This is a genomic window from Phocaeicola sp. HCN-6420 (assembly GCF_037890145.1).
GTDB lineage: Bacteria > Bacteroidota > Bacteroidia > Bacteroidales > Bacteroidaceae > Phocaeicola.
The window spans coordinates 1-57671 of sequence record NZ_JBBKBJ010000007.1 but is presented as its reverse complement, the minus strand read 5'-3'; the positions used below and the strand labels follow the sequence as shown (position 1 = coordinate 57671).

Sequence of the window (57671 nt, the reverse complement as noted above, 5' to 3'; positions counted from 1 at the left end):
TATGTTTTACAACACAAAATTACGGGTTTTTGTTTGCCCACCCATACATTTTATTGAAAAAATGCGCAATGACTTCTTTTTCTTGATTTAGGTCAATGAATCTGTTTTAGGGGATGAGTAATGAAGAGTCTCCATAGCTCAGAAAACGAAAATCGTGAGATAAAGCATAGTCGTAAATGTTGCGCCAGTCACCCTTAACGAAAGCTGAAACAAGTAATAACAATGTACTTTGTGGCTGATGGAAGTTTGTGACCATACGTTTGACAATTTTATACTCATATCCCGGAGCAATGATAATCTGCGTGCTGGTATGAAGTGCGTCAAGACCATGACGGTTCATGTAGTCTAAGATACATTGCAAAGCCTCTGTCGTGCTAAGAGTGGGATTTGATTCATAAGGTTGCCACTGCTTTACGTGCAGGTCTTCCTGACTTGCATCCGGATTCTGGCTGATAGTTACACCTATATAATATAGACTTTCCAGCGTACGTACAGAAGTGGTTCCTACTGCTACAGCTTCTCCATGGTGTGCAATCAGTTTCTCGATGGTTGTCTTGTTGACTGAGATATACTCGGTGTGCATTTCGTGTCCTTCTATCTCTTCACTCTTGACCGGTTTAAATGTTCCGGCTCCAACGTGAAGGGTAACTTCCTCCAAGTCGACACCTTTGGCTTTCAGTGCAGACAGCACCCGTTCCGTAAAATGTAATCCGGCAGTAGGAGCGGCCACCGATCCTTTTATTTTTGAATAAACTGTCTGATATGTTTCCTTATCACTTTCCTGAGTTTCGCGGTTAAGGTAAGGAGGTATAGGCAATTCTCCGAATACTTCAAGGATGTCGGCGAAAGTAACTTCCGGATTATCCCATGTAAAGTCTACCCAGTGGCTTGTACCATGACATGCGCCACGCTGGGCGGTCAGCGTGATGGTTTTTCCTTTTACCGTCATTTCCTTATGCAAAGCCCCCTCTTTCCATTTCTTCAGGTTACCGATCATGCACAGCCATGCCGAGTGACTGGTTTGCTGAAAGTTCAGTGCGTAATCATTGGGCTGGATAGGTTCCAGACAGAAAATTTCGATCAATGCACCCGTTTCCTTACGGAAATGCAGTCGTGCCTGAATAACTTTGGTATTATTGAATATCATCAGCATGCCCGGTTCCAGATAATCGGGCAGGGAAGTAAATATTGTTTCACTGATTTTGCCATGCTGATATACTAACAGCTTCGACTGGTCGCGTACGGGAAGTGGGAATTTGGCGATACGCTCATCGGGCAACGGATAGTTATAATCGCTGATTTTTATATGCTTAGTTTCTGTCATAGTGTTGAGTAGTATGATTTACGTGGGTGCAAAATTACAGAATTTCTTCGGGTATCAGAGTAATGCCTGTCGAAAATTTACAGCTCGCTACATTTTGCCTGAAGAGTAGAAAGAAATGATTTTATAAAAAAACGGTTCAACCGACTGAAAAAAACTGCCATGGAAAGCAATCGTATTGTTGCGACCGACAGGAATATTGCGTTTTTTGTTTTCCGAATAAAACCATTATATTTGCACTACATATCTTTTGTAATAAACAAGATAAATATACGTAAGGTATTACCTGATAGATAGGAACGGAAACTCTTTTATAAAGAGTTTTTTATGTAATATAAAATAAGGAGGACAAAACGATGAAAATAGGAGATAAAGTCCGTTTTCTCAGCGAAGTGGGAGGCGGTATCGTGAGAGGATTTCAAGGAAAAGACGTGGCATTGGTAGAGGGTGACGATGGCTTTGAGATTCCGATGCTGATAAAAGAGTGTGTCGTCATTCAGACAGATGATTATAATATTCCTCTTAAATCGACCAAAAAGCCTGAAGTTCCGCAGCCGGAAGAGGAAGTGGAAGAAGAAAAACCGATTACTTACCGTGCTCCAGAAATACGTGGAAACGATGTGCTGAACGTATATCTGGCTTATGTGCCTCAGGATGTAAAGGCAATCTCTTCGACAGCTTTCGACGCTTATCTGATAAACGACAGCAATTATTTCGTCGATTATCTGTACTTGTCGGCCGAAGGAAAAAGCTGGACATTGCGCAGTCGCGGCACTATCAAGCCAAACATGAAAATGCACTTGGAAGAATTCGATAAAGGTGCGTTGAACAGCATGGAACATGTGGCGGTACAATTGCTGGCTTACAAGGACGACCGTACGTTTCTGTTGAAGAATGCCGTCAATACGGAAGTGCGCATTGATACCGTAAAATTCTATAAACTGCATACTTTCCAGCAGACCGATTTCTTTGCAGAACCTGCTTTGGTATATGATATCGTGCGCGATGATGAAGAAGTAAAGCAAGTGTATGTTTCGGCCAACGATATCAAGGAAGCCTTGTTGCAGAAAAGTGTGTCCGATGCTCCTGCCAAATTGCAGAAAAAACAGCATAAAGTAAAAAATGATATTGTAGAAATCGACTTGCACATCCACGAGTTGCTGGACGATACAACAGGCATGGGAAATGCCGAGATGCTGAATTATCAGCTTGACGTATTCCGCAAGACACTGGAAGAATACAAAGACAAGAAGGGACAGAAAATAGTCTTTATTCATGGCAAGGGCGACGGTGTATTGCGTCGTGCCATTCTGGATGAACTCAAGCGCAAGTACAAGAATTATCCCAGTCAGGATGCTTCGTTCCGTGAATATGGTTTCGGAGCTACTATGGTGACCATCCGATGAGGTAATAGATTCAATTCCTCACTTCCTTTTCTGTTACATTTTCCAGCAAGAATGCTGAGGATTGGCAGGAAAAGAAGTGAGGGATTTTTTTTGCTCCACCGGAACTTGTTTATTTTTTGTACAAATCTTTTTTGTTTTTGTACAAAAAATAAAAAAACGTCGAGACATTTTTAGAGAAAGGCCCGCATGATTTTCTGAGCGATTCACAAGGAAAGCATAACTGTTACATAATTCGGTTTTGGAGGTTATATTATCTTTTCCTTATCAAGTTGTGTTTGATGTCTGTTTTGCACAAATAAAACTATACCTTTTTAACGAGATAAGTTAATAATAATGTGTACCTTTGCGGGCTGAAATCAGAACATGCATATGCAACAAGACAATAAACCTATTATTGAAGTAAGAAACGTGTCGAAATTCTTTGGTGAAAAGACGGCACTCGACCATATTAACTTATCTATCCGCAAAGGTGAGTTCGTGACAATTCTTGGTCCTTCGGGATGTGGAAAAACCACTTTGCTGCGACTCATTGCGGGGTTTCAGACTGCCTCGGAAGGGGAGTTGTACATCGACGGAACAGAAATCACGCAGACACCTCCTCATCGTCGCCCGGTGAATACGGTGTTTCAGAAATATGCGCTGTTTCCTCACCTGAATGTATATGATAACATTGCTTTCGGACTGAAGCTGAAAAAAATGCCGAAGGCTGAAATGGAGAAAAAGGTGAAGGCGGCACTGAAGATGGTGGGCATGACCGACTATGAATACCGTGACGTAAACTCGTTGTCGGGCGGACAGCAGCAGCGTGTAGCCATCGCCCGTGCCATTGTGAACGAGCCGGAAGTGTTGTTGCTCGACGAACCTCTTGCTGCACTCGACCTGAAAATGCGTAAGGACATGCAGATGGAGTTGAAGGAAATGCACCGCCGTCTGGGGATTACCTTTGTTTATGTTACTCACGATCAGGAGGAGGCTTTGACGCTGAGTGATACCATTGTGGTCATGAGCGAAGGAAAGATTCAGCAAATCGGTACGCCGACCGATATCTACAATGAGCCCATCAATTCGTTTGTTGCTGATTTTATCGGTGAAAGCAATATCTTGAACGGTACGATGGTGCGCGACTGTCTGGTACGTTTCTGCGGGCGCGAGTTTGAATGTGTGGATAAGGGATTTGGCGAAAATGCTCCTGTCGACGTGGTAATCCGTCCGGAGGACTTGTATATTTTCCCAGTATCCGATGCGGCACAGCTTCGCGGTGTGGTGCAGTCGTGCATCTTCAAGGGCGTACATTACGAGATGGCAGTGGCTGTAGGCGATTATGAATTTCTGGTACAAGACTATCATGCCTTCGAAGCAGGCTCGGAAGTCGGTCTGCTCATCAAGCCGATGGATATACATATCATGCATAAAGAACGTGTATGCAATACGTTTGAGGCATCGATGGTGGACGAAACACATGTGGAATTCCTCGGTTGTGAGTTCGAATGTCCGCGGGTGGATATGAGCAACTCGTCACGCGACTGGAAGCACGTGAAGGTGGAAGTCGATTTCGACAAGGTGATTTTGCAGGACAATGAAGAAGACGGAATGCTTACCGGCGAGGTGAAGTTCATTCTTTACAAGGGAAACCATTACCATCTCACGGTTTTGTCCGACTGGGACGAAAATGTTTTTGTCGATACCAACGATGTTTGGGATGACGGCGACCGCGTGGGTATCACCATCCCTGCTGAGGCTATTCGTGTAATTTGTTAATATAAGGATAATGAAGAAATTGCAACATTTTTTCTCTTCACGTAAGAGTTGGGTTTTGCCTTATCTCATTTTTTCGGTCATATTCGTAATTATTCCGCTGTTGCTGATTGTAGTATATGCGTTTACCGATGATATGGGACATCTTACATTGGCCAATTTCAGTAAGTTTTTTGCTCATTCCGAATCGGTCAATACCTTTGTTTATTCTATTGGCATTGCTATTCTCACCACGTTGGGATGTATCTTGCTGGGATATCCGGTGGCATGGATTCTGAACAACTGCAAGAATCTGAGTTATTCACGCACGCTGATCATGCTGTTCATCCTTCCGATGTGGGTAAACATCCTGGTGCGTACGCTCGCTACGGTCGCCTTGTTCGACTTTTGCCGGCTGCCGCTGGGCGAAGGAGCTCTCATTTTCGGCATGATATACAATTTTATTCCCTTTATGATTTATCCTATTTACAATACGTTGCAGAAAATGGACAGAAGTTACATCGAGGCGGCACAGGATTTGGGAGCCAATTCTTTCCAAGTATTCTGGAAAGTTATTTTTCCATTGTCCATGCCGGGAGTAGTGAGCGGTATCATGATGGTATTCATGCCTACCATTTCGACCTTTGCCATTGCCGAACTGTTGACTATGAACAATATCAAGCTCTTTGGAACAACCATACAAGAGAATATAAACAACAGCTTGTGGAACTACGGAGCGGCGCTTTCACTCATTATGTTGTTCCTGATTGCTGCAACATCCTTGTTCACTCCCGAGAATAAGGACGAGTCGGAGAGAGGAGGAGGCGTATGGTAAGAAGAATCATCGAGCAGATATATCTGTGGGTATTGCTGATATTGCTTTACGCACCTATCCTGATTATTGTCGTTTATTCGTTTACCGAGGCGAAAGTGCTGGGCAACTGGACTGGCTTTTCATTCAAGCTTTATGAGTCGTTGATGAATACCGGTGCACATCATTCGCTGATGAATGCGTGTATCAATACCATTGCCATAGCTTTGATTGCCGCTACTGTTTCCACGTTGTTGGGAAGCATTGCGGCCATTGGTATATTCAATTTGCGAACCCGTAGCCGGAAGGCCATGGGATTCATCAATACGATTCCTATCCTGAACGGTGATATCATAACCGGTATTTCCTTGTTCCTGCTTTTTGTTTCGCTGGGCATTACACAGGGATTTACTACCGTTGTGCTGGCTCATATTACGTTCTGTACGCCATACGTGGTGCTGAGTGTACTTCCTCGCTTGAAACAAATGAACCCAAACCTGTATGAAGCGGCACTCGACTTGGGGGCTACACCGATGCAGGCGCTCTGGAAAGTGATTATTCCCGAGATACGTCCGGGTATGATCAGCGGTTTTCTGCTGGCACTGACTATCTCGTTCGACGATTTTGCCGTAACCGTATTTACTATCGGTAATCAGGGACTGGAAACACTTTCTACTTATATCTATGCCGATGCACGTAAAGGGGGACTTACTCCGGAGCTTCGTCCGCTGTCTGCACTGACGTTTGTCGTTATATTGATATTGTTGATTATTATTAACCGTAGAGCTGGAAAGGCTCAGAAGAAATAAGGCTTTGCAGGAATAAAGCCATGTGTCGAAACGTAGAATGAAAAGATTATATCAAGTTATTGTGTGCCTGTGGACTTGTCTTGCCATGGCAGGCTGCTATAATGCTGACGAGTCGCGTCAGAATATACTGAAAGTGTATAACTGGGCCGACTATATTGGGGAAGGTGTGCTGGAGGATTTCCAGAAATATTACAAGGAGCAGACCGGAGAAGATATACGTATCGTGTATCAGACCTTCGATATCAATGAAATCATGCTTACCAAGATTGAAAAAGGACATGAGGATTTCGATGTGGTGTGTCCTTCGGAATACATCATTGAACGTATGTTGCATAAGGGATTGCTGCTGCCTATCGATACGGTATTCGCACATTCTCCTAACTACATGAAAGGAATTTCTCCCTATATCCGCCGTCAGATAGATAAACTGGGTACAACGGAGAATCCTGCAAGCCGGTATGCAGTATGTTATATGTGGGGAACTGCCGGATTGCTGTACAATACGCAGTATGTTACTGCTCAGGATATGGAAACATGGGGTTGTCTGTGGGATAAACGCTTTGCAGGACGTATTCTGATGAAGGACGCTTATCGTGATGCTTATGGTACAGCTATGCTGTATGCACATCGCAAACAGCTTGCCGAAGGTACGGTTTCTGTTCCAGAACTGATGAACGATTATTCTCCTGCCGCCATGGATACGGTAGAAAAATACCTGAAACTGTTGAAACCGAATGTAGCGGGCTGGGAAGCCGACTTCGGAAAGGAGATGATGACCAAGGGGAAGGCGTGGATAAACATGACATGGAGCGGTGACGCACAGTGGGCTATCGAAGAAGCTGAGCTGGTAGGTGTAAATCTTGCTTATTCTATTCCGGAAGAAGGTAGTAATATCTGGTACGACGGATGGGTGATTCCCAAGTATGCCAAGAATGTAAAGGCTGCAAGTTATTTCATCAATTTCTTGTGCCGTCCCGATATTGCTTTACGAAATATGGAAGAAAATGGGTATGTCAGTGCAGTGGCGGCTCCCGAAATTATGGAGGCTTGCATCGATACAACACTGACCGAAACGGTGGATGCCAGCTATTTTTTCGGACCGGAAGGGCGTAATGTAAAATTGCGTAATACACAATATCCCGATATTTCCATCGTAAACCGCTGCTCCATGATACGCGATTTTGGCGACAAGACGGTAAATGTACTCGAGATATGGTCACGCATCAAAGGTGATAACCTGAACAGTGGCATTGTTATTCTGATTTTCGTAGTGGTAGCCGGGCTGAGTATCTGGCAGATACGCCGGCGGGTGCTGGCATACAAGCGCCGTCGGAAACAGCATCGCAAGCGTCGCCGCAGGTGATTATCCCTAAAAGAAATAGGAAACTCCCTATTGGCAAATAGAAAGTTTCCGTTGCAGGAGGATTTTTATCCTCCTATTTTTGTATCAGGAAATCAGAAAAATATTAGAATATGAAAACCAGAAAGTTTATATTACTGTTTTGCGTGATGCTTTGTACATGTTTGTTGCCGGCACATGCTTCCTCTTTGGGCGATATTCGCGTTAACGCTCGTTTTTTGACTGACCGGATGGCTTTCGAACTGAACTTGAATCAGAGCCAGTATAACGATTTGTTTGAAATTAACTTTGATTTTCTGAGTGGGGTAGATCCTTATCTGACCGGCATGGCCTGTGCTGATGCCGCTGCGCTTGATGCGTACTACCGGTATTTGGATGAAAGAAATGACGACTTGCGCTGGGTACTTTCCAGTTCGGCCTATACACGTTTTCTTGCGATAGAATATTTCTTCCGTCCGATTTATGCCATGAATAATGTGTGTTACCTGCGTGTGTACAAGGTATATCCCAACAGAAGTTTCTTTTATTTCGGGCGTCCCGTACACTATCTTACCTATTGCGGTGCGCATAGTCGCCGGTTCTATCGGAATACAGGCTTTTACCGGACTCACTTTACCGGTCGTTATCACCACCCCGTCTATAGGGGAAATTTCCACAGTCGTCCGGAATTCAGGAAACACGACTTTATAGCTCCTCGACCGGCCAAGAATCCGGGCTACCATTTCACTCCGGTTCGTCCTTCGAAACCGGGAGCTCCGGCACATCGTCCCGAAGCACGTCCGCCTTACCGTCCCGGATCAAGCGTGCGGCCTACTCCCAACCCCGCTCCCAAACCCGAGAAACGCCCGTCGAAAGTTGACCACAAACGGCCTGCTTATACGGGGAATGCTCGTCCGTCGCATCCGGGTGTTTCAAAACCTTCGGGCAAGGTCCCGAATCGGGTAACACGCCCCTCAAACACAGAGTCTAAGGGGAGTCGGAAACCGGTGCGTCCAAGTGGAAAAGAGAATAGAAAGCCGGTTAAACAAACAAAAGAAAAATCTTTCTTGCACAACATGTAAGTAAAGCTTATTTTTGCGGCAAATATCAATAAAGATATTATGAAAAGTCGAGTTCTTAAACTGATTGCCGCAGGAATCGTATTGGTTGTGCTTGTGGCAGGAACAGGACTCTTTTTGTGTAGGGGAGTCCTGTTGCGGCATGTTGCCGGGAAAAAGCTGGAAACGGTGGAGCAAAATTACGGATTACAGATTGCCTATCGTGAACTGACTATGCCTTCTCTTTCTACAATCTGCATGAAGGGGCTGACTATTGTCCCTGAAAATCGGGATACCTTGCTGAGCCTTAATAAGGTGGAAGTTGACCTTAGTCTGCTTTCTTTATTGGGAGGAAAAATTTCAGTGCGTCAGGTTGATGTGGAAGGCATGGCACTTTCTTTTGTCAAGCAGGGAGTTGTTTCGAATTATGATTTTCTATTTCGCCGAAAGGCAGGACAGGAAGATCAGCCGGAAGTGGAAACAACCACACTGGGAGGATACGATGCAAGGGTAAAGCAGACACTTCATCTGATATTTCGGATGCTGCCCGAAAACGGTGAATTACAGGACTTGAATGTGACGGCACGCCGTGATTCTTTGCAGACCTGCTTTCATATTCCTGAACTTATTCTTACGAATAGTCAGTTTGCCTCCGCCATTCAGGTAGAAGAAGGTGTGATGCAAGGAGAATGGAAGGTCAGAGGTACACTGGCACGCAGCATGCGTCTGATAGAAGGCAGCATAGCTTCTGCCAATGAAGATGAAAAAGTGATGCTTCCATATATACGCCCTCATTACAATGCAACGGTAGCATTCGATTCCATTGCTTTTAAGTTGTCGGAACTTTCTTCGGGCTCTGCTCCGCTGACGCTGGAGGGAATGGCCTCTGTCGATGGACTGGAGGTCTATCATGCGGCACTTTCTCCCGATACCATCGATCTGGACAAGGGAAAACTGGAGTATACCTGCCATGTAGGCAATGACTATTTCGAACTGGACAGTGCGTCTACCGTGATATTCAACCGCCTGAATTTTCATCCTTACCTGCGGGCTGAGAAAGACCGCAAGTGGCATTATACGGCACGCATCCATCGTCCGGCCTTTCCGGCAGAGGACTTGTTTGCTTCGTTGCCGAAAGGTTTGTTCCGCCATGTGCAGGGCATTCGCACATCGGGTAAGCTGAGTTATGATTTGTTGCTCGACGTGAATTTCAATCATCTGGATAGTCTGAAATTTTCTTCCGACCTGCGCGGACATGGATTCCGTATCGAAAGTCTGGGAGGAAGCGAGCTTACCAAGATGAACGGTGAGTTTGAATATACCGCATACGAGAACGACCGGCCCGTAAGAACGTTTTTCATCGGTCCGTCGAATCCCAATTTCCGTCCACTCGACCGCATTTCTCCTCTGCTTCAGATGGCAATTATGCAATCGGAAGACGGCGGATTCTATTATCATCAGGGCTTTCTTCCAGGCGCCATTCAGGAAGCGTTGTCTTACGATCTGAAGGTAGGCCGCTTTGCTCGCGGGGGAAGTACCATTACCATGCAACTGGTAAAGAATGTCTTTCTGAACCGTCATAAGAACATTGCCCGCAAGCTGGAGGAGGCACTCATCGTCTGGCTGATAGAAAATCAGCATCTTACTTCGAAAGAGCGCATGTATGAAGTCTACCTGAACCTCGTAGAGTGGGGACCTTTGGTTTACGGAGCCTGCGAAGCTTCTCATTTTTATTTCGAGAAAGAGCCTTCCGACCTGACGGTGGAAGAAGCTATTTTTCTGGCTTCCATAGTACCCAAGCCTAAACATTTCCGTTCGGTGTTCAATGCCGATGCTACCCTGCGTGAGAATCAGGAAGGATATTTTCATTTGATTGCCAGACGATTATGTGCAAAAGGATTGCTTACCGAAGAGGAGGCTGCTGCCGTACGTCCGGAAATAACCGTAAAGGGGAAGGCAAAGGATATGATTTTGTACCCCGACAGTATCTGGTAATGTATCTCGTCTTACAGAATCAGTTCGTAATCGGCTACATCGAGCCATCGTCCGAACTTCATGCCTACTTCCTTGAAGGAAGAAACTTGTCTGAATCCTAAAGACGCATGGAAGTTGCAACTGGCAGTATTTTCGCTGGTAATACAGGCTATCAGGGCATGGACACCACGGCGTCTGCACTCGTCGGTGAGCCGTTGCATGAGTTGTCTGCCGATACCTTTTCCGGTAAATGCTGGTGAAAGGTATACGGTGGTTTCCAGTGTGCGGCTGTAGGCCTCCTTTTCTTTCCACGCATGTGCATAGCAATATCCTTCTACTTTCCCGTTTTCTTCGTATACAAAGTAGGGGTATCGCATTGAAATATCGGATATACGCTGTCGCATATCTTCTTTGGTAAGGAGATTTACATCGAAAGTACTTGTACTGTGTGCGATGTATTCATTGTAGATAGCTGCAACATCGGAAGCATCGTGTAGAGTGACCGGTCTTATCATAGTGAGTGTATTTTGATTGTCTGAACACAAATATACACAATTCATGTGAGAACTTGCGGAGTTTTGAGGGCTTTCTTGAAGAAACAAGCAGAAAGTTGCCTGATTTTTTGTACGAAAAAAATTTTTTTTTGTACAAAAAATCAGAAAATGTCAGGACGTTTTTGGAAAGACTTCGGGATAAAATAAAATACATATCCGGATAAAGTTATCAGCCGTTCATCTCTTACTTGTCAAGATGATAACTCTGTCCGGATATGTCTTTCTGTGTCGTACTTAAATTGTCGATATGGTATCTTTATTCGGAAATGCTGATACTTATTTTTTGTAAAGCATTTACGTCCGAAGTTCCACCGTAGAGCAGTTCATAATTGCCTTTGACCAAACGCATGGTGTTGGTATTGGTATCAAACCATTGGAAGGTTTCGTCGTTAAGCGTGAAGTTAACATTGGCGGTTTCTCCCTTGGGAATGTATACGCGCTTGAAGGCACGAAGTGTATGTGAAGGCGCTTCTTTGTCGTCCGGGCGACTCAGATATACTTGTACAACCTCTTCTCCATTTGTTTCTCCGGTATTACGGACGGGAACGGTAAGGGTTATTTCTTTCCCCTTGCTCATGGTATTATTGCTTAAAGAAGCTGTTCCATATTCAAACTTCGTATAGCTTAATCCATGTCCGAAGCAATATAGCGGCGTTTCGGTCATATAGCGGTAGGTACGTCCTTTCATCGAGTAATCCTGAAAGTCGGGAAGTTGGTCGGTATGCTTGTAGAAAGTGACAGGCAGCTTGCCCGAAGGGTTGTATTCACCCAGCAGTACATCGGCTATCGCCGTGCCGCCTGCCTGACCGGGATACCATGCCTGAAGAATGGCATCACAGATTTTGCTTTCGGGTTCCAGACCGACAGCCGAACCGGAATAGTTGACGAAGATAATGGGCTTACCCAGTTTTTTCAGTTCGCTGACCAGACGGCGCTGTATGGCCGGCAGTTCGATGGTGGTACGGTCGCCACCTTTGAAGCCTTCCGCACTGACAGGCATTTCTTCTCCTTCCAGTGAAGGCGAGATACCTCCTGCAAACACGATTACATCGGCAGGCTTTACCTTGTCGATGGAAGCTTGCAGATTAACAGGAGCAGGGCGTCCCATGTCAAAATTCAATTGAGCTGCTCGGTCATTACTGAAAAAAGTAAAGTCTATCTGAATGTTGTATGTCTTTCCTTTCTCAGCTTTCAAGGTATATAGTTTCATGTTGTTTTTCAGAAAGACTCCTTTGGCTACTTCCTTTCCGTCTATACAGAGGCGGATAGCTCCTTCTGTTTCGAAATGAAAATCAATATCTTCTGTCTGCTGTGCAGTAAAAGCTGACTCATAGCGTGCCGAAAAATCCTGAATATTTACACCGGCTGCAAAGACGGTTGCTCCTAGTGTAGTGAAATGGAACGGGGTATTTGTATATGTAATGGCTGCGGGTTTACCCTCCATTTTGATGTTATTCCAGTAAGTCGATTTGAATCCGGGCTTACCATCGATGCTGCATTGTCCGAAAACACTTTCCAGACTGCTGTCGTTGGTGCGGTCACATCCCAAGTCGTAAATCAGTTGATCAGCCGGAATACGTTGTTTTAATGCTTCGTACAAGGTTGTAGTATGCGAAGGGAATCCGTTATAGTTACCCCATTGCATGATGGAATCGTTTGCATTTGGTCCGATTAAGGCTATTTTTATACCTTTTTTTAATGGCAGGATATGGTTGTGGTTTTGTAGCAGAACGATACTCTTGCGTGCAATTTCCAGTGCCAGGTCTTTGTGCTCCTTGCTGTCTACTACCGAGTAGGGGATAGAGTCCCAGCATACATGTTCGTCCATTTCACCTAATTCGAAGCGGGCTGTTAACAGACGTTTGACAGAAACATTGATTTGTTCTTCATTTATCAGTCCGTCTTTGACTGCTTGGGGAAGTGATTCATAGTTGTTTCCACATTCCAGATCGGTGCCACTTAGTACGGCTCCTGCGCTGGCTGTCTGCTTGTCGGGGTGAGTTTCATGGGCACCCTTGTGCCAGAAGTCACTGATTGCACCACAGTCGGATACTACGATTCCTTTATATTTCCATTCATCGCGCAATATCTGCATCAACAACCGGTTGCTTCCGCAGCAAGGTTCACCTTCAAAGCGGTTGTAGGCACACATTACTTCCTTGACATTTGCTTCTTCTACCAATGCTTTGAATGCAGGCAGATAAGTTTCCCATAAGTCACGCGGAGCAATGTTTTCAGCATTAAAACTGTGTCGGTTCCATTCGGGTCCAGAATGAACAGCGTAATGTTTGGCACATGCGTGTAGCTTGTCGTATTTCATGTTTGCTGGTCCCTGCAGTCCACGGACTACAGCAACTCCCATCCGGCTGGTGAGGTAGGGATCTTCTCCGTAGGTTTCCTGACCTCGTCCCCAGCGGGGATCGCGGAATATATTGATATTGGGAGTCCAGAATGTCAGTCCCTGATAGCGTTGCAGATTGCCCGATTGGCTGAATTTTGTGTATTTAGCTCTGGCTTCGTCAGATACAGCCGTAAAGACTTTATATATCAGATTGTCATCGAACGAAGCTGCCATTCCGATTGTCTGCGGAAATACGGTAGCGATGCCTGCCCGTCCTACTCCGTGGAGTGCCTCATTCCACCAGTCGTATGCCTTGATGCCCAGTCGTGGTATGGCAGGTGAGGCGTTTTGCATGAGTGCGGCTTTTTCTTCCAAAGTCAGTCGTCCAAGTAAGTCGGATGCTCTTTCTTCAGGAGTAAGATTGGTGTTTTGATAAGGGAACTGCTGTCCCATGAGTGGAGTTGCGAATAAGAACATACCCAACCCCATGAGTGTGTTAAGTTTTTTGTTCATGTTTTTATAGTATTAATGTGTTACTAACCCTCTTGGGGCAAAGATAAAAAGAATTTTTTTATAAGGAAGGTGAGGTATCCTCGAAAAAAGGTATCAATTGGGGGAAGAATTGTTGGAATCAGGTTTGAGAACTGATTGAAACTGTTTTTGAGAATTTGTCGGCATTGGTAAGCCGTTGTGGCATGTGAGATGGATGTACCTTCATATAAAATAAAGGAATATGTGTACTGGATATGATGAAATCGAGTGATAGTTATTTCTGTGTTTTCTATAAAAAAGGAAAACCGCTTCGACAATTCCTTGCATTTCCCGGTACTGGGCGTCAGGTTTTTGTCAAAGCGGTTTAAATACTAATTTTACGCTATGAACTATGTTAGGTCTATAGGGTAGGGATACTTGTTCTATTTTTTCAAGTAAAAGACTTTATTTCGGCAGATATTTGTTCCAGTCTGGCGTTTGTGTGATACCAAATCCGGCATTGATTTCATCGCTTGGTACAGGATAGCAGAACTGTGCAATATCGAAGTTGGTATATTTGTACGAAACCTGATCTTCGACGTTTGCATATACATCAGCCTTTTCACCCCAGCGGCGTAAGTCGTAGAAGCGAAAACCTTCCTGGAACAATTCGCGGGCACGTTCGTCTTTCAGGAATGCAAATACCTTGTCTTTCGTATCACCTAAATCGTTGATGTTGGTTATTTTCGAGTTTCTCTTGGCAACGGTCAGCAGCGCTTCCTTGGCACCGTTCAGGTCGGGCTGTGCGGCACGCAATTTCGATTCAGCAATAATCAGTTCCATTTCGGGAGCATTGACGATATAGTTGGTTGCATATGCCGTGTTTCCTCCTCCGAACCAGAATTTACCACCGTATTGTAGTTGGGTATACGAGCCTTTCTTGATGGTAGGAAGATAAAGTGAACCTCTACAGTCAGTGTCTGCTATCAGGTTACGCATGCGCTGGCTTGGCAGACCTCCGTAGGTAGTCCATACATTTCCACTGGCGTTGGCAGACCAGCTGTTGTTTACATCGATGGCCAGACGGAAGATACATTCCGAATTGCTGTCGCCGCCTGTATATAGTTTTTTATAATCGTCTATGGTGTAGGCTTCTACCTTTTTACCTGAATGCTGGAGTGCATTCGATGCATATTTTTCGGCATTGCTGAAGTCTTCCATATATAAATAGGTACGTGCCAGCAGGCCTTCGATGGCTGCTACAGACAGATACTGGTTGGTACCTCTTCCTTCTGTTTTACTTTCTGTGTAACAAGTCAGTGCATTGTTAAAGTCGTCCAGTATAGCCTGGTAGCATTGTCCTACGGTAGAACGGCTGACCTGTTCGAAAGCTTTTACCGGTTCGTCGACAATCACCACACCGATGGCCTCACTATTGTCTGTTGTTCCATTTACCTTTATCTGCTTGCCGAAGACATTGGTCATAGACAGCATGGCATATCCTCTCAGTCCGTAGGCTTCCGCCATATATTGTTTCAATGCGGCTTTATCGGCATCGGCAACGGTTGCTTCCAGTTCTTTCCCCGCTTTAATGATACGTGAAGCATTGTCTACCACCTTATAACCATATTCCCATATACCACTCAGATAAGAGTCGTCGGGAGTTATACTATAGTGGTTAATGGTAGTCCAATGATTGGCAGAGCCGTTCAGGTAAGCCATGTCACCGGCCATATCGCCGATGGTAAGCGAATAGTTCCCGGCAAAATAGAACGCGAACAATTGATAATAAGTTCCGTTCAGTGCATATTTCAGGTTGTCCACACTTGTCAGTCCGTTGTCGACATCTATTCCTTCGTTGTACTCTGTATCGAAGAAATTGTTGCAGGAAGCAAAGCTCCCGGCCAGGGCTGAACAGATAAGCAGGCGAGTGATAAACTTCTTCATATTTCGTTCTTGTTTGATTCGTTAAACATATTTATTTAAAATCCGAGAGTAATTCCGGCAAGGAATGTTCTTGTAGATGGATACTGGAATGAAATCAATCCGCTTGTATATGTTTCAGGATCGTAACCTACGAAATCCTTTGCCTTGAATGTATAGATGTTGTCAACAGATACATAGATACGCATGTTGTCTATCAGCGCTTTTTTCAAAAGTCCTTTAGGCAGTGTATATCCCAGTTGCAGATTCTTTACGCGCAAGAAGTTTCCGCTATACAAGAACCGTGAAGAATGATTATTTTCTCCTGTGGTATTTCCGTATACATACTTGGGAACATCGGTGTAACGGTTGTTTTCGGTCCATGCATTCTCATACAGATAAGTTGTAGGAGTGACATTCCCCTGACTTCCTGCGGCGTTGAAGAAGCGGTTCGAAACAGCATAAACTTTACCTCCCAGTCGGTAATTGAAGTCGGCCGAGAAGTCGAAGTTCTTCCATTGTACGCGTGTGCCGAAACCTCCATAGGCTTTAGGGTCGGCCGAACCGAGGTATCTTTTCTCACATTCGTTCCAGTTGGTTGTGGTTTCGTCGCCTGAAGCATTTTTATACCATAACGGATTTCCCGTATTCGGGTCTACACCTGCATATTCTACCATATAGAATTGTCTTAAAGGATAGCCTTCCTGTTGGATTGTATAGGTACCTTCAATCGGTTTTCCTCCAGAAAGTTTCGTAACACGGTTTTGGTTGAGTGTAACGTTGGCGTATGCTGTCCATGTCCATCCCTTGGTTTGCAGGATGGTACCGTTCAGACCTATTTCCACACCTCGGTTTCTCATCGATCCGATGTTCTGATATACTTTGCTCAAGCCGGTAACCTGAGAGATAGGCAGCTCAAACAGCATGTTGGAAGTAGCCTCGTTGTAGAAATCTACAGTCAGGTTCCATCTTCTGGCAAGTGTAAGGTCGATTCCGATATTCAGCTTCTTGCTGGTTTCCCATCCCAGATCGGGAAGATTCAACGATACGGGAACGATACCCGGCGTGCTGTCATAGTTGTATCCGGCGCTGTAGAAACCACGTGCCGCATACCAGTCAATATCCTGATTACCTACCGTTCCGTAGCTTGCACGCAGTGCCAGGTTGGTCAAGAGGTCATTGTCTTTCAGAAATTCTTCTTCAGAGATACGCCATTTGCCGCCTACCGACCAGAAGTTACCCCAGCGGTTATTACTGCCGAATACCGACGAACCGTCACGACGGAAGCTTACCTGTCCGTAATATTTGCCCAGATAATCGTAGCTGGCATTCAGAAAGAAAGAAGCCAGACGTGCCTGACGGGTAACATACGACGGATTGCCATAAGAAGAACCGGCCATATTCAGTTCCCGATATCCTCTCAGCGGAAAGTTGATACCTGCATACGATTCATTCCAGTAATTCTTCCACTGTGCTTCCTGTCCGAGCATAATGTTCAGATTATGCTTTTCATTGAAAGTATGCATCCAGTTCAATGTATTGGTCCATGTGATGGTGGTGGTATTCGAATTATATTGCATGCCACGTCCGTTGTCGTTTGCTCCCTGATTATTGTACCAGCTCCAGAAATCGTACTGGCGTGTGCCATATGAGTTGATACCTAATGATGTTTTCAGAATGAATCCCTTTCCGAAATCGATGGCGAAATAAGGATTCAGATTGATCGTTGTAGTTTTTGTATTATAGATATCTCCTTCATCCTTGTCGTATACGGCAAGCGGGTTATACGAGATACTGGTGTTATAACTGCCGTCTTCGTTGTAGAACGGATCGAGAGGTGTCGCCTTCATGGTCGCACTAACAAACGGATTCGAGAAGGAACCTCCGGTTGATTGTGAGAAGGCATCCATGTCGGCCAGCGCGAATGAGGTATTGAATCCGAAGCTGAACCATTTGTATGACGTTTCCAGATTGAGGCGGGCAGAGTATCGTTTCATACCGCTGTTGATGGCTACGCCTTCCTGATTCAGGTAACCTACACTGGCGTAGTAGCGTGTCTTGCCGTTTCCACCGCTGAAACTGAGGTTGTAGTCCTGATAATATCCGGTACGTGTGATGGCATCGATCCAGTCGTAACTCTGAATTCCGTCCCAGTTGTAGTCTGATTTGATTTTTGCCATTGCTGATTCGTAGGTATATTTCTCCGGGTTGCTGTTTACCAGTCCTTGAGCGAACAAATCGGCGGTCTGCTGTGCGTTGCAGAAAGAGAAGTTGTTTGGAGCAATGGTTGTGAATCCCTGTTTGATATCCAGGTCAATATGCATGGCACCTTCCTGTCCCTTTTTGGTCGTGATGACGATGACTCCGTTGGCTGCACGTGAACCGTAAATAGCCGTAGCGTTGGCATCTTTCAAGACTGTAATTGTTTCTATATCGGCTGTATTGATATTAGCCAGCGGGTTGAATGCACGGTTGTTGCTAACCGATGCGGCATCCGTATCCGAATTCATCGGCATGCCGTCGATGATATAAAGAGGCTGTGTACCCGAGTTCACGGAACTTTCACCTCGGATGTAGACATTAGCCTGAGCACCCGGCATGCTTGTTGAGTTGTTCATCTGTACACCCGGCATACTTCCTTCCAGCGCTTTCATGAAGTTGGCGTCCGTATGCGATTCGAGGGTAGTAGGACTTGCCACGTTGGCGGCTCCTGTGAATGTGCTTTTCTTGGTCACTCCGTAACCTGTCACCACAACTTCATCCAGCACCTTGGTATCCGGTTGAAGCGTAACGTTTAGTTCTGGCTTGATGTCAAGTTCGCGGCTTTGCATACCGATAAATGATATAATTACCTTCTTGGCATTTTCCGGAATGTTGCTAAGCGTAAATTTACCATCGATGTCGGTAACTGTTCCTGTGTTGGTTCCTTTGATAAGAACGGAAGCTCCCACGATAGGGAGATTGTCTTCTTCAGAGATGACCACTCCTGTCATCTTTGATACTTGTGCCATCGCTATGCTGATGCAGGCAAAGAAACAAGTGCAGATTAAAAGCAATTTTTTTTTCATAAGATCTCTCGTTTTAGGTTAAGTCTAAAAACTAAGAACAGCAAACAGGTAAGAATTGTTTGCTGTTTTTATGAAAAAATATAAAAAAAGTTCTTTATATGCTTCCTTTTGTCTGCAATGAGGCTTTTATTGCATCTTTTCGGCTAAATATTGTCCTGTATATGACGCTCCGCAACGAGCTACTTCTTCCGGAGTACCGCAAACCACGAGGTTGCCTCCCATATCTCCTCCTTCCGGACCGAGATCGATTACATAGTCAGCACATTTTATGACATCCATGTTGTGTTCGATGATGACAACAGTATGTCCGCGTGCAATCAATGAATCGAAAGCTTTCAGTAATTTCTTGATATCGTGGAAATGGAGGCCGGTAGTTGGTTCGTCAAATACAAAAATAGTGGGTTGCGATTTTTCTATACTCAGAAAATAAGCCAGTTTTACGCGCTGGTTTTCTCCTCCCGAAAGTGTAGAGGAAGATTGTCCCAGTTTGATGTATCCTAATCCGACTTCCTGCAAAGGCAAAAGCTTTTTCACAATTTTTTTCTGTCCGTGTTCATCGAAAAATTCAATGGCCTGGTTGACTGTCATTTCAAGTATGTCGTAGATATTCTGCCCTTCATAGCGTACTTCCAATGTATCGCTCTTGAAACGTTTGCCGTGACACGACTCACATTCCAGCACCAGATCGGCCATGAACTGCATTTCTACCGTGACGGTTCCTTCTCCCTTACATTCTTCACATCGCCCTCCTTCGGTATTGAAAGAAAAGTATCCTGCCGAATAGCCCATTTGTTTAGATAAGGGTTGGTCTGCAAACAGTTTTCTTATTTCATCGTATGCTTTGATGTAAGTGACAGGATTGCTGCGCGACGATTTACCTATCGGATTCTGATCGACGAACTCTATGTCTTTTACCATCTGGATATCACCTTCCAGGGATACAAATTCACCCGGACGGTCACTACTTTCGCTGTATTCCCGTTTTAAGGCCTTGTAGAAAATATCACGTACCAAAGTACTTTTTCCCGAGCCGCTCACTCCGGTTACAACTGTCATTACGTTGAGAGGAAAACGTACATCAATACCTTTCAGGTTGTTTTCTCTTGCACCCTTTATTTCTATGTAGTTATTCCACGACCGGTGGGTCTGCGGACGCTCGATGGTTTCTTCTCCAAGCAGATATTTTACCGTATAACTGTTACTTCCGGGTTTCAGGTCTTTCATATCTCCCTGATAGACGATTTCTCCTCCCAGTCGACCGGCCTTAGGACCTATGTCAATAATATAATCGGCAGCACGGATGATTTCTTCATCATGTTCTACTACAACAACCGTATTGCCCAACTGTTGCAATTGGCGAAGTACCTTGATAAGCTTGTCCGTATCACGGCTGTGCAGACCGATGCTTGGTTCATCCAATATGTAAAGAGAGCCTACCAGACTGCTTCCTAACGATGTGGCAAGATTGATACGCTGACTTTCACCACCCGAAAGCGAGTTGCTGAGTCGGTTTAAAGTCAGATATCCCAGTCCTACGTCGAGCAGGAAAGTAAGTCGGTTGTTTATTTCGTTCAGCAGACGCTGAGCTATCAGTTGGTCATGTTCGTCCAATTGAAGCGTACGGAAGAATTCCTTCAACTGGTAGACTGGCATTTCCACCAGTTCTGCTATGGTACGTCCTCCTACCTTCACGTAGAGAGCTTCTTTCTTCAAGCGGCTTCCGTGACATTCGGGGCAAGTAGTCTTACCCCGGTAACGTGCCAGCATTACACGATATTGTATTTTGTATTGATTCTCTTCCAGCATTTTGAAGAATGAATCAATACATACCTTATCGCGTGGTCCGTGCCAGAGATAATCTTTCTGTTCCTGGGTCAGATTATAATAAGGTTCAAAAATAGGGAAATCATGAGCCGGAGCTTCGCGCAAGAATTCGGTGAGCCATTCACTCATCTTTTCGCCTCGCCAGCACATGACGGCACCGTCGTATACACTCAGGGCACGGTTGGGAACTACAAGATGTTCATCGATACCGATAATCTTTCCGAATCCTTCGCAGGTAGGACATGCACCGATAGGAGAGTTGAATGAAAACATTTGGTCGCTGGGCTCTTCGAACTTCATTCCGTCAGCTTCAAATTTGGTACTGAATGAATGCAGTTTGGTTGTGCCGTCGGGCAGATAAAACCGTAACATACAAGCTCCGTCTCCTTCGTACATAGCCGTTTCGGCAGAGTCGGTCAGGCGGCTGACAGCATCTTTGGTGTCATCACAACTCATGCGGTCGACCAGCAGATATACAGTATCGTCAGGGTTGTACTGATATTCTTCCATACGTGTCATTTCACCGTTTACTTCCAGACGGGTAAAACCTTGTTTCATGTCCATGTCTATCTGTTCGGCTTCATTGCGTCCCTCGCGAGGGATAATAGGTGTCAGTACCGTGTAGCGTGTACCTTTGGGGTATGAAAGCATACAGTTTACAATATCTTCCGGACTGTCTTTCTTTACAAGTTGTCCGCTTACGGGAGAATAAGTCTTGCCGATACGTGCAAAAAGCAGGCGGAGATATTCATATATTTCCGTCGATGTCCCTACAGTGGAACGCGGATTCCGGCTGATTACTTTCTGTTCGATAGCAATTGCAGGCGGAATACCTTTGATAAAGTCACATTCAGGTTTGCTCATTCGTCCCAAGAACTGGCGTGCATACGATGAAAGACTCTCCACATAGCGGCGTTGTCCTTCGGCATACAAGGTATCGAAAGCCAGTGAGGATTTTCCCGATCCCGATAATCCAGTGATAACAACTAACTTATTACGAGGTATATCGACATCGATATTCTTCAGGTTATTCACCTTTGCGCCTTTTATAGATATGTATTTGCTGTCAGACATGCTTAGAATCGTTTAGTTTCAATAGGCAAAGATAGTGATATATTTTAAAGAAGTTTTCATTCTTTACCGGCAAAATTAGCTGGATATATATCTCTTTAACAGTATTATCGCAGCAAAACGCAGTCTTTTCTGCATGCTTTTCTATATCGATATTCTTTTGTAACGATTAAGCAAAAAGAAAGTTCGTGATTATTTTTTTCGTTATCTTTGCCCTCTCGATAATAATGAATAAAAAATATGAAATCAAAAGTTTTATTGGTTTGCCTGGCAATGCTTTTACTGATTGCCGGAAGCGTTGAGGCGCAAACTTATCCGAAGCGTGAATTTCGCGGTGCATGGATACAATGTGTGAATGGGCAGTTTCAAGGTATGCCGACAGAGCAGATGAAAGCTACCCTGATCAGACAGTTAGACAATCTGAAAGGTGCTGGCATCAATGCCATAATATTTCAGGTTCGTGCCGAGTGTGATGCTCTTTATGCATCGACTTATGAACCGTGGAGCCGGTTTCTCACAGGATTACAAGGTAAAGCACCTCAGCCGGGATGGGATCCTCTCCAGTTTATGGTAGAAGAATGTCATAAACGCGGAATGGAACTTCATGCGTGGATCAATCCTTATCGGGCTCAGACAAAGGGAACTACAGCCTTGTCGCCCATGCACCCTTATAATAAATATCCAAGACTTTTTGTACGCTACGGCGGACAGTTGTATTTCGATCCGGGCTATCCTGAATCGAGAGCCTATATCTGTAAAATAGTACGCGATATAGTTTCTCGTTATGACATAGATGCCATTCACATGGATGACTATTTCTATCCTTATCCGATTCCAGGAGAGGAGTTCCCCGATAACGTCAGTTTTGCTGCTTACGGACGTGGATTTACCAGCAAGGCCGACTGGAGAAGAGATAATGTAAACGTATTGATAAAGGAGATACACGAAACCGTACGCAGTTGTAAGCCTTGGGTTAAATTTGGAGTTTCACCTTTTGGTATATACCGCAATAAGCGGTCTAATCCGAATGGTAGTGATACGAACGGACTTCAGAACTATGATGATTTGTATGCCGATGTCTTGCTTTGGGTAAACAATGGTTGGGTGGACTATAACATTCCTCAAATTTATTGGGAAATCGGACATCCGGCTGCTGATTATGAAAAGCTGGTTCGCTGGTGGGCACGTAATTCTGCTGCACGTCCTTTGTTCATCGGACAGGATGTGATACGAACGGTGTCGAAAGCCGACCCAAAGAATCCTGCACAAAACCAGATGCCGGCTAAGTATAAATTGCAGCGTATGTTTCCTACGATACAAGGTAGTTGTCAGTGGTACGCTGCAGCTGTTGTAGAAAACAGAGGGAACTATCGTAACATGCTGGTGAATGTCTATCACAAATATCCCGCATTACTTCCTACATCTCCCTTTATCGATGATAAAGCTCCCGGCAAGGTGAAGAAACTGAAGCCTGTGTGGACAGCCGATGGTTATATTCTTTTCTGGACGGCTCCAAAAGCGAAGGACGAAATGGATAAGGCTGTACAATATGTGGTATATCGGTTTGCAAATAAGGAGAAGGTAAATTTGAATGATCCTTCTCATATAGTGGCAGTCACTAATGATACTTTTTATAAACTTCCATATGAAGATGGAAAAACGAAATACAGTTATGTGGTAACAGCGCTCGACCGTTTGCATAACGAATCGAAATCCGTCAAGAAAAAAGTTAAATTATAAAATATCTTTGTTTCTGAATCCCGTTCATCTTTTGGACGGGATTTTTTTGTTATAGGTAGAGCCATTTTTTTATTAATTCTTTCTGCTTGAGTTTGTTATTCTGTAAGATTTGTTTAACTTTGCTAAAGAACACAAAACAAACAGGAGTGTGCTTTGGTAAAGAAGGCAGTCCCTACACTTCGAAAAACAAATCCCAAGATTCTTTGGGGGACAAGAACCTTAAAAAACAATAAGCGCTATGAAGAAGTTGTTATTAACCGTTGTATTGGGATTATGTACACTGGCAGGCTTTTCTCAGGCAAGATTTGACGTGCATGCCGGTATGTCTATGGCAAACATCACCAATAGTGATGCAGACATGAAGATTGGCTATTCAGTAGGAGTAGGAATGGATTATGCTATTACAGATATGTGGGCTTTCCAGACCGGATTGAATTTTACGAGCAAGGGCTGTAAGGAATCGGAAGACGGAGCTACTGCGAAGTTTAATCCCGTTTATCTGGATATACCTTTGCTTGCAGCTGTGAAACTTCCTATCAGTGAAGGAAATACTTTCGTTATCAATGCCGGTCCGTATGTAGGCTTTGGCTTGGGGGGAAAAATAACGGTTGAACAAGGGGGAGCTGAAGTAGGAGCTAAGTTGTTTAAGAAAGTGGATGGAGCCGATGAGGCTGTGATGAACCGTTGTGCAGTAGGCTTGCAGTACGGAGTAGGCTTTGAGTTGGGATATAGATATTTATTGAATCTGACAGGCCAGTATGGATTTACCAATATGATAAAGGAAAGCTGGGCTCATGAAAGCAATAAGAATCTGGCTTTCTTGATTACTGTAGGTTATCGTTTCTGATAAAACCGGATATTGGTCTTACTTAAAATAAAGAATAAAGCCGTTTCAGTCGTATTTATCTTGAAGACTGAAACGGCTTTTTTGTACAATTGTGTAATATTTATAGCATTTGTTCGTTGAAAATGCTATAAATAATGATTTGACATATGCTGAATTTAAATCTGATTACTGCTGAAAGATTTTTATTTTTTGTACAAAAAATAAAAATCTTTGTACAAATTATAGAAAAACATCGAGAACTTTTATAAAAACTTCTCTATCGGTGTATATACATACCAGCAGAATACATTGTCATTTTCTTATTTGATGTGCTCACGAATCTTTGCCAGATAGGCACGCATTCTGGTCGCATCCTTCTTGTTGATGATGTCCAGCAGCTCGTTCAGCTCGGTACGGATACCTTCTACATGTGCCGGAGTACGCGGGTTGAACAGAATTTCCTGCAACAGAAAATCGTCTTCACTCATCACTCCCTTGGCGATAGCCATGTGGCGCTTGAAGGTAGTACCCGGAGCATCCTGATGTTTCATGACCGCTGCAAAGGCAAATGTGGAAACAAAGGGGATAGACAGAGAGTAAGCCACTGTTTCATCGTGCTCCTCGAACGTATATTCGAAAATATTCAGTCCCAGTCGTTGATACAGGTCCTTGAAGAAAATCTTGCCCAGATGGTCGCCTTCCTTGATAATGATAGCATTCTCCGTGCTCAGTTTGTCGAGGTTGGCAAATGTAGGACCAAACATGGGGTGAGTAGATACGTAACGGAAGCCACAGTTTTCGTAAAACTCTTTCAGTCCGGTCTTGACAGAAGCTATATCGCTGATGATACAGTCTTTGGGAATAAGGGGAAGAACCTGATTGAAGGCATTCAGTGTATATTTGACGGTTGCCGCATTGATGACCAGTTCGGGTTTGAATGTTTCTATTTCGCTGGTATCGGTGAACCGAAGGCAGTTGTACATGAAGCGCAGACGCTTGGGGTCGACATCGTATACCGCAACTTCGTGGTCGAAGCTCAATACATCGGTAAAGAACGAGCCCATTTTTCCTGCTCCCAGAATTAATATTCTCATAGTTCGTTGAATTGTGATAAAGAAGAATCAGAAACTCGCTGCTGCCGTGGTAGGGGAGTACGTGGTTTCTGATTCTTTTCTTGTAGTAATTACTTGTTGATGATTTCCAGTTGCTGGCGTACACTTTCTTCGTGGATAGCCTCGAATACCTGTTTGATGAAGTCGGCATCCATTCCGCAGAGTGAGCCTTGTGCACCACGCTTGTCGAGAATTTCGTTGTAACGTCCGGTCTGGAGAACCGTCATGTTATGTTCTTTCTTGAAAGTACCGATCTCACGGCAGATACGCATACGTTTGGCAAGGATTTCCATGAGTTCGTTGTCGCAACTGTCTATCTGCTGGCGAAGCTCGTGCAGGCTTTCAGTCGACTGGTGTTCCTTACGGATAACCAGCAGGTTGAGGATGTAATCGAGTACATCGGGAGTGACCTGCTGTGCGGCATCACTCCATGCACAGTCCGGGTTGCAGTGAGATTCGACAATCAGTCCGTCCAGTCCCAAGTCCATAGCCTGCTGGCAAAGCGGTGCAATCAGTTCACGCTTACCGCCGATATGGCTCGGGTCGCACAAGATAGGCAGGTTGGGAATACGGCGGCGCAGTTCGATAGGAATATGCCACTGCGGCAGGTTACGGTAAATCTTCTTGTCGTACGAAGAGAATCCGCGGTGGATAGCTCCCAGACGTTTCAGTCCTGCATTGTTGATACGTTCCAGCGCACCGATCCACAATTCCAGGTCGGGGTTGACCGGGTTCTTTACGTATACCGGAACATCCACACCTTTCAGTGCGTCGGCTATTTCCTGAACCGCAAACGGGTTGGCTGTGGTACGGGCACCTATCCACAGAATATCGATACCTGCTTTCAGACATTCGTATACATGCTTGGCAGTAGCCACTTCGGTAGCTACATACATACCCGTTTCCTGTTTCACACGTTTCAGCCATGCCAGTCCGTCTACGCCGATACCTTCGAAACCTCCCGGTTTGGTACGTGGTTTCCATATTCCGGCACGGAAGATTTTAATACCCTTGTTGGCCAGTTGGGTAGCTGTGGTCATAACCTGCTCTTCTGTTTCAGCACTGCAAGGACCTGCTATGATAAGAGGGCGTTCCTTTGAAACACCTTCCAGTTCGATGGGTTGTAAATTCAGTTCCATATACTATCTTTTTTTAGTTTATTATCTTTAGAATATCGCTTTGATACGTTTCAGGGCTTCTGCCAGCTTCTCTTCCTTGGCACAGAGCGAGATGCGGATGTACCGTTTTCCGTTGCTGCCGAAGATGAATCCCGGTGTGATGAATACCCGTGCTTCGTGCAGTACCTTTTCGGTAAGGTCTTCCACATCAGCATACGAGTCGGGAATTCTTCCCCACAGGAACATACCTACCTGATCGGGATCGAACGTACATCCCAGCGTCGTCATGATTTCTTCTGCCAGTTTCCGGCGGCGGCTGTATACGTTGATATTGGCTTCTTCGTGCCACTCTGCGCTGTTGCGGTAAGCCTGAGCGGCAGCCAGCTGCATAGGACGGAAAGTTCCCGAGTCGATGTTACTCTTTATCTTCAGAATCCACTGTACGAATGTAGCATTGGTGGCAAGCATACCTACACGCCAGCCCGGCATGTTGTGGCTCTTGCTCATGGAGTTGAACTCGATACAGCATTCTTTGGCTCCCGGTACGTTGAGGATACTGATGGGTTTGCGGTTCAGAATGAAGCTGTACGGATTATCGTTTACGATGACAATGTTATGGCGGCGTGCAAAGTCGACCAGTTTTTCGTACAGTTCCATGGTAGCATTCGCACCTGTCGGCATGTTGGGATAATTGGTCCACATGATTTTCACACGGCTCAGATCCATCTTTTCCAGTTCGTCGAAATCGGGTTGCCAGTGATTGTCCTCACGCAGGTTGTAGTTGACAATCTCACTTCCCAGAATCTTGTTCAGCGATGTATACGTAGGATAGCCCGGATTCGGTACCAGTACCTGATCGCCCGGGTTGACCAGTGCCAGTGTGACGTGCAGGATACCTTCCTTCGAACCGATGAGCGGCTGAATTTCCGTAGCCGGATCGAGGTCGACGTTATACCAGCGTTTGTACCAGTCGGCCATAGCCTTGCGCAGTTCAGGAATACCTACCGTAGGCTGATAACCATGTGCGTCCGGCTTTTTGGCATTTTCGCACAACACCTTGATGGTTTCTTCCGAAGGCGGCATGTCGGGGCTTCCGATACCCAGACTGATGACGTCTTTTCCTTCGGCGTTCATTTTTGCCACTTCCTTCAGTTTCCGGCTGAAGTAATATTCGCTTACGCTTGCCAGTCTGTCGGCAGGCTGTATGTTATAATGTTGATTCTCCTTCTGCATATTCTCCTAATATTTTAAGTGCTTTGGTGAGCGGGGTTACCGCATCGATGGATTGTTTATATCTCAGGTAATCATTGAACATTACATCTACGTAAAACATATATTCCCATTCGCGTCCGATGATAGGCAATGATTGAATCTTGGTCAGGTTGATGTTGTAAAATGAAAAGATGGAAAGAACTTTCGACAGACTTCCTTCGCTGTGCGGAAGGGAGAAGACGATATTCGCCTTGTTTACCTTGGAGCGGTCTTTCAGCTCGTCGGCGATCCACGGGTCGCATATTACCAGAAAACGGGTAAAGTTATGCTTGTTGGTTTCGATGCCTTCCTGAAGAATCTTCATGTCGTACATCTCGGCTGCATACTTGGAACAGATAGCCGCATGTCCTTTCAGTTGTTTGTCGTGAATGTCCTTGGCACTTCCGGCAGTATCATCCGTTTCTACCACTTTCAGTTCCGGATGATGCTGGAGAAATTCGCGGCACTGTGCCAGTGCTACCGGATGAGAATTGACTTCTTTCAGGTCTTTCCAGTCTTCGTCGGGCAGGCACATGATGCTGTGGCTGATGCGCAGCTTGTGTTCTCCGATAATGGTTGCCCCGCTTTCGCGCAGCAGTTCGTAGTTATGAAGCAGGCTTCCGGCTATCGTATTTTCTATGGCAACGAGCCCGATGACATTGCTGTCCTTGCGCAGGTTCTCGAATACCTCTTCGAATGTATTGCAACAGATCAGTTCGATTTCCTCATTCTTGAAGTATTTATGGGCTGCAATGTCGTGATATGACCCCGGTACACCTTGTATAGCTATTCTTTTCATTTGCTTTTGTTTTAAAATAAAAAATCCCGCTTCTGTTGAAAGCGGGATTTCGTTATATCATTTTTATTTATTCATTGGTTTATTATACATATGCGAACTCCCGCTTCACTTCATTGCTAAAGTAAAAGTAAAAAAAGTAAAAGAAGAAGTATGTCGCAAAAGTTTTCATTCTTGTTCTGTTATTTTGTTATCATTACGGTTGCAAATGTAATACTTTTCTTGAAAAAACAATACTTTTATGAACTTTTTCTTTAAATATTTTCTTTCCACGACATATTCGATTACATTTGTGTTATGACAAATGTATCAATTTAATGCACTATTACCATGAATTATAATTTTGACGAACCGATAGACCGGCGAGGTACGAATGCGGAAAAAATAGAAGGAATGAAGGATATCTGGGGACGGACAGACCTTATCCCCATGTGGGTGGCAGATATGGATTTTGCTACACCTCCGTTTGTGCTCGATGCGGTGAAAAAACGTTGTGAACATCCTGTACTGGGCTATACATGCAAGCCTGACAGTTATTATCGGGCGATAATCGACTGGGTGGATGCTCGTTATGGCATGAAGGTAGAAAAGGAACAGATTACTTACGTACCGGGCATTGTACCGGGACTGGGAATGGCGATCAATGCTTTCACTCATCCGGGTGACAAGATTATGATCATGCCTCCGGTGTATCCTCCATTCTCGTGGCTGGTAACCCGTAATGACCGCCGTCTGGTGGAGTGTCCGCTGGTATTGGAAAACGGAAAGTACCGGATGGACCTGGATTTGTTCCGCAGGGAGATTAAGGGCGTGCGCGTATTTATTCTATGCAATCCTCACAATCCGGGTGGAGTAGTCTGGACGCACGAGGAGCTGAAAGCTATAGCCGATATCTGTGCGGAGGATAATGTCATTGTCTTTTCGGATGAGATTCATGCCGACCTGACGTTGCCTCCTCACCGCCATGTACCTTTTGCCATGATTTCCGAACGTGCGAAAAACAATTCCGTTACGTTCATGGCTCCCAGCAAGGCTTTCAATATGCCGGGAGTGGCAGCTTCGCATGCTATTATTTATAATGAAGGACTGCACAAACGGTTTGCTACTTATATGGAAAGTTGTGAATTCGGCGGTGGGCATGTCTTTGCCTTCCCTGCAGTAGAGGCTGCTTATTCCAACGGAACGGAATGGCTGGAACAATGTCTGGCTTATATACAAGGAAATATTGACTATCTGGATGATTATCTGAAAGCACATATGCCGAAAATCAAGGCTATGCGTCCGATGGCTTCTTATCTGGTATGGCTGGACTGCCGTGATTTGGGTATGTCGCAGCAAGAGCTTGAAGACTTCTTCGTATCGAAGGCCCATCTGGCTCTGAACAACGGTGAAACTTTCGGCAAGGAAGGTATCGGCTTTATGCGAATGAATGTGGGCTGTACTCGTTCTGTTCTTGAACAGGCAATGAAGCAACTGGAAGAGGCTTACAACCGTTTATAAGATAAAAAAAGGCTACCCCATAAAGGATAGCCTTTTTCTGCAATGTCGTTTGAAGTAACGAATTAAGCTTCAGCTGGAGCTTCTTCAGCAGCCGGTGCTTCTTCTGCATTAACAGCAGCTTCTGCTTCAGCTTTTGCAGCAGCTTCAGCAGCTTTCTTTTCAGCTACTTTCTTAGCGATTTCTTCGTTTACTTTCTTTTCTGCTTCCAGACGTGCTTTTGCTTCAGCTTTCTTAGCTTCATCTTCTTTAGCCTTCAAAGCAGCCAGACCATTCTGCTTGTTTTCTTTCCAAGCGTTGAAGCGAGCTTCAGCAGTAGCTTCATCGAATGCACCTTTAGCAACGCCACCCAGCAAGTGTTTCTTCATGTAAACACCTTCGCGTGACAAGATGTTGCGTACTGTGTCAGTAGGCTGAGCACCTACCATTACCCAGTATAATGCACGATCAAAATTCAAATCTACTGTGGCAGGATTGGTGTTAGGGTTGTAAGTACCAATTTTTTCAGTAAATCTACCATCACGTGGTGCTCTTGCATCTGCAATAACAATTGAATAGAACGCATAGCTCTTGCGTCCGTTTCTCTGCAATCTGATTTTAGTTGCCATTTTTTAAACGTTAATTTTTTAATGTTAATGATTTGAATTATGCTAATATCCCGTATTAGCGGCTGCAAAGGTACGATTTTTATTTGTATTACAAAAGGTTAAGTAGTTATTATTTGTTATTTATTTCTCGAAGCCATTTTTCCAGTTCGCCTGTCCACTGGCGTTTGTAGGTAAACGAGTCGCGGAATCCCCATCCGTGGCCACCGATAGGATAGGTGTGCAGGCTGGCAGAAACTTTGTTTTTTACCAGTGCCATGTAATAGTTCACGCTGTTGGCTACCGGCACTGCACCGTCGTCACTGCTGTGCATGATAAAAGCCGGAGGGGTTTGCGGAGTAACCTGCAGCTCGTTGGAGTATTTCTGTTCGAGTTCTTTAGAGGGATTTTTTCCCAGCAGGTTGTCGTGTGAGCCCATGTGCGTATACGTCGGGTCCATGGTGATGACAGGGTAGAACAAAATCTGGAAGTCGGGACGTGTTGCCGCATCGGTAAAGTGAGTGGCCACCGTGCTGGCAAGATGTCCTCCTGCCGAGGAGCCCATGATACCTAATTGTCGGATATTCCATTCATCGGCATGCTGGCGCATGATGCGCAGGGCCTGTTGTGCATCGCTCAGAGGAACTTCATAGTTTCCGTTGGGCATGCGGTAAGTCAGAACGGCATACGTGATACCCTGGCTGTTGAACCAGTTTGCCATATCGTGTCCTTCGTGCTGCATGGCAAGGTGAGTATATCCGCCTCCCGGGCAGGCGACGATAGCCATTCCGTTGCTGTTTTTTGCCGGATAAACGGTAAGGGTAGGCTCTGCTACGTAGAGCGGTCCGTTTTCTACCTGCTGGGTCATGTTGTTTGTGTTGGGAGCTCCGTTGGGCCACAATTTAATTTCTACCGGGTTCTGAGCGGAGAGTATGGCCGACAGAAAGACCATGCTCAAAAGAAATAGTTTTTTCATACGTGTATTGATTTATTTTGTTGTTGAATATCCTTTTCGCCATTCGTCTTCAATTCCTTTTATTGTTGCAGGATGAGGCCTGTAGGCTTCTTCCTGTCCGTTAGACATCTGAAGTTAATCAGGTCTATACCTATAGGACTTCTGGATTGGCAGGTTCAAAGATAGCATAATTCTTTTAAGATAACAAAACACCCACAGACTTCCGTTATGTAAAGGATATCTGTGGGTGAATATTATTAATATGTATAAATCTGTGCTCTTTGGCTTAAGATTTCTTGATGTTCATGCTGGCTTTTACCAGATATACAATCAGCAGTACATAAGCTACCAGCGAAACCACCTGACTCAGCGGATTTTCGAGCCATGCCTCGTTTACGAGGTTGATACCTCCGAAGCGCATAGCCGCGCTGACCACTCCCATCAGGGCACCGCCGGCAATGAAACCGGAAGCAAGCAGCGTTCCTTTTTCTCCACGTTCTGTGTTGACGGCTTCATCTTTGCTGCGGGTAGTAACGTACCAGTTGACAGCTCCACCTACAATAAGCGGCAGGTTCAGTTCCAGCGGGATAAACATACCCAGTGCGAAAGCCAGTGCCGGCACCTTGAAATAAGTCAGTACCAGTGCCAGTACAGCTCCTATACCATACAGCAGCCACGGAGCAGCCACACCGTTCATCAGCGGGTCGATAACGGCAGCCATCGCATTAGCCTGAGGAGCAGCCAGAGCACCCGATGAGAATCCGTAAGTCTTGTTCAGAATCATGATGACACCTCCTACGGTAGCAGCCGAAACCAGTGTTCCTAAGAATTTCCAAGTCTGTTGCTTGGCAGGCGTACTTCCCAGCCAGTAACCGATTTTCAAGTCGGTAATGAAACCTCCTGCCATAGACAGCGCGGTACAAACCACACCTCCCATGACCAGTGAAGCTACCATACCGGTAGCACCTTTCAGGCCGACAGCAACCATCACGACTGAAGCCAGAATCAGTGTCATCAGCGTCATACCCGATACCGGGTTAGTTCCTACGATGGCAATGGCATTGGCTGCTACGGTAGTAAACAGGAAAGAGATACCCGCTACCAGAATAATAGCAACGATGGTATGCAGCAGGTTGCCTTGCATTACATCGAAGTAGAAGAACAAGGCCACCAGTATGATGGTAATGATAGAACCGATTGCGATGATTTTCATGGAAAGGTCTTTCTGCGTACGCACTACATTGGCTTCCGCTTTCTTACCGCCCATTTCCTTGGCTGCCAAGCTTACGGCACTTTTGATGATGCTCCATGAACGTACGATACCGATAATACCCGCCATAGCAATACCTCCGATACCGATACTTTTGGCATACTGAGAGAAGATTGCTTCGGGCGACATGCTGCTTACGGTTTCAGTGATAGCCGGATTCCATGCATTCAGTACCTGGTCGCCCCAGATGAGTGAGATGCCCGGAACGATAATCAGCCATACGGCAAGTGAACCGACGCAGATAATGGCAGCATATTTCAGGCCCACGATGTAACCCAGTCCCAGTACGGCAGCTCCGGTATTGATTTTAACGACGAGCTTTGCTTTTTCGGCAATCATTTCTCCCCATCCGCAGACGCGGGTTGTAAAGTTCTCGTTCCACCATCCGAACGTAGCCACGATAAAGTCGTACAGACCACCTATCAGTCCGGCAAAGAGCAACGGCTTAGCCTGACTTCCTCCCTTTTCGCCCGAAACGAGTACCTGCGTGCTGGCAGTAGCTTCAGGGAACGGATATTCTCCGTGCTTCTCGCTGACAAAATATTTGCGGAACGGAATAAGGAACAGGATACCCAAGATACCTCCCAGCAGCGAGCTGACAAACATCTGGAAGAAATCGACTGTCATTTCGGGATATTTGTCCTGCAAGATATACAAGGCAGGCAGGGTAAAGATGGCTCCGGCTACGATCACACCCGAGCACGCTCCGATAGACTGTATGATGACATTCTCGCCTAATGCACTTTTACGTTTGGCTGCACTCGAAACACCTACGGCAATGATGGCGATAGGGATGGCAGCTTCGAACACCTGACCGACTTTCAGTCCCAGATAGGCTGAGGCGGCAGAAAAAAGTATCGCCATGGCAATACCCCATAACACCGACCAGAGGTTTACCTCCGGATAATTTTTGTCGGGCGACATCAGTGGGTGATACTGTTCTCCCGGTTTCAGTGGACGGAATGCATTTTCGGGCAGTCCCGTTGGTTTTTCGTTTGTTTCTTTCATGTTTTTTCAGGTATTTAGTTTCTTAAATATTTCTTCATGCCGTCGGTAAAGTAAATACCCATCTTGCCGTCTTCGCGTGCATAGATGAAATACGCATCGAGTTCCGGATGTGCGTTGCAGATAGCCTTGGCAGAGTCCAGTCCCAGTACCATGAACGAAGTGGCGTAGGCATCGGCTGTGGCGCAGTCCTTTGCTACGACTGTCGACGAGAGAATGTTATGCTGTACCGGATAGCCTGTACGCGGGTCGATGGTATGTGCATATTTCTTGCCATCCTTGTAGTAGAAGTTACGGTAATTGCCCGAAGTGGCAAGTCCGGCATTCGTAATTTCGAGAACCGTCTGCAACTCTTGGTTTACGGCGAGCGAGTCGTCTATCGGCTTGTTGATACCGATGCGCCAGCTTTCCATGTTCTGGTTCTCACCTTTCATGACCAGTTCGCCTCCGATGTTGATCATATAATTCTTGACTCCTTTTCTGTCGAGCAGGCGTGCCACACAGTCCACTCCGAATCCTTTGGCAATAGCGCTGCAATCCAGCATGACACGAGGGTCTTTTTTGACAATTTTGCCGTCTGTCAGGTCTACTTTATGGAAACCTACAAACTGGCGGATGCTGTCTATTGTATTCGGCTGTATGCCCGTTGCGTTCTTGAATCCGAATCCCCATGCGTTCACCAGCGGGGCCACAGTGATGTCGAATGCTCCATGTGTATCGTTGGAAACGGTTTTCGCAAGGCGGAAAACATAGGCAAACATACTGTCTACCTGCATGTCTTCGTTGTTGTTGATGTGTGTGATGACCGACTGCTTGTTGAACGGAGAAAGCGAGTTGTCTACTTTCTGCAATTCGGCTTCAATGTCTTTTTTCAAGTTCTCCTTCGACTGGTAGGTTATCTTGTACATTGTTCCGAATACCAGTCCTTCATCTGTCTGGTAAGGAGCTTGTTTCCGGAGAATCAGAACCGTTCCGATAATCAGAAATGCCAGGAACGGGAGTTGCCATTTTACGTTTTTATTTGTCATAGGTGCAAGTCTTTATTATGAGTTAAGAAAAAGATGTTCGATAAGGATTTTCACGCCGATGCCAATCAATACCAGACCACCGAAAAGTTCCATACGAAGATTGAAACGTTTCCCGAAGAAGATGCCGATCAGGTTGCCGGCTATAGAAAGAACAAACGATGCGAAACCAATGATAAGCAGCGGACTGAACAGTTGACCGACGGCATTGAATCCGGTGAAAGCAAAAGATATTCCTACAGCCAGTGCATCGATGCTGGTAGCTACCGCCATGGTAAGAATCACCTTCAGGCTGGTAGGGTCGAAACTACATTCTTCGCTGTCCTTGAAATGTTCGCGTATCATGCGGATTCCGAGGAATGCCAGCAAGCCAAACGCAATCCAGTGGTCGTACGATTCGATAAGGTGGTTGAAACGGCTTGCTCCGAACCAGCCGATGAGCGGCATCAGAGCTTGAAAGAATCCAAAGAAGAAAGCCATTTTCAGGAATGTCTGCCAGTGTATGCGGCGCAGTATGATACCGCTTGTAACGGAAACTGTAAAACAGTCTATCGCCAGACTGACGGCAAGCAACCATATTTCGAGTGTAGTCATTTATGCTTAAAAAGGTAAGTTATAAATTAAATTATACGTCAGGTTGAAACTGCTTCCCCCATTTTTCCCGAATCCGGGCACATACCACGGTGTGGAGTTTTCGTGGCTGTCTACGCTCACGCGCTTCTTGTAGCGTACAGCCCATCCCATGTGGAAGCGCTTGTATATTCTTACTTTGATACCTACTACGCCTTCCAGCCATTGTGCCTTACTCTTTTCGCCCAAGTCGGCATAAGGTATGGTGATGTGTCCCCCGTAATTCGGGTCGGTCATGTCGGGACCACTGGCATCGTAGCTGAAACTGCTCATACCGTATCGCAAGCCCACATACAGGTATCCCGGCAGGTAAGGCTTCTGGTAAAACACATTATAGTCCATACCGATGCGGAAATAAGGAGCCGAAGTCTTATAGTGCATATCGTTGGCATCGTTGATGACATCCGTTTTTCCATATCCCACTTCGATAACGGGCAGAAAGCGGTTCTTCAGGTTCGTCTGAAGGATGATTTCGCTGCTCAGCATGTCACTTCCCAGCAGATACCCGCCCGCGCCGGCTATTTCTATACCGATGGACGTTCCCTGATAGAGCGGGGAAGCCTTGTATTCTGCCTTCAGTGTTTCCTTGTCCTTTTTCTGTGCATGTGCAGGAGTTGGAAGCAGCAGACTACTCGTCAGAAGCAATAACAGTGAAATATATTTTGAAATTTTCTTTTTCATTATTGTCTATATTCGGGTTGGTTATAGTCAGTGAGTCGAGGCGGTGGTGCGTACTTGTTACACCGGTAACCTCGTAAAACATCATCGACCCGCAGTCAAGGTTGATGAAGTAGGGGATATTCCGGTGACTGATGTTGATGGTATCTGTTCCGGAAAATCTGTTCTCCAGACTACGGTAGCTAAGTACGAAACGGGTACTGTTATTGTAACTGAGCGGCAGCTTGAAACTGCTGGCGCCAGCTTCTCTGTTTATGAAGGTGTCCGAAACCAGAGAGTCGACGGTACGTGGCTGCAGGCTTCCGTCTGTAAGTGTATCGTATACAACGATGCCGACGAGCGTCTGGCCTACAACGGTTATGGTGTCTGATGTGCTGAACGACCGTCCGTTCTGGTCTACCAGTGCGAAATGTGCATACGACATGGAGTTAGGCGGACAATTCTCCACCTCGCAGGCGGGGAAGAATACGCATAAGAACAAAAGCAAGCCTAATATGACCGGTAGTTTTCTCATGGTTACAGTTCTTTTTCTATTTGATATTTGTTACGCTCGGGAGCATTGCGGGCTATCAGTTCTCCGATAAATCCGGCAAGGAACAACTGGGTACCGATAATCATGGTTGTCAGGGCAAGATAGAAATACGGACTGTCTGTAATCAGTCTGTACGGATTGCCCGAGTACAGGTCGTACAGCTTGTTGATGCCGATGATGGCTACAGCGATGAATCCCAAGATGAACATGATGGAACCCAGAAAGCCGAAAATGTGCATCGGCTTGACGCCGAAGGTGGATAAAAACCACAGGGTAAGCAAATCCAGGTAGCCGTTGACGAAGCGGTTCAGCCCGAATTTGGTCTTTCCGTATTTTCGTGCCTGATGATGAACGATCTTTTCGCCGATTTTGGTAAAGCCGGCATTTTTTGCCAAGTAAGGAATGTAGCGGTGCATTTCGCCGTAAACTTCGATATTCTTGACCACGTCTTTCCGATACGCCTTCAGTCCGCAGTTGAAGTCGTGCAGGTTATGGATGCCCGAAACGGCACGTGCCGTAGCATTGAACAGCTTGGTCGGGATTGTTTTCGACAGCGGGTCATAGCGTTTCTGCTTCCATCCGGAAACCAGGTCGTATCCGTCGACGGTAATCATATAGTAAAGTCCCGGAATTTCATCCGGACTATCCTGCAGGTCGGCATCCATAGTGATGACCACATCGCCTTCCGCCCGTTCGAATCCACAGAACAAAGCCGGCGACTTACCGTAGTTCCGGCGGAACTTTACGCCTTTTACTTCTTTGTTCTCCTTGCTCAGCGATTCGATAACTTTCCATGAACCGTCGGTACTGCCATCGTTTACGAAAATAATTTCGTAGCTGAAATGGTTTGCGTCCATCACTCTCTTTATCCAAGCATGCAGTTCGGGTAAAGACTCTTCCTCATTATATAAAGGTACGATTACTGATATATCCATAGGTCAGAATTGTTTTTTTTGTTTCATTGCCACCAGGCCGGTAGGTATGGCGAGCAGGATACCGTAAAATATATTTTGAAAAATCAATTGAAATGTAAGTTGCAGTGGGGTTAGCGATGAAATGGTGTCGAATGCCTGAATCAGTTGATCGATGGAGGTTACCATTTCGCCTTGTGCAGCCGATTTGACGTTCTCCAACTGCTGCAGATAGGCACTGGCCAGAAAGCCGTGATCCAGAAAACGGAAATAAACATAGTGTGCCACGGCTACCAGAAGAGTAGCAAACAGGTACATGTACAAGGTGAAAAGAAACGCGCGGAAGAATGACAGTTCGCCGTTGCAATACGTGTTTCTGAACTTGCGTACATAAATGTAGCCTAACACCGGGACAAAAAGAGTAAGCAGCACGAACAAGAGCTGGAGGAAAGGAATACTGAACCCTAAGGGGAGAAAAATGAATTTAATAATCCAGTATATTCCCATAAAAGTACCAAATCGCATGGCATGTTCCTGAAGTGTAATCGGTCTGTCTGTTGGCATTTCTGTTTTTCCTTTATATCTTTATATTTATAAGACTACAAAAGTACGTTTTTTGGAGATATTCCGGGCTATAAAACTTGGAAAAAACGTATTTCTTTCGATTTTTGTGAAATTTTTTGAGACAAAGTATTGCACATTCAAAAAATATACCTACCTTTGCACCCGCAAATGAGAAACATCGCAAATGAATCTCTGATGCAGACATAACATGGGTAAGTCCCATACGGCCAGCTCCCTTCGAATCCTCCAGGGCTTGATCGCAGCAAAGGTAGTTGGTTGTAGCGGCGCGATATGGTAAGCTTGCCCACCTGCCTCTTTAGCTCAGTTGGCCAGAGCACGTGATTTGTAATCTCGGGGTCGTTGGTTCGAATCCGACAAGAGGCTCGAAAATAAAACATAGTTATTGCCTCTTTAGCTCAGTTGGCCAGAGCACGTGATTTGTAATCTCGGGGTCGTTGGTTCGAATCCGACAAGAGGCTCGAAAAGTTGGAACATTGTTTCCAACTTTTTTCGTATATGGGCATAAAAAATGCCGCCGGTGTTGTAGCGGCAGCATTTCCTTGTACATAAAGTTTAGTTAGTCTAATTGTTTCTCTCTTTAATTCTCCCTGTTTTGTATATAAAAACAATTTTGGGGCCTTTTTGTTGAAAGGGCATGTTTTTTTTCTGTTAAAAGTTCGTTCGGATGAACTTTATTGCCTGTTTTTGTCCGTTGGTTTACTGCAATTCAAAAAGGAGCATAAACTTCTTTATCAGTATCAATTTGCTGGATAAAGCGGTAAACTGCTGACTCTCGCTTTTTTGTTTTTTCCTGTTCTGGCAAAAAAGAAGCCGGAAAACTGAAAATTTATTCAGTCTTAGTGCATAAAAACATGTAAATCGGTTTTTTTATGCATGTTTTCCCGGCAAGTTTCGGGAAAAACGTCAGCGAAAAATTTAAAAACATCGAGAGAAATTAAAAAAATCTCCTGATAAGTTGGCTGTCTTTTCCGCAAAAGTCATCAAAAACCTTGAAAATGGGCTTTTGTAAGGGTGCAGACAGGCTATTTTGTCTTTCCTGATTTGTTAAATTTTTAGCCATTAATCTGATTTACAGCAGGATATGCCTTATAATACTTCTCGGAAAACAGTTGCCCGGATTATTGTCCGCAAACAAACGATTCTCGGAGGAGAAAATATACAAAATGTCATTCTGACAGGTATCGTTTGTTAATCTGTATATTGCGGCAACTCACTGGCTGGTCTTTCGGGACTTGCAGGATTTGACAAGAGGGTAGAGGAAACTGCCTGTTCGGCCATATTTTCTTCGTTTCCACACGTAGGAGTCTGTATGCCTCCCAGCAAAAGAAAGTCTAAGGGTAAGATAATCTTTTTCATACTATGTTATGGTTGTTAGTGGGTAATTGTTTTACGGTTGTAAGCCATCGTTTACCTGAAAACGCATGATATGGGGAAAATCCCTATTCCTTTTTGTTAAAATATCTTATAAGCCAGATGTTTTTTGCTGTTTGCGGCAGATTTTCCGACAGAAAGCCAGACCGATATTCCGTTTTTTTAGTTGACCGGCTGCTCATATTCGGCAAATCTTTCTGGCAGAAAAATCCTTTTGCCTGAAAAGAATAGGGCAGGGCGTTCCGGCAATTATGGAAACAATCCGTTTTTTTCTTTGGCAGATAAGTATATTTTTTTCTTGATTTCAATCAAGTTTCTGTATCTCATTCTTCTGTACTTCTTGTCTTTTGCGTATTTTTGCATTCGAAAATCGAACAATTAATTATTAAAAATTAAAAAGGAATGGGTGGTTTTTTCGGTACAGTCTCAATGGCTGAATGCGTAACCGATTTATTTTACGGTACGGATTATAATTCACATTTAGGAACAAAACGCGCCGGTATGGCGACTTATTCGGAAGGAGAAGGTTTTGTTCGTTCTATTCATAGTCTGGAAAGCTCTTATTTTCGTACGAAATTCGAAGCAGAACTTCCAAAATTCAGAGGTAAGTCGGGTATAGGCGTTATCAGTGATACCGATCCGCAGCCAATCATGATTAATTCTCATCTCGGAAAGTTTGCGATTGTGACAGTGGCAAAAATCAATAACATAGCCGAACTTGAAAAGGATTTGCTGGATGCCAACATGCACTTTGCTGAAATGAGTCTGGGCAAAACCAACCAGACCGAACTTATCGCATTGCTGATTGTGCAGGGAAAGGATTTTGTAGACGGTATCGAAAATGTTTACAGGCGGATAAAGGGTTCCTGTTCCATGCTGATCCTGACGGAAGACGGCATCATCGTTGCCCGCGACAAATGGGGACGTACGCCTATCGTGATCGGAAAGAAAAACGGAGCCTATGCAGCTACCAGCGAGTCGAGCAGCTTTCCTAACCTCGATTATGAAATAGAGCGTTATGTGGGTCCGGGTGAAATTCTCCGTATGCGTGCCGACGGACTGGAACAGCTCCGCAAACCGAATGAAGAAATGCAGATCTGTTCGTTCCTGTGGGTATATTATGGTTTCCCTGTATCATGCTACGAAGGCCGCAATGTAGAAGAGGTACGTTTCATGAGCGGTTACAAGATGGGTAAGACGGATGAATCGGAAGTGGACTGTGCCTGCGGTATTCCCGACTCGGGTGTGGGTATGGCTCTCGGATATGCCGAAGGAAAAGGTATTCCTTACCACCGTGCCATTGCCAAGTATACTCCTACCTGGCCGCGCAGCTTTACTCCCAGCAATCAGGAGATGCGTTCGCTGGTAGCAAAGATGAAACTGATACCGAACCGTGCCATGTTGCAAGGAAAACGTATCCTGTTCTGCGATGATTCTATCGTACGTGGTACCCAGCTTCGCGACAATGTAAATGTATTGTACGATTACGGAGCAAAGGAAGTGCACATGCGTATTGCCTGTCCGCCGCTGATTTACGGTTGTCCGTTTATCGGGTTCACTTCTTCCAAGAGCGACATGGAACTGATTACCCGCCGTATCATCAAGGAAATAGAAGGCGATGAGAATGCCAAGCTCGACAAGTATGCTACCACCGACTCGCCCGAATACAAGGAACTGGTAGAGCGTATCCGTGCCCGCTTCGGACTTACTTCCTTGAAATTCAATACACTGGAAACCCTGATAGAAGCTATCGGGCTGCCGAAATGCAAGGTCTGCACACACTGTTTCGACGGTTCCAGCAAGTTTTGAAAAAAGGAAAGTGTGAGTATCACTGGAAAGAGATAAAGAGAGATTCCCTTATATAAAAGTTCCCCGAAGGCTGAATGCTTTCGGGGAACTCTTTTTTGTATAGACGATAAATAATTGTTTCCTTCTTGCGTTGGAAGCGTTTTTAGAACGCTTCTGTCATGTTGAAGTAGAACAGATTCTGGCGGTTGATGAAGTTTCGTCCGAAATCGAGCCGGACGTTCATACGCGGCTGAACCTCTATGCGTAGTCCTACTCCGGCATTAGGCAGAACACCTTCTATCTTTCCCGGAGTAGGTCCCATGAATCCGGCTCCTCCCCAGGCAACGAATCCCAGATGGCTGATTACCTTTTTTATCCAGTTGCTCTGGTTCGTATTAAACATCTGGCGGTATTCTACGAGAGCGAGGTGCCCGCTTTTGTCGCGATATTGTCCCATATAATATCCGCGCAAGTCGAAAGGCGTTCCGCTAAGAACATATTTGTTGAGCGGAATATTGTTTCCAAACACATTCTTAGTCTGTATTGTCCATGCCAGCACTTTTCGTTTGCCTACCAGTTTGTATTGTCGGTAATCGAACTCGAAGCGATAGAAGTTGTCATCTCCTCCCAACCATTTCTGATACATGATACCTCTGAAGTCCAGATAAATACCTTTATAAGGATTGGCCGGAACATCACGAGTGTCGTATGTCAACAGAAATCCCAGTCCCGAGCTGAAATTGCTATATCCGCTTGCAGTACCTCCTGCTCTCTTGTAGTCCTCCTGTTCGGGCAGATATTTGGCAGGATTGGTTATCTTGTCGTAATTCAAGTCTATTTGCGGACCGGCAAAGAAGTTGCTTTCGCCAAGGCGGAACAAGAACCAGGGATTAATCTGTATGCCGCTGTAGCGGTACTGGCTGGTAGTATCGCTTCGTACGTAGTCTTTGTTGGTAGTATAGCCTACGCCGTAGAAATTCTCCTGTGTATTTTTGTAGCTGAACTGTCCGAAAATACGGAACTTGTCGTTCTTGAAGAAAAGTTGAGGTTTTACCATGATGTTCAGTCCGCCCTTGAACATAAACGCCATAGCCACAGGCAGTACGGAACGACGCATGGTCGTGTCCTTCGGGTCCATACGGAACGTCATCAGGGCACTTCCTCCCACCAGCAGACCAAAGTCGGGGCTGAAGCTCGGTCCTCCCAAAATATTATAGTGCAGATTACGTTTTGCTAATTTTTTTTGATGGAGTTCTTTTTTATTCAATGAATGTGTGGAAAGGGTGTCACTCGCAGGTGTGCTGCTTGATTCCTGAGCCAGGCAAGCTATTGCAAACAAGCATGTTAGGCATACTAAAAATAATCTCTTCATAATTATATTCTTTCGAGGCACAAAAGTACGAAAAAAAGCATTATCTGTCCCGTATTTTTATAAGAGTTTGTGGTATGCTATGTGTTTTTAACGGCTTTGTGCTAAATACCACATACCGATTATAAATTAGGCCTAAAAAATGGTAATGTGTTTGGCTGTTCGGAAGCTATTTCCTATTTTTACACAAAAGAATCATTAACAACGAAAGAATATATGACAGTAATAGAACGTTTTTTGAAGTATGTAACTTTCGACACGCAGTCTGACGAGTCAACCGGTGTTACTCCCAGTACACCGAAACAAATGGTGTTTGCCAAGTATCTGAAAACCGAGCTGGAAGCTCTGGGGCTGGAAGATATTTCGCTGGATGACAACGGTTATTTGTTTGCAACTCTTCCTGCCAATGTGAATCGAGATATACCCACTATCGGATTTATAGCTCATATGGATACCAGTCCTGATATGTCGGGAAAGAACGTGAATCCCAATATTGTCCGTAATTATGGAGGCGAAGATATTCCTCTGTGCAAGGAAGAAGGTATCATTCTTTCTCCGAAGCAGTTTCCCGAACTGCTGGATCATGTAGGAGAGGATTTGATTGTGACCGACGGCCACACCTTGCTGGGAGCCGATGATAAGGCGGGTATTGCAGAAATTGTAGCTGCTATGGCTTACTTGAAGGAGCATCCTGAAATAGAGCATGGAAAAATCCGTGTCGGATTCAATCCGGATGAGGAAATCGGACTGGGCGCGCATAAGTTCGATGTAGAGAAATTCGGTTGCAAGTGGGCGTATACGATGGACGGAGGCGAAGTAGGAGAACTGGAGTTCGAAAACTTCAATGCGGCTTCTGCCAAGATACATGTAAAGGGAAGAAATGTACATCCCGGGTATGCCAAGAACAAGATGATCAATGCTTTGCTCGTAGCCAATGAATTTGTGGGTATGTTGCCGGCAAACGAAACTCCTGCTACGACCGAAGGTTATGAAGGGTTCTATCATCTGATTGGTATGGAAGGTGAAGTAGAACAGGCTACCGTTTCATATATTATCCGCGACCACGACCGTCAGAAGTTCGAAGCACGCAAGATTTTTATGCAGGGATGTGCCGAAAAAATAAACAAGAAATACGGCGAGGGTACAATTAAGGTCGACATAAAGGATCAGTATTATAACATGCGCCAGCAGGTAGAACCGTTGATGCACATTATCGACATTGCCTTTGCTGCCATGCAGGAAGCTGGTGTAGAGCCGAAAGTGAAGGCTATCCGCGGAGGAACAGACGGAGCGCAGTTGTCATTCAAGGGGCTGCCCTGTCCGAATATTTTTGCCGGCGGACTGAATTTCCACGGTCGTTACGAATTTGTTCCCATTCAGTCTATCGAAAAGGCTATGAACGTGGTAGTCAAAATAGCCGAACTGACAGCAAAAAGATATTGATGACAGATCAGTAAAACACACGGGGATATTCCCCTTTCACCACAGGTTATAACCAGTACCGGTTGAGATGAACTTTTCGGGCGGAGTGAAGTATAATCTGTGGTGATAATTTAAATATTAACCTTAAACATTCTATTTGATGAAAACTACTCCTTTTACCGAGAAGCATATCGCTCTCGGCGCCAAAATGCATGAATTTGCGGGTTATAACATGCCTATCGAGTATTCGGGTATTCTTGATGAACACAATACGGTTTGTCAGTCGGTTGGGGTATTCGATGTTTCTCACATGGGAGAATTCTGGGTGAAAGGACCGCATGCTCTTGAGTTTATCCAGCAGGTTACTTCGAATAATGCAGCTGTACTTACCCCGGGTAAGGTGCAGTACACTTGCTTCCCGAATGAAACAGGAGGTATTGTCGACGATTTGCTGGTGTATTACTATGAGCCTGACAAGTATATGCTGGTGGTGAATGCTGCCAATATAGAAAAGGACTGGAACTGGTGTGTAAGTCATAACACAGTAGGAGCGGAACTTGAAAATTCTTCCGACCGTATCGCACAGCTTGCTGTTCAAGGACCAAAGGCTATCGATACGTTGCAGAAACTTACTTCTCTGAACCTTTCCGAAATACCTTATTATACATTCCGTGTAGGTGACTTTGCCGGAGTACCGAATGTTATTATATCGAATACGGGCTATACGGGTGCCGGTGGTTTCGAACTCTATTTTTATCCTCAGGATGCAGACCGTATCTGGAACGCTATTTTCGAAGCGGGTGCGGCATATGGCATAAAGCCTGCAGGACTGGGTGCACGTGACACGCTTCGCCTGGAGATGGGATTCTGCCTGTATGGCAATGATATTGATGATACTACCTCGCCGCTTGAAGCTGGCTTGGGATGGATTACAAAATTTGTTGAAGGAAAGAATTTTACCAATCGTCAGGCTTTGGAAAAGCAAAAGGCCGAAGGGGTGACACGCCGTTTGGTAGGATTTGAAATGATAGACAGAGGTATTCCTCGTCAAGGATATGCATTGCTCGATGCAGAAGGAAATACAATAGGACATGTTACTTCGGGTACAATGTCGCCTACTCGTAAAATAGGTATCGGATTAGGTTATGTACAGGTTGCATTTGCCAAGCCGGGTACGGAAATTTATCTGGACAATCGTGGACGGCATCTGAAGGCAAAAGTGGTGAAACCACCTTTCCGGAAGAATGTATAAAAGTGGTATTGTCTGTTATCATTTAAATAGGAGAATATGTATGCTATTGATCCGACAACGGAGGGACTGGAGGCATACTGGAAGATGGATGAAGGTTCTGGCAATAACTTTAAAGACTATGCCGGACATGGAAATGATGCTCATTCGGTAGGCGAAACGGTATGGTCGCCCAATGAACGTTTGGATGGAAAGAAATAAATATGTTTCTTTGTACTTTGAATTGACCGAATAAGATGCAACATAGAAGGCGTTACCTATGACAAGGTCTGACGCCTTCTTTTTTATATCTATTTTATAACAATAAATTATTATGAAAACACTAAGACATTTTTCAAGGTTTGCTTTAGGAGCTTTGCTGGCTTCTGCTTGTCTGCAAGCCGAGGCACAGATTGATTTAGTGAAAGGTGGGAAAACTAAATCAGTCATCGTTTTGCAGCAAGATTCCAGAGAGAATCGTACGGCTGCAAATATTTTGCGCTTGTTTGTTGGACGTATTTCGGGTGCGGATATTCCTATTGTAACGGATAAGGTCGTGAAGAAAGGCGATATACTTATCGGAGCCGAAGCACCAGACGGAGTAAAGGAGGATGGGTATGCTTTATCGACCTCCGGGGGAATCCTGAAAATTTCGGGTGAAGCAAATGGAGTAGTTTATGGTGCGGTATCTTTGCTTGAAGATTATTTGGGAGTAGATTATTGGGGGGAAAACGAATACTCACTGAAGAAATCGGATAATATATCTTTGCCGTTGATTGAAAAAGTTGATAACCCTGCATTCCGTTATCGGCAAACGCAGTGCTATGCAACCAAGAACGATTCCATCTATAAGTGGTGGAACCGGCTGGAAGAACCTCAGGAAGAATTTGCTGCCGGATACTGGGTACACACGTTCGATAAATTGCTTCCGGCAGAAGTCTATGGAGAAAAGCATCCTGAATATTATGCATATTTCAATGGGAAGAGAAATCCGGGCAAGGCAAGTCAGTGGTGTCTGAGCAATCCGGAAGTCTTCGAAATCGTATCGCAGCGTATTGATTCTATTTTCAAGGCAAATCCTGATAAAAAACTGATTTGTGTAAGTCAGAATGATGGTAACTATACGAATTGTACATGTGAAAACTGTCGGAAAATAGATGAGGAAGAAGGGGCTTTGTCGGGTTCTGTCATTCATTTTCTGAATAAGCTGGCCACACGTTTTCCCGACAAGGAATTTGCGACACTTGCTTATTTGTATACCATGAATCCTCCCAAGCATGTCAAGCCTTTGCCCAATGTGACGGTAATGCTGTGTGATATTGATTGTGACCGTGAAGTTTCATTGACGGAAAATGCCAGTGGACGCCAGTTTATGAAGGCACTCGATGGCTGGTCGAAGATTTCAGACAATCTTTTTGTGTGGGATTACGGAATAAACTTCGATAATTACTTATCTCCATTCCCTAATTTTCACATCTTGCAAGATAATATACGTACTTTCCGCGACCATCATGTGAAAATGCACTTTTCTCAGATTGCAGGTAGCTGGTGCGGTGATTTTGCGGAATTGAGAGCTTACCTTGTAGCCAAGTTAATGTGGAATCCCGATGCTGATGTAGACAAGTTGATGAAGCATTTCCTGAATGGATATTACGGTGCGGCTGGTGATTATTTGTATCGTTATATAAAGGTGATGGAGGGTGCTTTGCTGGGCAGCGGACAGCGTCTGTGGATTTACGATTCTCCTGTTTCCCACAAGAACGGCATGTTGCGTCCGGCACTGATGAAGCGTTATCAGAAACTGTTTGATGAGGCCGAAGCTGCTGTTGGCAGTGATGCAGTCTTGTTGGAGCGGGTAAAGAGAGCACGTATGCCGTTGCTTTATTCCGAACTGGAACTGTTGCGTACGGAAACTGAAAAGGATTTGGCTACCGTAACGCAAAAACTAAATTATTTTGAACAGGAAGCCAAACGCATGGGCGATCCGATGTTGAACGAGCGTAACAATCATGCACTGGATTATTGCAAGTTGTATCGTGAGCGTTATTTGCCGAAAGAAAACGTCAATTTGGCAAAAGGTGCTAAAGTCATCTGGTTACAGCGTCCTCACGAGCGTTACGAGAAATTAGGTGAAACAGCATTAACCGACGGATTGTTTGGAGGTGCTGGGTTCGTAGAAAGCTGGATTGGCTGGGAAGGTACAGACGGATCTTTTGTACTCGACCTGGGTGAAGTGAAGGATGTAAGAAGCATTGAAACCGATTTTCTGCATCAGATTGGTGCATGGGTTCTTTTCCCGTTGAGCGTATCGTATAGCTATTCGACAGATGGCGAAAATTATCAGTCATGGAAAACGATTGATATGCCTGAGGAACGTTCGGGAAAGGTACTTTTCAGAGGGGTGAAGGCTGAGTCGGATACTCCTTTGCAGGCACGGTACCTGAAGGTTGAAATAACGGGGACAAAAGTCTGTCCTCATTGGCATTATGGGGTAGGTCATCCTTCGTGGTTCTTCATCGACGAAGTAACGGTGAAATAAGGCTTTTAAACATATTATTTCCTGTTTTTTGATAGACTGAGTTCCTGAATGCAAGTATATGCTAAAGTCGGGAACTCAGTCTTTTCTTTGGAAAATTGTAAAACACTGTTATGGATTGCGTATCTTTTCTTAATTTATGTTGTAAAACACACTTTTCTATGCCATTTATTTGCTAATAACGAGATACTCCGTATCTTTGCAATGTGTTTTTCATAGTATTAGATTTAAGGTTAACAAAGGTTGGAGTACAGCGGTACTCCTTTTTTTATGCCCGTATGTTTGGACATCGGTTTGTTAAGTCACTTATACAAAAAAAGAGAGGCTTCGCAAGGAGCGAAAACCTCTCTCAATAAAATGATAGATAAATCTGTTAATTCTTTTCCAAGTTCATCAGTACACGTCCCAGCATCATGATGGAAGAACCGCGCAATTCAGGAAGTGAAGTTCTGATATACTTGATTACTTCAGGCATCAGTTCCGGTGAGTCTGGGAACAAGCGAGTGACGTTGAGCAGGATGAGTTCGAAATCTTGTGAGTCGAGTTCTGATTTTTTCTGCTTAACCATTTCGAAATAGGCTTTCTTATCTCCCTTGGCATAGCATTCTATCAGTTCGAATACAGGAGCGAACGGATATTTCTGGTCCAGTTTCAGCGAGTAGATATCTTGCTTGAGCTGCTGGTAGTCTGCTTCATTGAATTTATTTTCAGCGAAGATATAGCCCGAAAGATAAGTCGAAGTCGCCGAGTGATAAAGCTTCTGGAGGTGAGCCAGTGCTGCTTCTTTTGTCTTGCTGTCTGCCTTTTCAACATTCTTTGTCCAGAATTGACATTTCGGGTCGGAAACGTCGAACGTATAGCGTGTGAAGACAAAGAGATTGTCGGCAGAAAGCTTTTGTTTGTCGGTTAGTGAGTTGAAGTAATCATCGATTATCTTGTAGCCTTCATCCAGCTTTTTCTGTTCCATAAACGACATGGCATAGGCATCTACCAGTTCAGGAGTTCTTTCGCCGCTGTCGTAGCGTTGCTTCATGCGTTCGGGAGTCATTTCCGGGTTCAGTTCGTTTTTCACTTTAGCTACAAATGCATCTGCCGGAAAAGCTCCAGTGATAGTTACTTTTGCCTTACCCTGCTGGTCGGCTATGACAAAGGTCGGATAGGCTTTTACTTCGAACTGCTGAGCCAGTTCTTTTCCTTCTTTTTCGGCATTCAATTTGATGCAGACAAATTGTGAATTAAAGTAATCGCCGACTTGCTTTTGTGGAAATACTTCTTTCGACATTTTCCGGCAAGGACCGCACCAGTCTGTATAGAAATCGATAAATACAAGTTTATTTTCAGCCTGTGACTGTTTTACTGCTTCGTTGAAATCAATGCTGCGGAAGTTGGTCTGAGCAGTTACGGTACTTGTTGCCAGTGTCAGACCCAACAGGATTGATGAAAGTGTTTTTTTCATAAGAGTTAATAGATGAATTATAATATTTTATTTCTGAAAAAGAGATTGCAGGAAGTTGATTCCTACGATGGGGAAATAGGTCTTCTGGCAATCTCTTGTTATTGTTAAGTTATCTCGAGCTGTTACGGTATTCTATTTTCTTAATCTTCAGTGGAGTATGATATACAAATTCTTTATCCAGAGCTACACCTGTCATAATGGGTTCGATGTTCAAATCCTGTCCCATGGTGTATTTGTAAATTGTTCCTCTCTTGTCTGTTTCTGCTGCTTCTTCGTAGGTGCAGACTACCAGGTCAAGTTCGCCACGTGATTGCCATTCGAAACTTGCATAAGTGATTTCTCCCGGATAAGTTTTTACGACTTTGCATACCTTGTTTTCGTAATTGAACTGATACAGTTTGTTGCCTGCTACGTAAATCATGATAGGATATTCGTAAGAGAAACTGTAGAATGTAGCCTTGTCAATATCGGTAGCTTCGGCAGCAGTAAAGCTGTATGCATTGGTCTTGCTGACGGTTGAATAGCTAATGGTCATCTGGTAGATATAGTAATCCGTATTATTTTCCGTACTCTTCATCAGAGCAAAGCTGGATGCCGGATTGTTTTCACCATATACGATGGTACGATTAGTCTGTTGCCATGAGAAGGCTCCTGCCGTTTCAGTCAACTTGGTACAGTATTTAGCATACATGTTTTTCAGGTATACAAAACTTTCTGAATCCATATCATAGAATACTACTGCACTCATTCTTCCGTAAGGATTACAGAATCCCAGAGGGTAGGGCTTGAAGAGTTTAGCCGTGGATGCATCGTAGCGGTTAATCGGACTTGCAAAGATTTCTCCGAAAATGATACTGCTTGCAAAAACTCCATCTTCTGTTATGAAACCACGGTTGCTTGTATCGTATGCTTTTCCATATATTCCTTGATGCGGGAACTGGTCGAGTACTTTCACCGGATGTTTGATGAGCTGAGATGGGAAAGTGAAGGCCTCATTGTAAGTTGGATCGATATCGAATAAGGTCTTGTCCTGAATAGAGTTTTCCAGTTTGTAAGAACTGGTTTCAGTAATCAGCCATAAGTTGACCGGCATGGACGGGTTGGAAATGTATCCGGTATACAACAAGTCTTTTGCTCCCTTGAGCTGTTCTGTATTGGTAAAGATATCGTGTATCATGGTAGTGTCACCTACACTGTTAGGCATACTCAGGAAATCTATTCCAATCACTCCGTCTTCCTTTTCACCCAACACATAGAAACCGGTAGTCAGTGAGGTGCTGACTTGTAGTGTCATATCTGATATAATCCATTGCATACCGGTGGAATTGTCTTTGATAATCAGGTACAGGTTGTAGCTTCCCGGATTCATGACTACGGTTGTTTTCAGGTTTTTCTCATTGCCAAGTACGGTATGGGTATGCTGGTCACTTCCCAAATCCTTTTGACAGGCATACCAGGTATATTCGTACTGGCTGTCGTCATCACCCAGTATACTTCCGGTTATCGTCGGTTCGATTGTCAGTTCTGTGATACCAGCCAGTACAGAATATGTTTTTTCTGTACCTGTAACGGTAATTTCGTTTACCGGAAGATGATCGTACGAGCCTTTGTCTTCTACACATGAGTAGAGACTGAAAAGGCAGCCGAACATGGCTGGATATAATATATGAGTTAGCTTCATAGTAAAATCCTATTTTTATAATTATTATTTGTTATAGTAATCGTCTGGAGTATCGCCGTATTTCCATGCGTTAGGGTCTATGGTGTTGACGGTAGGACAGTGCATCATGGTACCGTCGTCTTCGAGAACGGCATATTCTCTTCCTTTTTTCGCTTGTTCCAGCAAGTACCGGGCAAGAGATTCAGCTATGGCTCCTGCTCGTCCCATCGGCATGATGTTCTTATCGGCATAATCTTCTACGGTGGTATTTGAAACTTCCATCATTAGTAACCATTTCTTACGTGAGAAGCTGCCGAAACTTCCTAAGCCGTTCTGGCCCCACCATCCATCAGGTTGTACCATTACGTCGTTGATAATTACTTTATGGTAAGTTGCGTCATTGTTGTAACCGTACTGAGTTTCCGGAAGGTCATACTTCGTATTATCCACGTAGTTGGTAAATGGGCATGCGAAGTACTCATTGGGTTGTAACTTTAGCTGCAATGTGAGTGTATCATCTACCATTTCCGGAGTACGGTTGAAGGTTATGTCTATATAGGCATATTGTTCTCCTGCTTTGATGACGTAGTCTTTAGGAAAATCTACATAATCTCTTCCTGCTACAGCATCGGTACTGTCTTTGCCGATGGTAATGCTGAATGGGCGGTCGTAATCCTTAATTGTACCACTGGTGGCTACTCGCAATTGTACGGTATAAGTATTGGCAGTCATTGCACCAAATTCTACTGGGGTATAATATTGGTGTGCCCATTGGTCGGGAGATCGGAAGTCTTCCCCCCAGCGTACATCAAAATACAGTCCGTCCACTCCCTCGTAGTCCATGATTTCTTTTTCACAAGAAGTGAAAGATGCGGCAAATGCCAGTATGTATATATAAATCAATAGCTTTTTCATACGATAAAATTTTATTGTCTGTTATCTGTTTCGCTCTTAGGCAGAGGTACTACATAATTGGAAAGTAGCATTTTGTAGGTAGTTGTAACATCGGTACCGGATGCAAATTCTTCCATAGCGTGACGCTTGTAGTAGAAGAACAATTGTCCTTCGCCGATGACTTCACGTGCAAACTCATCTGTAATCAGTTGTTCTTTATTGTCGGCAGTTACTTCTTCGTCCGTAGTCAGGTTACGGTTCCAGCGAATCTGGTGCAGAGCATCCTGTGCTTCTTGCAAGTCGTCGGTACATTCGGCTACGATCAGGTACATTTCGCTGATACGCATAAGTGGAATCATCGACTTGAAATAGGAATCGGTAGTAACCTGTTCGTATTTCAGTGAATAGGTGATACTTGTACTTACGCCTCCTTCTTCTCCTTCGCTGTCGGTACTGGTTACTACTTCTTCCCACATTTTGCGGCGGTAGTCACTGCTGCTGTTTGTTCCGTAGAACTGAGCCAGTTTGGAGTCATCTCCCGACAAGCCTCCTACAAAAGTGAGAGCATCACCTTCCAGGCTCTGTGAGAACAGTCCGTCGAACAAGGTTCCGCGACTGGTGTTGTAAAGACCGAACATTACCTCGGTAGAGAATACTCTGTCGGGGGCGGAAGTAGAGGTCGCTGCCGCTCTGGTTACCCATGGAAATGTTTGATTAAGCGTAATCTCATCCAGCAGTTGGCTTGCGCAGTTATAGGCCTCGGTCTTGTTTCCCATCCACATGTAAAGGCGGGCCAGTAATCCTTGTACGGCATAGTAATTCAGTCGGTACTGGCGGTTGCGGAGGAAGGTAGGATTTTCCTGATTGTTGGTCGATTGTTCGTCCGAGTCGTCGGCCTGTACACCTTCTGTACGAATCGGATCATCTTTCAGCAAATCGGATGCATCTTTTAAGTCTTTCAGAATCTTGTCGCATACTTCCTTGGCTGAGAGAATGGGCATGATGTCTTTGTTGTTGGGAATATCCAGATAGGGGATAGCCTGGCTCGATTCTGTTGAAGATGAGTAAATAGGACCATACAGTCTGAGTAAATCGAAGTGCAACATGGCACGCAGGGCAAGTGCTTCTCCTTTCACAATCGGGTAGTAACGTGAAGAAAGAGCAGTCTCCGGAGCATCACAATGATCTATCAGTACGTTGATGTTGGCTATCATTTTGTACGTCTTTTCCCAGAGCGAACTGGAAGTACTTTCGAATGAATCATCCTGATAGTCGTAGTTGGCATATACTTTATAGGGATGTGTACCGTTGGCAGGTACATTGTAATATTGTGCCATGACATCAATCACTCCCATCGACAGGGTAGAGCCGTAAGTTTCGTTCATGCTGCTGTATATACCGTTCAGTACGGTAAAGAATCCCTCATTTTCGCTATACAGCTTGTCTTCCATGATACCATCTTCCATATCCACTTTCAACCAGTCGGCACACGAGGAAGTGGTGAAGCTGATAGCTGTTATTATTAGTAGGTTTTTCAGTAAGTTCTTTATTTTCATAATGGTAGTTTTTATAATTAGAAACGGATGCCGACAGAGGCTGAAATCTTTCTGGAGAACGGATAATCGATACCTCGTTCTTCCTTGATTGTTGACAGGCGGAACAGGCTATTACCGTATATACGTACGTTGAATGATGAGGCACCGATAGACTGTAACCATTTTCCGGCTGTAGTTTCGTAACCTACAGATACGGTAGAGAGTTCCAGTGTATTGTCATCGGCAATGAAGCGTGATGACATGTTGGTGGTACTTGTATCATCAATACGTTTAAACTTGGCAATATCTCCCGGCTTTTGCCATCTGTCGTACAGTGCACGTTTGTCCTGATTGTACTTTACCTGTACGTCGCTGATGTTTTCTACTTTGTTGAAGAGGGTAGAAAGGAAGGCTTGTCCTCCGTAGCGGTAACTGAAAATGGCATTGACAGAGAAGCCTTTCCAGTAGAAGCTTGTACCGAATGCTCCTTCAATATCTGGAGTAGAATCTCCGCAGATAACTTCGTCGGCCGAATCCCACTTGAAGGTATACGAACCGTCTTTGCGGATAAAGATTTCATTACCGGTCATCGGGTCGATACCTGCCGAGCGGACAGCGTAGAGGGCTGTGTTGCTGGCTCCGTCATAGTATCGTGTCAGGGTCTGGTTGGTACGTCCTTTTTCATTGTATTTTTCCAGCAAGTCGCCAATGTTGTAATAAGTTGTGCGGATGTGACGCAAGTTGGCATTGACCGTCCAGTTCATATCCGGTTTACGGATGATGATATAACTTCCGGTGAAAGTAGTACCAACATTTTTCATGGCTCCGATGTTCATCGGTACTTGTGAAATACCGGTAGAAGGCGGGAAGTCGATGCTCAGCAACAACGGGTCGGTTTTCTTAATAAAGAAATCGGTGCTCAGACGCAGACGGTTGTGGAACATTTCAATGTCGATACCCACGTTGTTTTCATTAGTACGCTGCCATTTCAACCCACTGTTTCCCCATGAACTGATCAGGGCTGCCAGACCGAACATGTTTGGATACTGTGTGTAGTATGTATAGATACTGTTAGCCATCTTGGCATCCAGGTTCGCATTTCCCGGGTTACCGATAGAGTATCTCAGTTTCAGATAATTGAGAACGCCGTTCTTATTGAAGAAATCTTCGTTGTGGATGTTCCATCCCAGACCTAACGACCAGGTTGTAGAGAAGGGATTGTTTACTCCATATACAGAAGAGCCATCGGTACGTAAGTTGAAATCTACCAGGTATCTCAACTGGTAACCGTAGTTGAAGTTAGCATAGTAGCTGGCTGTTCTCGATTTTGCAATCGAAGAACTCGGTCTTCCACCTTCCGGATAACCATTGGCGAAGTTGGGGTTTGAGAACAAGTCGCTGGAATATCCGATTGCCTGGAACATAGACAGATTGGAGTTGTTTTCACTAATCTGCATACCACCAATGGCGTTTACGGTATGTTTGCCGAACGTCTTTCCGTATGATACGTCGAGACTTCCATCGTATGAAGACGATTTGGTGTTCGATTCGGTATAACTACCTCGTTTCAACTCATCGGTTGTCAGATACTTGCTCATTTCCGGAGAATCGAACTGTTTAGAATTGTATCGTCCTACGATGAGGCCCAGTTTGCCTCGAATACGTAATTCTGGCAACGGACGGTATTCTATCTGGAAGTTATTGGTAAACGACAACTGGTTATTCTTGTCGTAACTCTTCTGGTTCAAGTCCCATAATGGGTTGGTTATATATTGTGTACCACCTGTAGGCGATTTGATTTCTTCGATAACCTGTTCTATTTCTCCGTATTCATTGTATTTGTCGTAGAACGGATTGGTACGTGCAAAATCACTGAATGAAACCGTCGGGTTTTCTACATCGGTATTTGTGATATTGGTCTGGTTTGTAAACGCGAATTTATCGATACGGTATGTCAACTGTACGTTTCCATTCAAGACGTCACGGTTAGAATTTTTCATGACACCTTGAGTTTGTGTGTAGGTCATACCAATACCATAGCGGAAAGCTGCATCACCACCTTCGGCAAAGATGTTGTGGCTTTGGGTAAAACCGGTTTGCAGCGGTTCGTTCAACCAGTAAGAGTCGATGCCTTGTTTGGTTCTCAACATACGCTGGTTGTATAGATTCTGGTAATATTCATCGATGATGTTTCCGTTGTCGTCCAATGATCCGTAATATCCGGCGAGCTTTTCATACTGAAGCTTCTCTGAAGAGTTCATCAGGTTGTAGTCGGTCAGGTCGGCCCATTCTATACCAAAGTTGCCGTTGTAGTTGAATTGCAATCTTCCGGCTTCCGGTTTTTTTGTTTCCACTACTACTACACCGTTGGCAGCCTTCGCACCGTAGATGGCAGTAGATGCGGCATCCTTCAGGATGGTAATACTTGCAACTCGGTCCATGCTCAAGTCGGTAATGGTCGACAGAGTTGTTTCAAATCCATCCAGGATGAAAAGTGGTTGGTTCGGGTTGGTGGTATATTCAGTTTCCAGTCCAACTATATTAGTGTTACCTCCAATGTTCAGGTTCATGGTGGCGTTCGGGTCAGATCCGGCAAGGTTGTTTTCCAGCACAATGAACGACGGATCAAGAACTTTCAAGCTTTGCAGCACGTTCTGGTTGCCGACTGTTTTCAGTTCTTTTTCCGAATAAGTAGCCATAGATCCGGTAAAACTCTCAGCTTTTCGGGTATAGATACCGGTAATAACGGTTTCCTGAATAGCTACGGCATCGGGCTCCATACGTACTTTGACCTTTTCAGAAGGATTGTTAACACGTACCGTTTGCGTTTTCATTCCTACATATGAGAAAATAAGCGAATGTACGTTTTGGGGAATGGCAAGGGTGAAATTGCCATCGATATCTGTAATGACTCCAATCCCATTTGAGTTTTTATAAGTAATGTTTACACCGGGTAGGGGATTACCGGTTTCATCGATGACAGTACCTTGATAAGTTACTTTACTATTCTGATTCGATTGAATAGTTTGGTTAGGCGTGTTTTCAGTAGCTGCGTGTATTTGGGTGTTGGCTATCGGAAAAATGCTTGCAGCCAAAACCAAATAATTAAGCTTGTTGCCATGCAGCCAGTTTTTAATTGGTGGAATAGCTTGCGATAAGCAATAAGGATGATTTTTTAAATTCATAGCTGATAGTTATTGTAAGATTGTGTGTGCAAACGTATAGAAAATATATCAACTAACCAATATTTTGCTTGATTTTATTTGAAAAAAATAAATTTTGGTCGGCAACTTTTGATTTTTTAGTTTCTATTTGTAATAATATTTACGAGAATGAATAAATCTAAATTATATTTAATGCGCTGTTTATCAATTTGTTGTAAATGATATTTTTCCTAAAAGTTAGATAAAATTTGTATTTAAGTTCTTATTGATTGTTGGAAGGATAATTAGCTTTCATGTCACTTTCTTACTCCTTTTATAAATAAGAAGATAGTATTTAGCTCTTTTTTATAATTTTTTTTTGGAAGTTCATTGAACTTTTTGGGCTTTATCTCGTTAATCTTTATAGATGGTTTATTGTATTGAAATGTAGATTTAGTTGTTGCATCTTTAGGTGTAATAAGAATGTGGAAAAGGTTAGTTTAAATTCCCGTTGATATGAGGAATTAGAGGATGGGATGCTTTGGCGTTTCAATGAAGCTCTTTTTTTTGTTGAAATGTCAAAGCATCTTGTTCTGTGACGTTTGGCTTTTCATTGAATCAGTATGATTCGGATGTTTTGTAGAAAAGTTCCTTTGTCGGGTTGTTGCTCATTTATAAATACTATTAAGTGATTGAGTAAGCTTGGTTTTACGGTGTTTCCCATAGCTTTCCTGTTTTTTCAGAAAGATGCCTTCTTTTTCTTCGGCTTTTCTCCCGTTGTCGTGGGCTTGTTTTGTACAAAAACTTTAGGAATTTGTACAAAACAGAATATTTTTTGTACAAAAAGCAGAGGAAATTTCAGCATGTCTTTTCGGACTTTCCCGTATTTTCTTATTCAGATCCCGGATTCTTTTGTTTTTTTCTCTTGACTTTTTCGGAGGAAAAATCCGTTTTTTTTAATCCGACTGCCCGTTAATGACAGAATTTATTCCTATCAGCCGTATATTTTTCATGCCTTTTTGGGATAGGCTTGATAGATTTTTTGGTTTC

General features: G+C 44.5%; 41 protein-coding genes and 2 tRNA genes. 17 read left to right on the top strand and 26 right to left on the bottom strand.

Annotated features, from left to right (window positions below; genetic code table 11):
* Nucleotides 1–106 precede the first annotated feature (106 nt).
* Nucleotides 107–1324 carry a tRNA preQ1(34) S-adenosylmethionine ribosyltransferase-isomerase QueA gene (gene queA / locus WKT12_RS06115; RefSeq protein WP_340319139.1) on the bottom strand — a complete coding sequence of 406 codons (1218 nt, stop codon included), beginning with the start codon at nt 1322–1324 and terminating at the stop codon, nt 107–109.
* A 353-nt stretch (nt 1325–1677) separates the two neighbouring features.
* Between queA and WKT12_RS06110 the strand changes: the two genes are divergently transcribed.
* The 7 genes from WKT12_RS06110 (at nt 1678) to WKT12_RS06080 (ending at nt 10473) form a co-directional block, all read left to right on the top strand.
* Nucleotides 1678–2727 carry a DUF2027 domain-containing protein gene (locus WKT12_RS06110; protein WP_340319138.1) on the top strand — a complete coding sequence of 350 codons (1050 nt, stop codon included), beginning with the start codon at nt 1678–1680 and terminating at the stop codon, nt 2725–2727.
* A gap of 363 nt (nt 2728–3090) precedes the next feature.
* Nucleotides 3091–4485, top strand: a complete 1395-nt coding sequence (gene potA, locus WKT12_RS06105; protein ID WP_340319137.1) for a polyamine ABC transporter ATP-binding protein — start codon at nt 3091–3093, stop codon at nt 4483–4485.
* Between the two features lie 10 nt (nt 4486–4495).
* The gene (locus WKT12_RS06100) at nt 4496–5296 is read left to right on the top strand and encodes an ABC transporter permease (RefSeq protein WP_021970525.1); all 801 of its coding nucleotides are present in this window, start codon (nt 4496–4498) and stop codon (nt 5294–5296) included.
* Nucleotides 5290–6081 (top strand): ABC transporter permease, encoded by a 792-nt coding sequence (locus WKT12_RS06095; RefSeq protein WP_021970524.1) that lies wholly within the window; start codon nt 5290–5292, stop codon nt 6079–6081. Before WKT12_RS06100 ends, WKT12_RS06095 begins: the two co-directional genes overlap by 7 nt.
* Before the next feature lie 37 nt (nt 6082–6118).
* Nucleotides 6119–7444 (top strand): ABC transporter substrate-binding protein, encoded by a 1326-nt coding sequence (locus WKT12_RS06090; RefSeq protein WP_021970523.1) that lies wholly within the window; start codon nt 6119–6121, stop codon nt 7442–7444.
* A 110-nt stretch (nt 7445–7554) separates the two neighbouring features.
* Nucleotides 7555–8502: a hypothetical protein gene (locus tag WKT12_RS06085; protein WP_340319136.1), complete on the top strand. Its 948-nt coding sequence runs from the start codon at nt 7555–7557 to the stop codon at nt 8500–8502.
* Nucleotides 8503–8541: 39 nt separating this feature from the next.
* Nucleotides 8542–10473, top strand: coding sequence for a biosynthetic peptidoglycan transglycosylase (locus WKT12_RS06080; RefSeq protein ID WP_340319135.1), 1932 nt, complete (start codon nt 8542–8544; stop codon nt 10471–10473).
* A gap of 11 nt (nt 10474–10484) precedes the next feature.
* On the opposite strand, the gene WKT12_RS06075 is transcribed toward WKT12_RS06080, so the two are convergent.
* From WKT12_RS06075 to uvrA, 5 genes are all read right to left on the bottom strand, one after another.
* Nucleotides 10485–10967: a GNAT family N-acetyltransferase gene (locus tag WKT12_RS06075; protein ID WP_021970520.1), complete on the bottom strand. Its 483-nt coding sequence runs from the start codon at nt 10965–10967 to the stop codon at nt 10485–10487.
* 295 nt (nt 10968–11262) lie between these two features.
* Nucleotides 11263–13836 carry a xylan 1,4-beta-xylosidase gene (gene xyl3A, locus WKT12_RS06070; protein WP_340319189.1) on the bottom strand — a complete coding sequence of 858 codons (2574 nt, stop codon included), beginning with the start codon at nt 13834–13836 and terminating at the stop codon, nt 11263–11265.
* A gap of 447 nt (nt 13837–14283) precedes the next feature.
* Nucleotides 14284–15765, bottom strand: a complete 1482-nt coding sequence (locus tag WKT12_RS06065) for a RagB/SusD family nutrient uptake outer membrane protein (protein ID WP_340319134.1) — start codon at nt 15763–15765, stop codon at nt 14284–14286.
* A gap of 35 nt (nt 15766–15800) precedes the next feature.
* A complete protein-coding gene (locus WKT12_RS06060) occupies nt 15801–18809 on the bottom strand; it encodes a SusC/RagA family TonB-linked outer membrane protein (RefSeq protein WP_340319133.1) in 3009 nt (1002 codons plus the stop codon).
* A gap of 126 nt (nt 18810–18935) precedes the next feature.
* Nucleotides 18936–21707, bottom strand: coding sequence for an excinuclease ABC subunit UvrA (gene uvrA, locus WKT12_RS06055; protein WP_340319132.1), 2772 nt, complete (start codon nt 21705–21707; stop codon nt 18936–18938).
* Nucleotides 21708–21944: 237 nt separating this feature from the next.
* Between uvrA and WKT12_RS06050 the strand changes: the two genes are divergently transcribed.
* Nucleotides 21945–23444 (top strand): glycoside hydrolase family 10 protein, encoded by a 1500-nt coding sequence (locus WKT12_RS06050; protein WP_021971351.1) that lies wholly within the window; start codon nt 21945–21947, stop codon nt 23442–23444.
* Between the two features lie 238 nt (nt 23445–23682).
* Nucleotides 23683–24291, top strand: coding sequence for a porin family protein (locus WKT12_RS06045; protein ID WP_340319131.1), 609 nt, complete (start codon nt 23683–23685; stop codon nt 24289–24291).
* Nucleotides 24292–24590: 299 nt separating this feature from the next.
* Here the strand turns inward: WKT12_RS06045 and WKT12_RS06040 are convergent, their stop codons facing one another.
* From WKT12_RS06040 to WKT12_RS06025, 4 genes are all read right to left on the bottom strand, one after another.
* Entirely contained in the window at nt 24591–25364 is a 774-nt protein-coding gene (locus WKT12_RS06040) for a prephenate dehydrogenase (RefSeq protein ID WP_021971672.1), read from the bottom strand.
* An 89-nt stretch (nt 25365–25453) separates the two neighbouring features.
* Nucleotides 25454–26521 (bottom strand): bifunctional 3-deoxy-7-phosphoheptulonate synthase/chorismate mutase type II, encoded by a 1068-nt coding sequence (locus WKT12_RS06035; RefSeq protein WP_021971671.1) that lies wholly within the window; start codon nt 26519–26521, stop codon nt 25454–25456.
* A 27-nt stretch (nt 26522–26548) separates the two neighbouring features.
* Nucleotides 26549–27733: a pyridoxal phosphate-dependent aminotransferase gene (locus tag WKT12_RS06030; protein ID WP_021971670.1), complete on the bottom strand. Its 1185-nt coding sequence runs from the start codon at nt 27731–27733 to the stop codon at nt 26549–26551.
* Nucleotides 27708–28550, bottom strand: a complete 843-nt coding sequence (locus WKT12_RS06025) for a prephenate dehydratase (protein WP_021971669.1) — start codon at nt 28548–28550, stop codon at nt 27708–27710. The genes WKT12_RS06030 and WKT12_RS06025 overlap by 26 nt, the downstream gene beginning before the upstream one ends.
* A gap of 327 nt (nt 28551–28877) precedes the next feature.
* Between WKT12_RS06025 and WKT12_RS06020 the strand changes: the two genes are divergently transcribed.
* On the top strand, nt 28878–30047 hold the full coding sequence (locus WKT12_RS06020) for a MalY/PatB family protein (protein ID WP_021971668.1): 1170 nt from the start codon (nt 28878–28880) through the stop codon (nt 30045–30047).
* A gap of 62 nt (nt 30048–30109) precedes the next feature.
* On the opposite strand, the gene WKT12_RS06015 is transcribed toward WKT12_RS06020, so the two are convergent.
* The 9 genes from WKT12_RS06015 to WKT12_RS05975 form a co-directional block, all read right to left on the bottom strand.
* Nucleotides 30110–30652, bottom strand: a complete 543-nt coding sequence (locus WKT12_RS06015; protein WP_340319130.1) for a 30S ribosomal protein S16 — start codon at nt 30650–30652, stop codon at nt 30110–30112.
* Nucleotides 30653–30761: 109 nt separating this feature from the next.
* Nucleotides 30762–31604 (bottom strand): alpha/beta hydrolase, encoded by an 843-nt coding sequence (locus tag WKT12_RS06010; RefSeq protein ID WP_340319129.1) that lies wholly within the window; start codon nt 31602–31604, stop codon nt 30762–30764.
* Nucleotides 31605–31869: 265 nt separating this feature from the next.
* On the bottom strand, nt 31870–33861 hold the full coding sequence (locus tag WKT12_RS06005; protein ID WP_340319128.1) for an OPT family oligopeptide transporter: 1992 nt from the start codon (nt 33859–33861) through the stop codon (nt 31870–31872).
* 14 nt (nt 33862–33875) lie between these two features.
* Nucleotides 33876–34886 (bottom strand): FAD:protein FMN transferase, encoded by a 1011-nt coding sequence (locus WKT12_RS06000; RefSeq protein ID WP_021971546.1) that lies wholly within the window; start codon nt 34884–34886, stop codon nt 33876–33878.
* A 15-nt stretch (nt 34887–34901) separates the two neighbouring features.
* Nucleotides 34902–35477: a manganese efflux pump MntP gene (locus WKT12_RS05995; protein WP_021971547.1), complete on the bottom strand. Its 576-nt coding sequence runs from the start codon at nt 35475–35477 to the stop codon at nt 34902–34904.
* A gap of 6 nt (nt 35478–35483) precedes the next feature.
* On the bottom strand, nt 35484–36194 hold the full coding sequence (locus tag WKT12_RS05990) for a DUF6048 family protein (protein WP_021971548.1): 711 nt from the start codon (nt 36192–36194) through the stop codon (nt 35484–35486).
* Nucleotides 36142–36705 carry a DUF6452 family protein gene (locus tag WKT12_RS05985; protein WP_340319127.1) on the bottom strand — a complete coding sequence of 188 codons (564 nt, stop codon included), beginning with the start codon at nt 36703–36705 and terminating at the stop codon, nt 36142–36144. The genes WKT12_RS05990 and WKT12_RS05985 overlap by 53 nt, the downstream gene beginning before the upstream one ends.
* A gap of 2 nt (nt 36706–36707) precedes the next feature.
* Nucleotides 36708–37658: a glycosyltransferase family 2 protein gene (locus tag WKT12_RS05980; protein WP_021971550.1), complete on the bottom strand. Its 951-nt coding sequence runs from the start codon at nt 37656–37658 to the stop codon at nt 36708–36710.
* A 3-nt stretch (nt 37659–37661) separates the two neighbouring features.
* Entirely contained in the window at nt 37662–38198 is a 537-nt protein-coding gene (locus tag WKT12_RS05975) for a DUF4199 domain-containing protein (RefSeq protein WP_021971551.1), read from the bottom strand.
* 310 nt (nt 38199–38508) lie between these two features.
* Here WKT12_RS05975 and WKT12_RS05970 point away from each other — a divergent pair.
* A tRNA-Thr gene (locus tag WKT12_RS05970) sits at nt 38509–38582 on the top strand.
* A 21-nt stretch (nt 38583–38603) separates the two neighbouring features.
* Nucleotides 38604–38677 (top strand) — tRNA-Thr (locus tag WKT12_RS05965).
* Between the two features lie 730 nt (nt 38678–39407).
* Here WKT12_RS05965 and WKT12_RS05960 read toward each other — a convergent pair.
* Nucleotides 39408–39575 carry a hypothetical protein gene (locus tag WKT12_RS05960; RefSeq protein WP_021969906.1) on the bottom strand — a complete coding sequence of 56 codons (168 nt, stop codon included), beginning with the start codon at nt 39573–39575 and terminating at the stop codon, nt 39408–39410.
* A 417-nt stretch (nt 39576–39992) separates the two neighbouring features.
* Here WKT12_RS05960 and WKT12_RS05955 point away from each other — a divergent pair, with 417 nt between their 5' ends.
* Nucleotides 39993–41399, top strand: coding sequence for an amidophosphoribosyltransferase (locus WKT12_RS05955; RefSeq protein ID WP_340319126.1), 1407 nt, complete (start codon nt 39993–39995; stop codon nt 41397–41399).
* A 142-nt stretch (nt 41400–41541) separates the two neighbouring features.
* Here WKT12_RS05955 and WKT12_RS05950 read toward each other — a convergent pair whose 3' ends face one another.
* A complete protein-coding gene (locus WKT12_RS05950) occupies nt 41542–42750 on the bottom strand; it encodes a BamA/TamA family outer membrane protein (protein WP_340319125.1) in 1209 nt (402 codons plus the stop codon).
* Between the two features lie 213 nt (nt 42751–42963).
* On the opposite strand from WKT12_RS05950, the gene pepT reads away from it, so the two are divergent.
* The 4 genes from pepT to WKT12_RS05930 all read left to right on the top strand — a co-directional run bounded on the left by pepT (nt 42964) and on the right by WKT12_RS05930 (nt 47936).
* The gene (gene pepT / locus WKT12_RS05945) at nt 42964–44190 is read left to right on the top strand and encodes a peptidase T (protein WP_340319124.1); all 1227 of its coding nucleotides are present in this window, start codon (nt 42964–42966) and stop codon (nt 44188–44190) included.
* A gap of 139 nt (nt 44191–44329) precedes the next feature.
* Nucleotides 44330–45421: a glycine cleavage system aminomethyltransferase GcvT gene (gcvT, locus tag WKT12_RS05940; protein WP_021969902.1), complete on the top strand. Its 1092-nt coding sequence runs from the start codon at nt 44330–44332 to the stop codon at nt 45419–45421.
* 36 nt (nt 45422–45457) lie between these two features.
* Nucleotides 45458–45619 carry a hypothetical protein gene (locus tag WKT12_RS05935; RefSeq protein ID WP_340319123.1) on the top strand — a complete coding sequence of 54 codons (162 nt, stop codon included), beginning with the start codon at nt 45458–45460 and terminating at the stop codon, nt 45617–45619.
* Nucleotides 45620–45731: 112 nt separating this feature from the next.
* Nucleotides 45732–47936: a DUF4838 domain-containing protein gene (locus tag WKT12_RS05930; protein WP_340319122.1), complete on the top strand. Its 2205-nt coding sequence runs from the start codon at nt 45732–45734 to the stop codon at nt 47934–47936.
* A 370-nt stretch (nt 47937–48306) separates the two neighbouring features.
* Here WKT12_RS05930 and WKT12_RS05925 read toward each other — a convergent pair whose 3' ends face one another.
* The 5 genes from WKT12_RS05925 to WKT12_RS05905 form a co-directional block, all read right to left on the bottom strand.
* A complete protein-coding gene (locus tag WKT12_RS05925; RefSeq protein ID WP_021970359.1) occupies nt 48307–49389 on the bottom strand; it encodes a thioredoxin family protein in 1083 nt (360 codons plus the stop codon).
* Nucleotides 49390–49498: 109 nt separating this feature from the next.
* Nucleotides 49499–51070, bottom strand: a complete 1572-nt coding sequence (locus WKT12_RS05920; protein WP_340319121.1) for a PKD-like family lipoprotein — start codon at nt 51068–51070, stop codon at nt 49499–49501.
* A gap of 24 nt (nt 51071–51094) precedes the next feature.
* Nucleotides 51095–51964, bottom strand: coding sequence for a DUF4843 domain-containing protein (locus WKT12_RS05915; protein WP_340319120.1), 870 nt, complete (start codon nt 51962–51964; stop codon nt 51095–51097).
* Between the two features lie 11 nt (nt 51965–51975).
* Nucleotides 51976–53499, bottom strand: coding sequence for a RagB/SusD family nutrient uptake outer membrane protein (locus tag WKT12_RS05910; RefSeq protein ID WP_021970362.1), 1524 nt, complete (start codon nt 53497–53499; stop codon nt 51976–51978).
* Nucleotides 53500–53516: 17 nt separating this feature from the next.
* Nucleotides 53517–56663 carry a SusC/RagA family TonB-linked outer membrane protein gene (locus WKT12_RS05905; RefSeq protein WP_340319119.1) on the bottom strand — a complete coding sequence of 1049 codons (3147 nt, stop codon included), beginning with the start codon at nt 56661–56663 and terminating at the stop codon, nt 53517–53519.
* Between the last annotated feature and the right edge of the window lie 1008 nt (nt 56664–57671).

Bases quoted from the DNA above. Each gene is read 5' to 3' on its own strand.
- queA (WP_340319139.1), bottom strand. From the start codon at position 1,324: ATGACAGAAACTAAGCATATAAAAATCAGCGATTATAACTATCCGTTG.
- WKT12_RS06110 (WP_340319138.1), top strand. From the start codon at position 1,678: ATGAAAATAGGAGATAAAGTCCGTTTTCTCAGCGAAGTGGGAGGCGGT.
- potA (WP_340319137.1), top strand. From the start codon at position 3,091: ATGCATATGCAACAAGACAATAAACCTATTATTGAAGTAAGAAACGTG.
- WKT12_RS06100 (WP_021970525.1), top strand. From the start codon at position 4,496: ATGAAGAAATTGCAACATTTTTTCTCTTCACGTAAGAGTTGGGTTTTG.
- WKT12_RS06095 (WP_021970524.1), top strand. From the start codon at position 5,290: ATGGTAAGAAGAATCATCGAGCAGATATATCTGTGGGTATTGCTGATA.
- WKT12_RS06090 (WP_021970523.1), top strand. From the start codon at position 6,119: ATGAAAAGATTATATCAAGTTATTGTGTGCCTGTGGACTTGTCTTGCC.
- WKT12_RS06085 (WP_340319136.1), top strand. From the start codon at position 7,555: ATGAAAACCAGAAAGTTTATATTACTGTTTTGCGTGATGCTTTGTACA.
- WKT12_RS06080 (WP_340319135.1), top strand. From the start codon at position 8,542: ATGAAAAGTCGAGTTCTTAAACTGATTGCCGCAGGAATCGTATTGGTT.
- WKT12_RS06075 (WP_021970520.1), bottom strand. From the start codon at position 10,967: ATGATAAGACCGGTCACTCTACACGATGCTTCCGATGTTGCAGCTATC.
- xyl3A (WP_340319189.1), bottom strand. From the start codon at position 13,836: ATGGGGTTGGGTATGTTCTTATTCGCAACTCCACTCATGGGACAGCAG.
- WKT12_RS06065 (WP_340319134.1), bottom strand. From the start codon at position 15,765: ATGAAGAAGTTTATCACTCGCCTGCTTATCTGTTCAGCCCTGGCCGGG.
- WKT12_RS06060 (WP_340319133.1), bottom strand. From the start codon at position 18,809: ATGAAAAAAAAATTGCTTTTAATCTGCACTTGTTTCTTTGCCTGCATC.
- uvrA (WP_340319132.1), bottom strand. From the start codon at position 21,707: ATGTCTGACAGCAAATACATATCTATAAAAGGCGCAAAGGTGAATAAC.
- WKT12_RS06050 (WP_021971351.1), top strand. From the start codon at position 21,945: ATGAAATCAAAAGTTTTATTGGTTTGCCTGGCAATGCTTTTACTGATT.
- WKT12_RS06045 (WP_340319131.1), top strand. From the start codon at position 23,683: ATGAAGAAGTTGTTATTAACCGTTGTATTGGGATTATGTACACTGGCA.
- WKT12_RS06040 (WP_021971672.1), bottom strand. From the start codon at position 25,364: ATGAGAATATTAATTCTGGGAGCAGGAAAAATGGGCTCGTTCTTTACC.
- WKT12_RS06035 (WP_021971671.1), bottom strand. From the start codon at position 26,521: ATGGAACTGAATTTACAACCCATCGAACTGGAAGGTGTTTCAAAGGAA.
- WKT12_RS06030 (WP_021971670.1), bottom strand. From the start codon at position 27,733: ATGCAGAAGGAGAATCAACATTATAACATACAGCCTGCCGACAGACTG.
- WKT12_RS06025 (WP_021971669.1), bottom strand. From the start codon at position 28,550: ATGAAAAGAATAGCTATACAAGGTGTACCGGGGTCATATCACGACATT.
- WKT12_RS06020 (WP_021971668.1), top strand. From the start codon at position 28,878: ATGAATTATAATTTTGACGAACCGATAGACCGGCGAGGTACGAATGCG.
- WKT12_RS06015 (WP_340319130.1), bottom strand. From the start codon at position 30,652: ATGGCAACTAAAATCAGATTGCAGAGAAACGGACGCAAGAGCTATGCG.
- WKT12_RS06010 (WP_340319129.1), bottom strand. From the start codon at position 31,604: ATGAAAAAACTATTTCTTTTGAGCATGGTCTTTCTGTCGGCCATACTC.
- WKT12_RS06005 (WP_340319128.1), bottom strand. From the start codon at position 33,861: ATGAAAGAAACAAACGAAAAACCAACGGGACTGCCCGAAAATGCATTC.
- WKT12_RS06000 (WP_021971546.1), bottom strand. From the start codon at position 34,886: ATGACAAATAAAAACGTAAAATGGCAACTCCCGTTCCTGGCATTTCTG.
- WKT12_RS05995 (WP_021971547.1), bottom strand. From the start codon at position 35,477: ATGACTACACTCGAAATATGGTTGCTTGCCGTCAGTCTGGCGATAGAC.
- WKT12_RS05990 (WP_021971548.1), bottom strand. From the start codon at position 36,194: ATGAAAAAGAAAATTTCAAAATATATTTCACTGTTATTGCTTCTGACG.
- WKT12_RS05985 (WP_340319127.1), bottom strand. From the start codon at position 36,705: ATGAGAAAACTACCGGTCATATTAGGCTTGCTTTTGTTCTTATGCGTA.
- WKT12_RS05980 (WP_021971550.1), bottom strand. From the start codon at position 37,658: ATGGATATATCAGTAATCGTACCTTTATATAATGAGGAAGAGTCTTTA.
- WKT12_RS05975 (WP_021971551.1), bottom strand. From the start codon at position 38,198: ATGCCAACAGACAGACCGATTACACTTCAGGAACATGCCATGCGATTT.
- WKT12_RS05960 (WP_021969906.1), bottom strand. From the start codon at position 39,575: ATGAAAAAGATTATCTTACCCTTAGACTTTCTTTTGCTGGGAGGCATA.
- WKT12_RS05955 (WP_340319126.1), top strand. From the start codon at position 39,993: ATGGGTGGTTTTTTCGGTACAGTCTCAATGGCTGAATGCGTAACCGAT.
- WKT12_RS05950 (WP_340319125.1), bottom strand. From the start codon at position 42,750: ATGAAGAGATTATTTTTAGTATGCCTAACATGCTTGTTTGCAATAGCT.
- pepT (WP_340319124.1), top strand. From the start codon at position 42,964: ATGACAGTAATAGAACGTTTTTTGAAGTATGTAACTTTCGACACGCAG.
- gcvT (WP_021969902.1), top strand. From the start codon at position 44,330: ATGAAAACTACTCCTTTTACCGAGAAGCATATCGCTCTCGGCGCCAAA.
- WKT12_RS05935 (WP_340319123.1), top strand. From the start codon at position 45,458: ATGTATGCTATTGATCCGACAACGGAGGGACTGGAGGCATACTGGAAG.
- WKT12_RS05930 (WP_340319122.1), top strand. From the start codon at position 45,732: ATGAAAACACTAAGACATTTTTCAAGGTTTGCTTTAGGAGCTTTGCTG.
- WKT12_RS05925 (WP_021970359.1), bottom strand. From the start codon at position 49,389: ATGAAAAAAACACTTTCATCAATCCTGTTGGGTCTGACACTGGCAACA.
- WKT12_RS05920 (WP_340319121.1), bottom strand. From the start codon at position 51,070: ATGAAGCTAACTCATATATTATATCCAGCCATGTTCGGCTGCCTTTTC.
- WKT12_RS05915 (WP_340319120.1), bottom strand. From the start codon at position 51,964: ATGAAAAAGCTATTGATTTATATATACATACTGGCATTTGCCGCATCT.
- WKT12_RS05910 (WP_021970362.1), bottom strand. From the start codon at position 53,499: ATGAAAATAAAGAACTTACTGAAAAACCTACTAATAATAACAGCTATC.
- WKT12_RS05905 (WP_340319119.1), bottom strand. From the start codon at position 56,663: ATGAATTTAAAAAATCATCCTTATTGCTTATCGCAAGCTATTCCACCA.